Origin of the sequence: Maribacter spongiicola, from assembly GCF_052119685.1 — a bacterium.
In the GTDB taxonomy this organism is placed as follows: domain Bacteria; phylum Bacteroidota; class Bacteroidia; order Flavobacteriales; family Flavobacteriaceae; genus Maribacter; species Maribacter spongiicola_A.
This window is the reverse complement of sequence record NZ_JBGQOO010000017.1, coordinates 1-57,671: the sequence shown is the minus strand read 5'-3', so window position 1 is coordinate 57,671 and position 57,671 is coordinate 1. Positions and strand designations below refer to the sequence as shown.

54 protein-coding genes, 1 tRNA gene and 1 pseudogene (1 of these 56 running past the window's edge) are annotated in these 57,671 nt (G+C 32.8%); 37 read left to right on the top strand and 19 right to left on the bottom strand.

The window, feature by feature from the left end; all coding sequences use genetic code 11:
• The 6 genes and pseudogenes from ACEN2N_RS17910 to ACEN2N_RS17885 all read left to right on the top strand — a co-directional run.
• Positions 1-44, top strand: partial view of an OsmC family protein gene (locus ACEN2N_RS17910; protein WP_441825605.1) — the final stretch only. It extends 385 nt beyond the left edge of the window; 44 of the gene's 429 nt are visible here — the last part of the coding sequence; its start codon lies off the left edge, out of view; its stop codon occupies positions 42-44.
• A 48-nt stretch (positions 45-92) separates the two neighbouring features.
• Positions 93-443, top strand: a complete 351-nt coding sequence (locus ACEN2N_RS17905; RefSeq protein ID WP_441825604.1) for a four helix bundle protein — start codon at positions 93-95, stop codon at positions 441-443.
• Between the two features lie 86 nt (positions 444-529).
• Positions 530-2,218: a single-stranded-DNA-specific exonuclease RecJ gene (recJ, locus tag ACEN2N_RS17900; RefSeq protein WP_441825603.1), complete on the top strand. Its 1,689-nt coding sequence runs from the start codon at positions 530-532 to the stop codon at positions 2,216-2,218.
• Positions 2,215-2,598 (top strand): annotated as a pseudogene (locus ACEN2N_RS17895) (VOC family protein). The gene recJ and the pseudogene ACEN2N_RS17895 overlap by 4 nt, the downstream one beginning before the upstream one ends.
• Before the next feature lie 62 nt (positions 2,599-2,660).
• Positions 2,661-3,023 carry a hypothetical protein gene (locus ACEN2N_RS17890; RefSeq protein WP_424003729.1) on the top strand — a complete coding sequence of 121 codons (363 nt, stop codon included), beginning with the start codon at positions 2,661-2,663 and terminating at the stop codon, positions 3,021-3,023.
• A 104-nt stretch (positions 3,024-3,127) separates the two neighbouring features.
• Positions 3,128-4,390 carry an MFS transporter gene (locus tag ACEN2N_RS17885; RefSeq protein WP_441825602.1) on the top strand — a complete coding sequence of 421 codons (1,263 nt, stop codon included), beginning with the start codon at positions 3,128-3,130 and terminating at the stop codon, positions 4,388-4,390.
• Between the two features lie 639 nt (positions 4,391-5,029).
• Here ACEN2N_RS17885 and ACEN2N_RS17880 read toward each other — a convergent pair.
• From ACEN2N_RS17880 to ACEN2N_RS17850, 7 genes are all read right to left on the bottom strand, one after another.
• The gene (locus tag ACEN2N_RS17880; RefSeq protein ID WP_441825601.1) at positions 5,030-5,794 is read right to left on the bottom strand and encodes a UDP-2,3-diacylglucosamine diphosphatase; all 765 of its coding nucleotides are present in this window, start codon (positions 5,792-5,794) and stop codon (positions 5,030-5,032) included.
• An 83-nt stretch (positions 5,795-5,877) separates the two neighbouring features.
• Positions 5,878-6,864, bottom strand: a complete 987-nt coding sequence (locus tag ACEN2N_RS17875) for an endonuclease/exonuclease/phosphatase family protein (RefSeq protein ID WP_441825600.1) — start codon at positions 6,862-6,864, stop codon at positions 5,878-5,880.
• A gap of 83 nt (positions 6,865-6,947) precedes the next feature.
• Positions 6,948-7,397 carry a 6-pyruvoyl trahydropterin synthase family protein gene (locus ACEN2N_RS17870; RefSeq protein ID WP_441825599.1) on the bottom strand — a complete coding sequence of 150 codons (450 nt, stop codon included), beginning with the start codon at positions 7,395-7,397 and terminating at the stop codon, positions 6,948-6,950.
• A 56-nt stretch (positions 7,398-7,453) separates the two neighbouring features.
• Positions 7,454-7,882 carry a hypothetical protein gene (locus ACEN2N_RS17865; protein WP_441825598.1) on the bottom strand — a complete coding sequence of 143 codons (429 nt, stop codon included), beginning with the start codon at positions 7,880-7,882 and terminating at the stop codon, positions 7,454-7,456.
• 213 nt (positions 7,883-8,095) lie between these two features.
• Positions 8,096-8,863, bottom strand: coding sequence for an enoyl-CoA hydratase/isomerase family protein (locus ACEN2N_RS17860; RefSeq protein ID WP_441825597.1), 768 nt, complete (start codon positions 8,861-8,863; stop codon positions 8,096-8,098).
• A gap of 69 nt (positions 8,864-8,932) precedes the next feature.
• On the bottom strand, positions 8,933-10,267 hold the full coding sequence (locus tag ACEN2N_RS17855; protein WP_441825596.1) for an MATE family efflux transporter: 1,335 nt from the start codon (positions 10,265-10,267) through the stop codon (positions 8,933-8,935).
• Between the two features lie 12 nt (positions 10,268-10,279).
• The gene (locus ACEN2N_RS17850; RefSeq protein WP_441825595.1) at positions 10,280-10,780 is read right to left on the bottom strand and encodes a GNAT family N-acetyltransferase; all 501 of its coding nucleotides are present in this window, start codon (positions 10,778-10,780) and stop codon (positions 10,280-10,282) included.
• 53 nt (positions 10,781-10,833) lie between these two features.
• On the opposite strand from ACEN2N_RS17850, the gene ACEN2N_RS17845 reads away from it, so the two are divergent.
• The 9 genes from ACEN2N_RS17845 (at position 10,834) to ACEN2N_RS17805 (ending at position 17,051) form a co-directional block, all read left to right on the top strand.
• Positions 10,834-11,631: a universal stress protein gene (locus tag ACEN2N_RS17845; protein ID WP_441825594.1), complete on the top strand. Its 798-nt coding sequence runs from the start codon at positions 10,834-10,836 to the stop codon at positions 11,629-11,631.
• Between the two features lie 136 nt (positions 11,632-11,767).
• A tRNA-Ala gene (locus ACEN2N_RS17840) sits at positions 11,768-11,841 on the top strand.
• 428 nt (positions 11,842-12,269) lie between these two features.
• Complete coding sequence (locus ACEN2N_RS17835) at positions 12,270-13,475, top strand: serine hydrolase domain-containing protein (RefSeq protein WP_441825593.1); 1,206 nt, start codon at positions 12,270-12,272, stop codon at positions 13,473-13,475.
• A 14-nt stretch (positions 13,476-13,489) separates the two neighbouring features.
• A complete protein-coding gene (locus ACEN2N_RS17830; protein WP_441825592.1) occupies positions 13,490-14,026 on the top strand; it encodes a sigma-70 family RNA polymerase sigma factor in 537 nt (178 codons plus the stop codon).
• A 53-nt stretch (positions 14,027-14,079) separates the two neighbouring features.
• Complete coding sequence (locus ACEN2N_RS17825; RefSeq protein WP_441825591.1) at positions 14,080-14,964, top strand: PhzF family phenazine biosynthesis protein; 885 nt, start codon at positions 14,080-14,082, stop codon at positions 14,962-14,964.
• Positions 14,965-15,322: 358 nt separating this feature from the next.
• Positions 15,323-15,853 (top strand): nuclear transport factor 2 family protein, encoded by a 531-nt coding sequence (locus tag ACEN2N_RS17820; RefSeq protein WP_441825590.1) that lies wholly within the window; start codon positions 15,323-15,325, stop codon positions 15,851-15,853.
• Between the two features lie 20 nt (positions 15,854-15,873).
• Positions 15,874-16,047 (top strand): hypothetical protein, encoded by a 174-nt coding sequence (locus ACEN2N_RS17815; RefSeq protein WP_441825589.1) that lies wholly within the window; start codon positions 15,874-15,876, stop codon positions 16,045-16,047.
• Positions 16,048-16,108: 61 nt separating this feature from the next.
• Positions 16,109-16,375, top strand: a complete 267-nt coding sequence (locus ACEN2N_RS17810; RefSeq protein ID WP_441825588.1) for a hypothetical protein — start codon at positions 16,109-16,111, stop codon at positions 16,373-16,375.
• A 322-nt stretch (positions 16,376-16,697) separates the two neighbouring features.
• Complete coding sequence (locus ACEN2N_RS17805) at positions 16,698-17,051, top strand: hypothetical protein (protein ID WP_441825587.1); 354 nt, start codon at positions 16,698-16,700, stop codon at positions 17,049-17,051.
• Between the two features lie 825 nt (positions 17,052-17,876).
• Here ACEN2N_RS17805 and ACEN2N_RS17800 read toward each other — a convergent pair.
• The 5 genes from ACEN2N_RS17800 to ACEN2N_RS17780 all read right to left on the bottom strand — a co-directional run bounded on the left by ACEN2N_RS17800 (position 17,877) and on the right by ACEN2N_RS17780 (position 22,879).
• Positions 17,877-18,233: a PEGA domain-containing protein gene (locus tag ACEN2N_RS17800; RefSeq protein WP_441825586.1), complete on the bottom strand. Its 357-nt coding sequence runs from the start codon at positions 18,231-18,233 to the stop codon at positions 17,877-17,879.
• A 73-nt stretch (positions 18,234-18,306) separates the two neighbouring features.
• Positions 18,307-18,663 (bottom strand): DUF6567 family protein, encoded by a 357-nt coding sequence (locus tag ACEN2N_RS17795; protein ID WP_441825585.1) that lies wholly within the window; start codon positions 18,661-18,663, stop codon positions 18,307-18,309.
• Between the two features lie 675 nt (positions 18,664-19,338).
• Positions 19,339-21,300, bottom strand: a complete 1,962-nt coding sequence (locus ACEN2N_RS17790; RefSeq protein WP_441825584.1) for a DUF2779 domain-containing protein — start codon at positions 21,298-21,300, stop codon at positions 19,339-19,341.
• Positions 21,301-21,305: 5 nt separating this feature from the next.
• Positions 21,306-22,256 carry a hypothetical protein gene (locus ACEN2N_RS17785; RefSeq protein WP_441825583.1) on the bottom strand — a complete coding sequence of 317 codons (951 nt, stop codon included), beginning with the start codon at positions 22,254-22,256 and terminating at the stop codon, positions 21,306-21,308.
• A gap of 5 nt (positions 22,257-22,261) precedes the next feature.
• A complete protein-coding gene (locus tag ACEN2N_RS17780) occupies positions 22,262-22,879 on the bottom strand; it encodes a hypothetical protein (RefSeq protein ID WP_441825582.1) in 618 nt (205 codons plus the stop codon).
• A gap of 750 nt (positions 22,880-23,629) precedes the next feature.
• Here ACEN2N_RS17780 and ACEN2N_RS17775 point away from each other — a divergent pair.
• From ACEN2N_RS17775 to brxL, 7 genes are read left to right on the top strand one after another with little or no spacing between them, the layout of a single operon-like run.
• Positions 23,630-24,409: a BrxA family protein gene (locus tag ACEN2N_RS17775; RefSeq protein WP_441825581.1), complete on the top strand. Its 780-nt coding sequence runs from the start codon at positions 23,630-23,632 to the stop codon at positions 24,407-24,409.
• On the top strand, positions 24,387-24,950 hold the full coding sequence (locus ACEN2N_RS17770; protein ID WP_441825580.1) for a hypothetical protein: 564 nt from the start codon (positions 24,387-24,389) through the stop codon (positions 24,948-24,950). The genes ACEN2N_RS17775 and ACEN2N_RS17770 overlap by 23 nt, the downstream gene beginning before the upstream one ends.
• Positions 24,951-24,953: 3 nt before the next feature.
• On the top strand, positions 24,954-28,565 hold the full coding sequence (gene brxC, locus ACEN2N_RS17765; RefSeq protein ID WP_441825579.1) for a BREX system P-loop protein BrxC: 3,612 nt from the start codon (positions 24,954-24,956) through the stop codon (positions 28,563-28,565).
• A 5-nt stretch (positions 28,566-28,570) separates the two neighbouring features.
• The gene (gene pglX / locus ACEN2N_RS17760) at positions 28,571-32,257 is read left to right on the top strand and encodes a BREX-1 system adenine-specific DNA-methyltransferase PglX (RefSeq protein WP_441825578.1); all 3,687 of its coding nucleotides are present in this window, start codon (positions 28,571-28,573) and stop codon (positions 32,255-32,257) included.
• 3 nt (positions 32,258-32,260) lie between these two features.
• Positions 32,261-33,949 (top strand): ATP-dependent nuclease, encoded by a 1,689-nt coding sequence (locus ACEN2N_RS17755; RefSeq protein WP_441825577.1) that lies wholly within the window; start codon positions 32,261-32,263, stop codon positions 33,947-33,949.
• Complete coding sequence (locus tag ACEN2N_RS17750) at positions 33,949-36,183, top strand: hypothetical protein (RefSeq protein WP_441825576.1); 2,235 nt, start codon at positions 33,949-33,951, stop codon at positions 36,181-36,183. Before ACEN2N_RS17755 ends, ACEN2N_RS17750 begins: the two co-directional genes overlap by 1 nt.
• Before the next feature lie 11 nt (positions 36,184-36,194).
• Positions 36,195-38,246, top strand: coding sequence for a protease Lon-related BREX system protein BrxL (brxL, locus tag ACEN2N_RS17745; protein WP_441825575.1), 2,052 nt, complete (start codon positions 36,195-36,197; stop codon positions 38,244-38,246).
• On the opposite strand, the gene ACEN2N_RS17740 is transcribed toward brxL, so the two are convergent.
• Positions 38,243-38,545, bottom strand: a complete 303-nt coding sequence (locus ACEN2N_RS17740) for a DUF6804 family protein (RefSeq protein ID WP_441825574.1) — start codon at positions 38,543-38,545, stop codon at positions 38,243-38,245. The genes brxL and ACEN2N_RS17740 overlap by 4 nt on opposite strands.
• A gap of 256 nt (positions 38,546-38,801) precedes the next feature.
• On the opposite strand from ACEN2N_RS17740, the gene ACEN2N_RS17735 reads away from it, so the two are divergent.
• From ACEN2N_RS17735 to ACEN2N_RS17685, 11 genes are read left to right on the top strand one after another with little or no spacing between them, the layout of a single operon-like run.
• The gene (locus ACEN2N_RS17735; protein ID WP_441825573.1) at positions 38,802-40,274 is read left to right on the top strand and encodes a hypothetical protein; all 1,473 of its coding nucleotides are present in this window, start codon (positions 38,802-38,804) and stop codon (positions 40,272-40,274) included.
• Complete coding sequence (locus ACEN2N_RS17730) at positions 40,274-40,678, top strand: hypothetical protein (RefSeq protein WP_441825572.1); 405 nt, start codon at positions 40,274-40,276, stop codon at positions 40,676-40,678. The genes ACEN2N_RS17735 and ACEN2N_RS17730 overlap by 1 nt, the downstream gene beginning before the upstream one ends.
• Before the next feature lie 10 nt (positions 40,679-40,688).
• Positions 40,689-42,083 carry a hypothetical protein gene (locus ACEN2N_RS17725; protein ID WP_441825571.1) on the top strand — a complete coding sequence of 465 codons (1,395 nt, stop codon included), beginning with the start codon at positions 40,689-40,691 and terminating at the stop codon, positions 42,081-42,083.
• A gap of 4 nt (positions 42,084-42,087) precedes the next feature.
• Entirely contained in the window at positions 42,088-45,441 is a 3,354-nt protein-coding gene (locus tag ACEN2N_RS17720) for a hypothetical protein (RefSeq protein WP_441825570.1), read from the top strand.
• Between the two features lie 2 nt (positions 45,442-45,443).
• Positions 45,444-46,655 carry a hypothetical protein gene (locus tag ACEN2N_RS17715; protein ID WP_441825569.1) on the top strand — a complete coding sequence of 404 codons (1,212 nt, stop codon included), beginning with the start codon at positions 45,444-45,446 and terminating at the stop codon, positions 46,653-46,655.
• On the top strand, positions 46,655-46,972 hold the full coding sequence (locus ACEN2N_RS17710) for a hypothetical protein (RefSeq protein WP_441825568.1): 318 nt from the start codon (positions 46,655-46,657) through the stop codon (positions 46,970-46,972). Before ACEN2N_RS17715 ends, ACEN2N_RS17710 begins: the two co-directional genes overlap by 1 nt.
• A 43-nt stretch (positions 46,973-47,015) precedes the next feature.
• A complete protein-coding gene (locus tag ACEN2N_RS17705; RefSeq protein WP_441825567.1) occupies positions 47,016-48,392 on the top strand; it encodes a hypothetical protein in 1,377 nt (458 codons plus the stop codon).
• Positions 48,392-49,036, top strand: a complete 645-nt coding sequence (locus ACEN2N_RS17700) for a hypothetical protein (protein ID WP_441825566.1) — start codon at positions 48,392-48,394, stop codon at positions 49,034-49,036. The genes ACEN2N_RS17705 and ACEN2N_RS17700 overlap by 1 nt, the downstream gene beginning before the upstream one ends.
• Entirely contained in the window at positions 49,033-49,548 is a 516-nt protein-coding gene (locus ACEN2N_RS17695; protein WP_441825565.1) for a retropepsin-like aspartic protease family protein, read from the top strand. Before ACEN2N_RS17700 ends, ACEN2N_RS17695 begins: the two co-directional genes overlap by 4 nt.
• Before the next feature lie 19 nt (positions 49,549-49,567).
• Positions 49,568-50,110 carry a thermonuclease family protein gene (locus tag ACEN2N_RS17690; RefSeq protein ID WP_441825564.1) on the top strand — a complete coding sequence of 181 codons (543 nt, stop codon included), beginning with the start codon at positions 49,568-49,570 and terminating at the stop codon, positions 50,108-50,110.
• A 17-nt stretch (positions 50,111-50,127) separates the two neighbouring features.
• Positions 50,128-50,967 (top strand): endonuclease/exonuclease/phosphatase family protein, encoded by an 840-nt coding sequence (locus ACEN2N_RS17685; protein ID WP_441825563.1) that lies wholly within the window; start codon positions 50,128-50,130, stop codon positions 50,965-50,967.
• A gap of 50 nt (positions 50,968-51,017) precedes the next feature.
• Here ACEN2N_RS17685 and ACEN2N_RS17680 read toward each other — a convergent pair whose 3' ends face one another.
• Positions 51,018-51,182 (bottom strand): hypothetical protein, encoded by a 165-nt coding sequence (locus ACEN2N_RS17680; protein ID WP_170861976.1) that lies wholly within the window; start codon positions 51,180-51,182, stop codon positions 51,018-51,020.
• 379 nt (positions 51,183-51,561) lie between these two features.
• Here ACEN2N_RS17680 and ACEN2N_RS17675 point away from each other — a divergent pair, with 379 nt between their 5' ends.
• A complete protein-coding gene (locus tag ACEN2N_RS17675; RefSeq protein ID WP_441825562.1) occupies positions 51,562-52,260 on the top strand; it encodes a hypothetical protein in 699 nt (232 codons plus the stop codon).
• 9 nt (positions 52,261-52,269) lie between these two features.
• On the opposite strand, the gene ACEN2N_RS17670 is transcribed toward ACEN2N_RS17675, so the two are convergent.
• From ACEN2N_RS17670 to ACEN2N_RS17660, 3 genes are all read right to left on the bottom strand, one after another.
• Positions 52,270-52,593: a helix-turn-helix domain-containing protein gene (locus ACEN2N_RS17670; protein ID WP_441825561.1), complete on the bottom strand. Its 324-nt coding sequence runs from the start codon at positions 52,591-52,593 to the stop codon at positions 52,270-52,272.
• A 66-nt stretch (positions 52,594-52,659) separates the two neighbouring features.
• Positions 52,660-53,454 (bottom strand): hypothetical protein, encoded by a 795-nt coding sequence (locus ACEN2N_RS17665; RefSeq protein ID WP_441825560.1) that lies wholly within the window; start codon positions 53,452-53,454, stop codon positions 52,660-52,662.
• The gene (locus tag ACEN2N_RS17660; protein WP_441825559.1) at positions 53,447-54,553 is read right to left on the bottom strand and encodes a tyrosine-type recombinase/integrase; all 1,107 of its coding nucleotides are present in this window, start codon (positions 54,551-54,553) and stop codon (positions 53,447-53,449) included. Before ACEN2N_RS17660 ends, ACEN2N_RS17665 begins: the two co-directional genes overlap by 8 nt.
• A 616-nt stretch (positions 54,554-55,169) precedes the next feature.
• Between ACEN2N_RS17660 and ACEN2N_RS17655 the strand changes: the two genes are divergently transcribed.
• The 3 genes from ACEN2N_RS17655 to ACEN2N_RS17645 all read left to right on the top strand — a co-directional run bounded on the left by ACEN2N_RS17655 (position 55,170) and on the right by ACEN2N_RS17645 (position 56,668).
• Entirely contained in the window at positions 55,170-55,553 is a 384-nt protein-coding gene (locus ACEN2N_RS17655) for a hypothetical protein (RefSeq protein ID WP_441825558.1), read from the top strand.
• Positions 55,553-55,918 (top strand): hypothetical protein, encoded by a 366-nt coding sequence (locus ACEN2N_RS17650; protein ID WP_441825557.1) that lies wholly within the window; start codon positions 55,553-55,555, stop codon positions 55,916-55,918. Before ACEN2N_RS17655 ends, ACEN2N_RS17650 begins: the two co-directional genes overlap by 1 nt.
• Before the next feature lie 156 nt (positions 55,919-56,074).
• On the top strand, positions 56,075-56,668 hold the full coding sequence (locus tag ACEN2N_RS17645) for a DUF2262 domain-containing protein (RefSeq protein WP_441825556.1): 594 nt from the start codon (positions 56,075-56,077) through the stop codon (positions 56,666-56,668).
• A gap of 207 nt (positions 56,669-56,875) precedes the next feature.
• Here the strand turns inward: ACEN2N_RS17645 and ACEN2N_RS17640 are convergent, their stop codons facing one another.
• Together ACEN2N_RS17640 and ACEN2N_RS17635 are read right to left on the bottom strand one after the other, a co-directional pair.
• Positions 56,876-57,223, bottom strand: coding sequence for a hypothetical protein (locus tag ACEN2N_RS17640; RefSeq protein ID WP_441825555.1), 348 nt, complete (start codon positions 57,221-57,223; stop codon positions 56,876-56,878).
• A gap of 67 nt (positions 57,224-57,290) precedes the next feature.
• The coding region (locus ACEN2N_RS17635; protein WP_441825554.1) for a transposase at positions 57,291-57,671 on the bottom strand (381 nt) is incomplete at its 5' end.

The following is a 57,671-nucleotide window of genomic DNA, read 5'->3' as shown; positions in this document are numbered from 1 at the left end:
AATTTGCCGAGTTGGATATTAAGACTGTTTTTCATAAGAAGTAAATTTAAAAGTTCAATTGCAAGTAACAAGTTCAAGTTCAAATAAAAATTATGCCGGATAAAAAGTTTGATCTTGAAGATAGATTGGTTGATTTTGCAGCTAACATTGTACTTTTTTGTAAGGACTTGCCGTCTGATATGACCGGTCAGTATTATGGTAATCAATTGCTAAGATCAGCAGGGAGTTCTGCGCTTAATTTTGGTGAAGCGCAAGGAACAAATACGGTTAAGGATTATATCAACAAGGCATCCATATCTTTAAAAGAATTGAAGGAGTCTAGAGTAAATCTTAAGATATTGACCAAAGTTGGGTATGGTAATGTTTCTAAAAGAGTTGAAATATTAGACGAACTTGAACAATTAATAAGAATTATAGCAACAATCATTAGAAACAAAAAATAACCAAAAGTCAAATTTTCAAAGAAGTTTAATGATTCTATTTTAGGATTTTGAACTTGAACTTGGTTTTTGAACTTGAATTTGAAGAAATGCGCTGGACAATTAAACCTAAACCGAAACAAGAAGATATTGATACTTTAGCGAGTGCTTTAAAGGTCGATGATTTGGTGGCGCAGCTATTGTTGCAAAGAGGAATTTCTACGTATGAAGAGGCGAAAGATTTCTTTCGTCCGCAGTTAGAAGATTTACACGATCCTTTTTTAATGAAGGACATGGATATTGCAGTAAGCAGAATTGAAGAAGCCATTGCAAATGGCGAAAACATTTTGGTATATGGCGATTATGATGTCGATGGTACAACCGCAGTTGCTTTAATGTCATCGTATCTGTTGAGTTACTATCCTAATGTGGCAACCTATATTCCGGACCGATATGATGAAGGGTACGGAGTGTCATATAAAGGAATCGATTTTGCAGAGGATAACGGATTCACCTTAATTGTTGCTTTGGATTGTGGAGTGAAGGCAATTGACAAAGTTGCTTATGCCAAAGAAAAGGGTATTGATTTTATCATATGTGACCACCACAGACCTGGTACAATATTGCCAAGGGCAATAGCAGTTTTAGACCCAAAAAGAGAAGATTGTTCATATCCGTATGATGAATTATGCGGTTGCGGTGTAGGTTTTAAGTTAATTCAGGCATTAGGATCTCGTAGAGGAGAAACTATTGATGATTTCGTCTATTATCTTGATTTAGTGGCAACTGCAATTGGCGCGGATATTGTACCGATAACTGGGGAGAATCGAATACTGGCTTTTTATGGCTTACAGGTTATCAATCAACAACCTAGAATAGGGTTTAAAGCTATTATTGATCAAATCAATAAAAAAGAGCTTACAATTACCGACGTGGTTTTCATCATTGCACCTAGAATTAATGCTGCCGGCAGAATGAAACACGGTCAATATGCCGTAAATCTTTTGACCGAAACCAATATGGACCAAGCCATACAATTCGCTGCTGAAATCGAAAAATTCAATACGGATAGAAGGGGGCTTGATCAAGAAATTACGATTGAGGCACTAGGGCAAATTCAAGAAAATCAAGAGGAAGAAGGGTTCACATCTGTAGTTTATAAAGACACTTGGCATAAAGGGGTTATCGGCATTGTAGCATCGAGATTAACTGAAACCTATTATAGACCAACACTCGTTTTTACCAAAAGTGGCGATAAGCTCGCAGCATCGGCAAGATCGGTTAGAGGTTTTGATGTATATAATGCTTTAGAAGGTTGTGCGGATTACATTGAACAGTTTGGCGGACACAAATATGCGGCAGGATTAACGATGTTAGAAGAGCAGTATAATAACTTCAAACATCAGTTTGAGAAGGTGGTGAAGGAGAGCATTGATCCACAAATGTTAATACCGGAAATTACCATAGATACTACTATAGAGCTACAAGATATTACTCCAAAGTTAATGCGCATTCTAAAACAGTTTGCCCCTTTTGGTCCTGGTAATATGTCTCCCATTTTTATGGCAGAAGATTTACATGACACTGGCTATGCAAAGGGCGTAGGTAAAGAAGAAGCACATTTGAAAGTTTCGGTAGTACAGCAAGACAGTCATAAAATTGATGGTATCGGCTTTAATATGGGCGATAAGCTTTCTTTGGTAACTGGCAGAAAACCTTTTAGTGCTGTTTTTTCTATTGATGAGAATGAATGGCAAGGTAATGTTAGTCTGCAATTGAAGCTAAAGGATATTAAATGAGAATAGAGCACATTGCTATTTGGGTTACTGACTTAGAAATGATGCGAACATTTTATGAACGATATTTTAATGCTGTATCTAGAGAGAAATATTATAACCCTACCAAAGAATTTTAATCTTACTTTTTAAGTTTTACTGATGGGGCAAGGTTAGAAATCATGCATAAACCATCTATTCATGCGGCTAGTAATAAGGCTGTAAATACCGGATTCATACATTTTGCCATGTAAGTAGGTTCAAAAGAACAGGTAGATTCTTTGACCGAAAAGCTAAGAGAAAACGGATTTAAAATTACCGGTGAGCCTAGAACTACAGGCGATGGTTACCACGAAAGTGTCATTCTCGATCCAGCAGGCAATCAGATAGAAATCACCATTTAACAATACTATTTATAATTATTCTAAATAAGATGTATATATTTATAGTAAATATGTAGATTCTTATGAACGATATTCATCCTATTTACCAGAATGAAATTGGAATAGCCTTCCAATGGAAAAAAGAGATACCGAACCAATCCAATAAAGTTCAAGTAATTTTTAGGGATATCGGACTATTACTAACTCAGAGCGAGTTACGTCATTTTTCGAAATGCATTGCAGATACTGTAAAAAGCGGTAAGGGTAATCTTTGTGGAGATTGTAAAACGAAAGAAACGTGTCGATCATTATTATTGAATACTCCTGCACATCAAATAACATTTGCGGTTAGCTATCAAGAAGCCATTGAGGTTAGAGATTTAATTAACGGTACATTATTTAAGTTAGAGTTAGATTCCTATTTCGGAGAATTAGGCATTGAATAGGATGAAATAAAATTCTTATTACTTCTATCGATTAATTAGTCATACAATCGCTTACTGCCCTTTAATTTATTAAATATCTTTAGACCCTATTTAGCGATTAGCTTATGAGCGTTAATGATCCTTATGCGGCACTAAGATTCAAGGAATTCAATATTTTTCTGCTAGTCCGTTTTGCCATGGTTTTTGCTTGGTCAATGCAATTTATAGTAATTGAATGGCAAGTCTACACGATTACCAAAGACCCGTTATCATTAGGTATTATTGGCTTGATGGAAGTGATACCTGCAGTAGGTATGGCACTTTTTGCTGGTCATATTGTAGATCAAAAAGAAAAGCGAAATTTATTGATGAAGTGTATTTTAGGCTTCTCTATCATTAGTTTCGGACTTTTTATGCTAAGTCTACCATCGGTTCTAGAAGCCTATGAAACCAAAGTCATTCTCTACGGAATATATGCATTGGTTTTCTGTGGCGGATTAGTTCGTGCCTTTCTAGGTCCCACTATATTTTCATTAATAGCTTTAATTGTACCCAAAAAAATATACCCGAATGCTGCAACTTGGAGCAGTACTACATGGCAAATGGCATCAGTTCTTGGTCCGGCATTAGCAGGTTTTTCTATTAGTTTTATAGGTGTACACTGGTCAATGTGCGTCATTTTTGGCTTTTCGTTGCTGGCATTGACGGCATTATTTAATATTTCTAAGAAGCCAATTCTTAATCCGAAAATTGGGGAGCCGGTTTTTCAGAGTTTAAAAGAAGGGTTGACATTCGTTTTTAAAACAAGGGCAGTTTTAGGTGCATTGACCTTAGATATGATTGCCGTACTTTTCGGCGGTGCAGTTGCATTATTACCCATTTTTGCACAAGACATTTTACACGTAGGTTCAGAAGGTTTTGGTGTGTTAAGAGCGGCACCTGCAGTTGGGGCAGCCATAACAATGTTGGGGTCTACAAGATTTCCGTTACATAAGAATGCAGGTAAAAAACTATTACTCGCTGTATTCGGATTCGGAATTTGTATGATTGTATTCGGGCTATCAACCTATTTCTGGCTTTCGGTAGCTGCCTTGTTTTTAAGTGGTGCGGTTGATGGCGTATCGATGATAATTCGACAAACGATATTACAATTAAAGACTCCCGATAATATGCGTGGACGAGTAGCTTCTGTAAATTCTATGTTCGTAGGATCATCTAATGAATTGGGTGCTTTCGAGAGCGGAGTAACAGCAAAATTAATGGGAACGGTAACCGCAGTTGTTTTTGGCGGCACCATGACTTTATTGACCGTGGGACTTACGGCAATCGTTTCGCCTAAATTTAGAAAACTAGATTTGCAGAAAGATGTCGAAGAGCATGAGAGTTAAAGAACTTAGATTCATTTCATAAAAAAGGCCCCTTAAAAAGGGGCTTTTTTTATTGTAGGTGGTACTTAAGATTTGGGTCTTAAGTGGGGGAACTTGTAGGTAAATTGAAGATTTGGGAATCAACACTTAATCTTAACAACAGTGTAAAGGTATCACCAATTGGTAGTTCACACTAACTTTTGTTGTGAAGTGCCACTTTTAATATGTAAGAAAAGGATTACATGTTGTTTGTTGATATTTTTAACCTGAATAAGTCTGATTTTGTAAAAAAGACATCATATAAAAAATGTAAATTATTGGTCTTTTCTGAAGTGTGAATGAATAGTTTATCCCTTTTTAAAAATTCTCGGGATTTTCTTAAGTTAAAAAATAATAATTGAAGTAAAAAGTTTAAAACAACGAAAAAGCCCCTAAAATAGGGGCTGTTCTTTAAAGTAGGTACACTTAAAATTTGGGTTTTAAGCTGGGAAAACTTGTAGGTAATGTGAAGATTTGGGATCAACACTCAAACTTAATAACACTGTAAAGATATAACCAAGAACTAGTTTTATAAAACTATTGTTGTGAAATGTTCAATTCTTGTTGTAAGAAAAGGATTACAATTAAATTTATGTATTTCGTCGATGTTTTTACTGAATTCTACTTAAATTCTTTCAAAGTAAGTTGCAAGCCATCAAACTCGGCATAGGTGTAGTAACCGATCCAATCACCTAGATTGGTATATTTTGAATTTTCTTTCAATTCAATTTCTAAAGGAAGATGTCTATGACCAAAAATGAAATGATCGTAATGTTGCGTTTCTAACTTGCGTTTGGCATATAGTACCAACCATTCTTTGTCTTCACCTAAAAACTTGGCATCATCATCTCCGCTAATCAATTTGTTACTTACAGAAAGATGCTTCGCCAAACGAACACCTATATCTGGGTGAAGCCATCTAAAGAACCATTTAGCTACAGGGTTGGTAAATACCTTCTTCATTCTTTTGAAGCCCTTATCATCTGGTCCGAGTCCGTCACCATGACCTATAAAGAAAGAGGCTCCGTTAATGGAATATTGCTGAGGTTTATGGTAGACAGGAATATTGAGTTCTTCTTCAAAGTAACCGTTCATCCAAAGATCGTGGTTACCAACAAAGTAATGTATTTGTATGCCGGCATCCGATAGTTCTGCAAGTTTTCCTAGGGTTCTTGTAAATCCTTTAGGTATAACGGTTTTGTATTCAAACCAAAAATCGAACAAATCACCCATCAAGAAAATGACTCCTGCATCCGACTTGATTGTATCTAACCAACGAATAAATTTCAGTTCTCTTACCCTACTTTCTTCCATAGTAGGTGCACCTAGGTGGTTATCGCTAGCAAAATATACTTTTTTTCCTGCAGGAAGTTCAATGTTCGTCATCAGGATGTAAATATAATAACTGTTTTGCGTACCAAGGGAATACCAAGGTCAAAATAAGACATGGTTTACATAACCCCTGCAATTTATACGGATGCATCTTTTTCGTTCAGAACTATTTTTATTGGTAGGTGATCACTATATCCTTTTATATTAAATGTGGATGAATTAGGCCTGCCAAATTTCACGGGTTTTTGGTACGATCCAGAAGTTAGCTCTGGATAGTCAATAATAGCAACAGCACTTAATTTAAATGGCAATTCAGATTTTTCAGATAAAATGCTTTTAGAAATCATAAACTGGTCTAACAAATTATACTCATTACCAAAGACAAACGTACCAATTTGAGCATCCAGAAACTTATGCATTACATTATAGAAATACTTTAACCGTACTCTATTACTTTTTACCAATGCCTTATTATTGATGGCCATTAAATACGACGTAATACTTTTGTTATACGGGTTATCATTAAAATCGCCCATTAATATAATATTGGCATCATCGCCTTGCTCTTCGTAAATTCTCTCTATCCAATATGATAAATTTTCGGCAACCATAATTCTAAAGGGTTCGCTTTCGAGTTCACCACCAGATCTAGATGGCCAATGGTTAAGTACGCATACCAGCTTATTGCCATTGGCAGTATTGATATGAACTTGAAACAAATCTCTGGTTGTATTTCTTTTTATAATACGTAGACTAAATGTTTGCTGTTCTGGTCCGTATTTGGTTTTATCATAAATAAGGGCAGTGTCAATACCTCTTTTATCATCACCTTCAGAAATTACAAAGCCGTAGTTCTTATTTAAGGCAGCACTCATGGCATTTATAAGTAGCTTAATAACATACTCGTTTTCTACCTCACAAACACCCAATATATCTGGACCTTCACCATTATTGAATTTTGATATGACGGCTGTTAGATTGGCTATTTTTTGGTCTAGAATAGCAGCACTCCATCCGTCGAGTTCTTTACCCAAGTGGTTGTTTAAAAATTCACTTCTTCGAGGTGAGTTTTCAATATCGAACAGATTTTCAAGATTCCACCAGTAAATATGATGCTTGGTCATATTGTTATATGTTAAGGAGTTGCCCTAAAAATAAAACAATTTATAAGCTTGTAAAGAAAGTAAAAGGTTAAGTTTTGTTGAACTTAATTATCACTCGCATACCATTCTGCAAAAGAAGTATCTGTTTCTTGCAGTTTTAAAGAGAATAATGAAATGTTCTCTGGAAGGCGAGATTTAATTTTAGCTGCAAAATCGATGACCATATTCTCACTAGTAGGTTGGTAATCTGCCAAAATAACACTGTGCCCTCTATCGGTCAATTCTTTAGCTAATTCTACGTGAGGTGTATTTTTATTGAATACCGTAGCGTGATCAAAAATGTCAACGATATCTTCTTTGACTATTTTCTTTAGATCACCAAAATCTATCACCATTCCTAATTTTACGTGGCTGGTGTCTGTAATAGGTCTACCAATAACGGTTACAGATAATTTATAGCTATGGCCGTGTACATTTCTACATTTACCGTCATAACCGTAAAGTGCATGCCCCGTTTCAAAATTGAATTGTTTGGTAATACGAATATTGCTCATAACCTATAATTATATGGCAAAGGTAGGGAATCTTTAAAAGGATTTATAAAGAGAAATCATTCTAAAACAATCTCGGTATTTCCAGAGATTAAGCTAACGTGGCAACAGTCTGCACCAACTTCATAATCTTCATTGATGACCTCTTCAGTAGCAATAAACCCTTTAAATGTAAGAGTTGCCGTAGTATTCTGGTATTGAATGCGATTGTCGTCACTAAGAATAGGGTAGAAACCTTGCTCTTTAAGGTATTGATATTCTTCGCCGTTAAAATCTTCAGCTATGTTTTTACCTGTTTCAGTATCTATGACCTCATAATTATCTAATGCAATAGCTTCGCCCGATGCATCTTTTATACTGACCGTAATGGTAACAAAATTTAGGGTGCATATAGCCGTAGAACAATCTTGTTGTTCAATAGAATCATCTTTGTCGTTACAGGCAACAAGAAATATTGATAGAAAAACTAATGTGATTTTTGCGAACATAAAACTGGTTTTTTAGAAGATGCTCAAATACCGATTAGTTACGTAGGGTGTTGAATTACCTCTTGTATTTCTTCTTTGCGCGCATTTTGTTTACGAAATAAATGATCAAAACAGATAGTGCAAGAACTGGAAATACTAGGTTACCGTTTAAAAATTGAAAGAAATCCATACTAATTATTTAGAAACAGAACGAAAGGCTGTTTCAGTTATTGTTTATTTTTTAAATTTTGACAGTGCGTTTCTAGTAAAATCAGAAAGGGCTAATTTTCCGGTAATAGCTGCGCGTTCTGTCAATAAGATATCCCAATCGTCGGTACCTTCCCATAAAACTTTCTTCCATTCAGTTAAAGCATCAGCATTATAGCTAGCCAATTTGTGAATAAAGAAGTCAAGTTCCTTATCCATTTCTTGTGCGGAGTCATACACTTTATTAAAAAGTCCTTTCTCTTGAGCCCAATAGGCGCTTTTCCATTCGGTAGGTGCTAAAGACATTTCGCCCATAGCACCAGTTCCTATTTTACGTGCTACTGCAGGTGCAATAACCAAAGGGGCGATACCTATACTAAGCTCTGATAGTTTTATGGATGCGTTTACATTTGAGTACACATAATCACAGGCAGCAGCAAGACCAACACCACCACCAACGGTTTTACCATGTACACGACCTACAATTACTTTTTTACATTTTCTCATGGCATTGATCACATGGGCAAAACCGCTAAAAAATGCTTTACCTTCTTCAAGATTAGAAACTTCAAGTAACTCATCAAAAGAAGCACCGGCACAGAAAGCTTTTTCTCCTTCAGATTTTAGAAGGATAACAGAAATAGCTTCATTATCAGAAAGCTGATTAATAGTGTCTGTTAAGCGTTCTAGAAGCTCAGAAACGAATGAATTACTAGCAGGATGCCCAAACTCTACATGAGCAACTTTACCGTCTATTCGTGTATATAAACTTCCATTTTTTCTTGAAGTGACCATAGCATTTTATTTTACTCGATAATCGAGATTACATACTTTGAGATTTGTCTTGAAGCAGCTGATACAAAATTACGGATTTTGCAATAAAGGTTTAAACTTGTTTCTGAATTTCCATACCAGTGCACCACCCCTTATAAACATCCAAACGGAGAAGGCAAGCCATATTCCTGTTAATCCCCAGTTAAGATATTTACCTAAAAATAGCATGGGCACAAAACCTAAAAAAGTAGCTACCAGTAAGGTGTTTCGTAGATATTTCATTTCACCCAGACCCTTAAATACTCCATCTAAAACAAAGGCAGTACTATTAAAAGGAAGCCCCAGAATAATAATATAGAAGATGCCGTAAAAAGCAGAAAGCACCAAGGGCTCATTAGAAAATAGGCTACCCAATGGTTTATAGAAAATAGTAGCCAAAGCCATAATGACCAGGCTGACTATGAGTCCGTATTTTGTAATCTTTTTAGCCAATAACCAGAGTCCGTCATAATTGCGTTCCCCCAATAATCGACCGCCCATAATATTACCAGCGGCACCGTAGCCATCTATAAAAAATGCGGAGAACAGCCATAGGTTTATGGCAATGGTATGCGCCCCTATGTATTTGTCACCAAGTGCGGTAGCTTCTCGAACGGCAAGAATAAGCGCTGTGTTTAAGGCAATGGCACGAACAAATAAATTTAAGCTCATAACTACCAATCGACCAAGCTCATGGTGAACAGGTAATTTTAGTTTTAGGCTAATATCGGTCTTGGTCCAAAGTAAATAGAATGCCATTAGTGCCATAATCGCTTGCGCCAACAAACTGGCATATGCGGCACCATCTAAATACATGGCAGGGATGAATCCTTCAATACCGTATACAAAGGCAAAATCGAGAATAACGTTCAATACTGCTCCGGTGATAGCAATGACCATGGGCCAATAGGTGTTCTGTAATCCGCGGAAAATACCCATCACTGCGAAAACGAATAAGGTTAGTGGAAACCCCCAAACTCGAATGGAGTAGTAGCTAATACAGTATTGCAATATTTTTCCTTTGGCATTTAATAGCTCAAAGATTTCTTGAACAACAAAAATGGTAGATAGCAAAACCAGAATACTCAAAGCAATGTTGAGGTAAATAGCCTGTGCGGGCAATGTTTTAACTTCCTCTAATTTACCGGCACCTAAGTATTGTGAAATAATGGATGATATGGCACTTCTGGTTTGTCCAAGAATCCAGATCAGCATAGAAAGAAAAGAACCTACAATACCTGCTGCTGCAAGAGATTCTAGCCCGTCTACCGGAATATTCCCCACAATAGCCGTATCGGTTATCGACAATAGCGGTTCTGCAATACCCGCAATAGTTGCAGGGATGGCCAAGGCGTTTATGGATTTAAAATTAACGGAAGTTTTCAAAAAATATAAGTTCTATAGTACAAGTTCGTAGCAATGAAAAGGATGATTACTTTGTTTGGGAAAAAATATATCTCCTAATTTGGTGTAACCACGTTGCTCGTAAAATTTCTGATTTCTTTTGTTCTGGCTAAAGGTATCTAACCTAACGGATACGGCATTGTTTTCTCTGGCAAAACTTTCGCCGAAGTCCATTAAACGCTGGGCAAAACCTTTACCTTGGTAGTTAGGGTGCACTGCTAGGCGATGAATATAGTAGTTATTTACATTTTCTGTTAGCCAGTTTACAGAAGTGTATTCTTTATCCATAAAAAGGGAAACAACAATACAGCCCACTATTTCGTTATCATGTTGAAGCACATAAAGTTCATTGCGTTCTATGTCATTTTCAAATGCCAGTTTAGAAGGATAATCGGTCGTCCATTGGTAAATACCATTGGCTTCCATAGCAATTCTACAAGCATCTGTCATTTTAAGAATTTCGGGTATTTGCGATATCTTTGCCGGTGCTATCATAAAAGCGATTTAATTAAATTGTAAATTTAGAGTTATAATCAACACTTTTTATCATGATGAATATTCTTGTTCCTATAGGTACCTCCACAAACGCAAACCAAACATTACAATACGCAGTAGATTTTGCCGAAGATTTTGGTTCAGAAATATATGTGATGGAGGTTTTTAATGTCAGCGGAAAAACAGGAACGCTTGCCAATATCTCTCAAAAGGTAGCCGATAATTCGAAGGAAAGATTAAAAGAAGTTATAAGTACTGTAAACACGAAAGAAGTTTCTATAAAAATAGCAAGCTTTAATGGAGAGCTAAAAGACGGACTAAAAGAAATTGATAAGGGAATTGGAATTGACCTAATAATATTGGCGCCTAGAAGTAATGATATTCAAGAAGAGAATTATTTAGGTCAAACTTCAGGAGCCATTATAAAACGAACGAATATACCAACGTTGATCGTACCAAAGGGAACAGCGTATATACCGTTTAAAAATATACTGGTTGCCTTCAAGTCTGGTATATTAAAAAGAAAGAGAATTCTTGATCCGTTAATTTCAATTAAGAATAAGCACAAGGCTATTGTAAATCTTTTGATGGTGAAAACTCCGGGCTACTCAGATGACGATTTAAAGATAAATACGGCATTGATGGACATTAGTTCTCAGTTGACGTTTACAGATAACTCAACTACCTATCATGGCGTTTTAGAGCATTTTCAAGCAAAACACCCCGATTTGTTATGTGTTTTTAGAAGAAAACGTGGTTTTTTCAAGAAATTATGGGAAAAGAGTACCATTTCAAAATCAGAGTTTTATGCCCCGGTACCGGTATTGGTATTAAGTGTAAAGAAAGATTAAGTAGTACTTTGATACGTTGCTAAAATGTATTTCCTTTGGCTCTCTTTAAAATTGGGGATTTGCATAGTATTCTTGTGCGTCCCGAAATCATTCGGGAAGGTCGTTTATATTTTTTTTGAGTGAATAAGGTAATAAAGGGGGATTAGCTCAGTTGGCTAGAGCGCTTGCCTGGCAGGCAAGAGGTCACCGGTTCGAATCCGGTATTCTCCACCTAGAGCTCCCTTTAATGTGAGCTTTTTTTTTGGTTTTGATCTGAGGGTGATAATTTGTTTTAGAGCGTCCCGAAAGCATTCGGGAAGGTCACCGGTTCGAATCCGGTATTCTCCACGAAAAAGGCTTCCGTTTTGGGAGCCTTTTTTATTTAACACCACTTAACTACCCAGCCGAAGGCGGGTGAACTCCTAATCTCTTAAGATTTTCAGAAACCTCGAAATGCAGCTTTTCCGCAGAGAGATAGAACTTTATTTACTTAATACATTGTACTTACGACTTAATACTATTTTTTACCTAACTCCTAACTCCTAACTCCTAACTCCTAACTCCTAACTCCTAACTCCTAACTCCTAACTGATACTCCCTTCTTAATCCTAAATTCCTAACTTGCAGTTCATTCATCAATCAATCAAATTGTTTCAATCATGATAGTAAAAAAAATCAGTCAACTAATTCTGTTTACATTAGTTGTGGGTACAACCTATGCACAAACCAATGATTCCATTTCTAACAAACTTACCAACGAGTTAAACAAAATTGCTACGGATAGCTCTTTAGTTGGATTTTCGGTAGCTATCGTTAATGAAGAAGGTACGTTGTATGAAAACGGATTTGGATTTGCAGATAAAAAAGCAAATATAAAATACACCGAAAAGACCCTTCAAAATATAGGGTCCATTTCCAAAACCTTTATTGGGGTAGCATTGTTGAAAGCGCAAGAACTGGGAAAACTACATTTAGATGATGACATAAACGACTACTTGCCTTTTAAAGTAGTGCATCCTAAATTTAAAAATACACCTATTACTATTCGGCAATTGGCAAGTCATACCTCAGGTATAAAAGACCCTGCAGAATATGAGAGCAAAGGCTATATATTGAAAGAAGCCGAAAATGGTACAGCCAAGGTAAATGGTAATTTCTTGCCTCCAAGTGAAATGATGTCCTTGGGAGATTATCTAAAAGCTATTTTGAGTGAAGATGGTAAGTGGTATAAAAAGAAAACATTTTCAAAATATTCTCCAGGTGGCATGTTCAACTACTCTAATATTGGAGCAGGGTTAGCGGCATATGTTTTAGAGCAGGCAACGGGAGAATCATTTCCAGAATTTACCCAAAAACATATTTTTGACCCCTTAGAAATGACAAGTTCTGGATGGTCTTTTTATACCATAGATTTCTCTATGCATTCAAAATTATATGCAGATCAAGATACCGAACTGGCATTTTACAAATTGGTGAATTACCCAGATGGCGGATTGATTACTTCCTCCCACGATTTGGCAAAATACTTATCTGAGATTATTAAAGGTTATGCAGGGAATGGAACTATGTTATCCGCAGAAAGCTATAAGGTCTTATTTACACCTCAGTTAACTGACGAAAACCATAAAGACCGGAGTGATAGTGAATATAATGATGAATACAATATGGGGTTGTTTATGGGCATGTCTTCAAAAGGGCAAATTGGACATACAGGCGGAGACCCAAGTGTAGTTACCCACATGTTTTTCAATGAAAAGACCAAAACAGGAAAGTTGTTATTGGTAAATACAGAGCTGGACAAGAAAAGCGTACAAGAATTCATTGCTATTTGGCGGGCTTTAATTGCTCATGAAAACGAGTTGTAACAAAAAGAGGTGTTATGAAAAATGAAATACATACCATTTGGCTAGACCTTAATGAAGAATTGTATCATTTTATTTTAGGGAAGATCAAAGACGAGCAGGTAGCAAAAGATATTCACCAAGAAGTATTCTTGAAAATACAGACCAAAATCCATCAGCTGCAACATACTTCTAAGTTAACCTCTTGGATATATCAGATTACAAGAAATACCATAATCGACCATTTTCGTAAACCAAGTTCTAACACCGTTGCTATTACCGATTTTGATATGCCAGAAGAACAGTTGGATGATTTTGACTATTCAAAACTTACCAATTGCATCAACCAGAAAATAGAACAGTTATCTGCTCAGCATAAAGAAGCTATTGTATTGACCACTTTTCAAGAGTACTCCCAAAAAGAGCTTTCCAAGCACTTGAACATATCATATTCGGGCACAAAATCTAGAGTTCAAAAAGCTAGGGACATATTAAAAATACAGTTACTTAGTTGCCCAAATGTGACGTCTGACCAAACAGGAAAATTGCTCGATTTTGAAAATAATGAAGAATAGCTACGTCTTTTTCTAATGTACCACGTCTATCTGTTATAAACCTTAAATAAGTTATGATGGATGATCAAAAAAAAGTAACCGTACAAATATTAAATGCCTTTACCGAGAATGATAAAGGCGGCAACCCTGCAGGTGTTGTATTGAATGCAGATGCCTTATCGCATGAAAACAAATTAGCCATTGCCCAAAAAGTTGGACTTTCGGAAACCGCATTTGTATCCAGTTGCAATATGGCAGATTTTAAATTAGATTTCTATACCCCAACAAAGCAAATAGCACATTGTGGGCATGCCACCATTGCCACTTTTTCATATTTGAAACAAATGGGGTTGTTAAAGGGTAATTCGTCATCAAAAGAGACCATAGACGGAAATAGAAAAATAGAAATTCAGGGAGATTTTGCATTTATGGAGCAATTAGCACCAACATATGTTGACCCAGTTGAACGAGAAAACGACATTTTAAATTCATTGGGATTAACCAAAGAAGACTTGCTGCCAAATGCACCAATGCAAGTGGTCAATACCGGAAATTCTTTTCTGTTGATTGCCGTGAAAGATGTAAAAACGTTAGAAGCTATTACACCACATTTTGATGACATAGAAAACATTAGTGAGGCATATAATTTAATAGGATATTACGTGTTCACTACAGATGCTGCAGCACATGAAATAGATGCAACAACAAGAATGTTCGCGCCACGCTATGGTATTTTAGAAGAAGCGGCAACGGGAATGGCCGCAGGTCCGTTAGCAAGTTATTTATTTGATGTCTTGCAGCTAAAGAAAACAACTTTTAAAATTCAGCAAGGTAAATACATGAGAATGCCATCATCAAGTGCGCTTGAAGTACAATTGAGAGTAGAGAATGAAACAATAACCGGACTCATGGCGGGCGGCAAAGGAATGGTAACCAGTGAATTGGAAGTTACGTTATAAACAGTAAAAGCAACCATTTACTTAGTGCTTAATACTTTGTACTCATTACTTAATACTATTTTTTTAACTAACTCCTAATTACTTTTTTATTTAAGACTTAACACTTTGTACTCCAAGAGAATTTTTCAAGCGATTTGATCTTTACAAAAGAAATACCATATAAATTATATTTTAAGATATATAAATAATAAAATAATCGCTAACTTTCTAAGGATTAAGATATTGTGTCTAAACAATGTTTATTGATTAAGCATTTATTGAAGCAAGTAAGTTCCCCTAATATGTCTTGCCGGTAGCATTATTCCCCCTATGTGGTAAAATACCAATTGAGTAGAATAATAACCAAAAATTATATATTATGAGAACTATTAAGATGACTATGTTTTTTATGCTTGCTGTGTTTTTAACACCAATTATCAATACCGCACAAGAATTTTCGGCTACTATGGATTTTGAGAATGCAGAAGCCAATGTAGCTGTTGTGTCCAACTATGTAAATGCAGTGCAAAACGGAGATGTGGAAACTATGGTAGCACAATTAGCCGATGACGCGAAAATATATGGTCTCAGCGGAGGTCCTACTAACGTAATGAACCCTTCCCAATTGTCTGAATATTATAAAGAAAGTTTTGCAACTACCAAACATTCAATTGACGCAAACACGTCTTATGCACCTATTAAGGTAACTGGTGGCATAAACGAGGGCGAATGGGTTATGGTGTGGACTACAGACACTATTTCAAATAAGAAAACCGGTCAAGAAATCGCGATTCCTGCACAGGTTACGTGTGTGGTTGAAGATGGTAAAATTAAAATGATGGCGCATTATTACGATCAATTAAACGTAATGACATCTATGGGCTATACGTTACAACCTCCTACGGAATAATAAATAAACCTGTCGTATGAATGTTAAACCCAGAAGCTTTTTCTGGGTTTTGCTTTTTATCTTTTTACCGCCACCACCTAGCGCCACCACCTAGCGCCATTACCGTGCAGTTACAAATTGAAAATGAAAAAATTGCCGGACTCATGGCTGGTGAAAAAGGAATGGTAGCCAGTGAATTTGAAGTTAAGATATAAGCAGAAAAAGCAACCAATTATGTTAAACGCATCTTTACTATACAACTATATATGTAAAGGAATGAAAAATTGGGTTCGAAATTGGGTCGTTTGTGGTGTAATCTCTTTAGCAGTTTTTAGTTCTTGTAGTAATAATGATGATACTTCCACATGTAATGTAGAGAACCCTTTAGAAGAACTTTCTTGGCTTAATGATTGGGTAAATTCATTGACTGATGATCACGAGTATATAAGAACAGCCAAGTATCTGGGCAATGATGTTTTTTATTATGTGAATTGCGACCCCACTGTTGCATATGTTTCGTTCACCAGAAATTGTGAGGATTAAACAATAGGTAATACTGCCGAATTAAAATCAGAATTCACGCAAGACAGAATTTTATGGTTACCAGAAAATTCAGAATGTAGTTTTGAGTAGCCTCTACGAATGCTATTTGTACTTAATACTTTGTACTCATTACTTAATACCATTTTTTCTCCTAACTCCTAACTATTTTAAACCACGTACCTCTCTTTTACAGTCACCTTTAAACATAAATGAAAGAAAAATACTACCTTGCTGCTTACTGTTTACTTTGTAATCAATAGCTTAAACATAAGGTTTGGTTTAGTTGTTTTTAAAAAAAATATTTATGAAAGGAAAATTTTTCTTGTGTTTACTTTTTAGTCTTGTCGTTTTAAACTCATGTTCAAATGAAGAAGACGATGTATTTGTATATGAAGGATATTGGAGTGGTCAATATACAAGTAATGTGGATAGTGGAAATTGGTCAATAAGAATTGACATGAATAAAACGGTTATTGGAACATTTACTCCTACTCAGTCATCATATTCCTACCAAATTATAGGAACTATTACCGAAAGTGGAGTTTTAAATGCAGATATAAAAACTTCAGAAATCATTGGAGAGTTTAGTGGAACTTTTATAGACGATATTGCTTCTGGACTTTGGACAATGAATAGTGATGACGATAGCGGAAATTGGACTGGGGTAAAATTGTAAAAAAATAGTTGTAGCAGACGATTGTAAAACGGATTTGTAAGATAGACCGATTATCGCATTTTATGGTTACTGGAAAATTCAGAATGTAGTTTTGAGTAGCCTCTACGAATGCTATTTGTACTTAATGCTATTTTTTCTCCCAACTCTGAATTGTCCAAAACCCCTTATTTTACTACTATTTTAAGACTTTTGATTTAAAATCGTATTCGGTAGCGTATACGCTGATTATACAAATTATTTACTCAAAAATAACAAAATGTTCGAGAAGAAAAAGTTGTTCATTAAAAAAAATCAAAAAGTAAGTTACTGGTTTATTATTATAGTATTTGCAAATTTATTTTTTGATAAAACTAGGAAATTTAAAAAATCAAAGCTGAAACTTTTATCCTCTTAATAGGTTGTAGATTAATTTAAGAATTCCATTTTAGAATAAATTCTCTATTTTAAATATTGGTATTTAAATAATAACTGTTGTATTGAATTGTTTAAGTAATGTTATAGATAGAGAATGTTATTGGTTAATAACTAGGGTAACTTATGGTAAGCGTTAATTGGTTTGGTTAGCCAAACGAGTAGCTGTATGGTAATCGAAGTTAACCATAGATAACCATGTTCTTCCCTAGTTTTGTAACGGATTTAATTTATTAATCTTAATGGTTACCCATGCCAACCACTTTTCCGTTTCTTCTTTAATTTGTTATTTTTTTAGTGAACATAAATTTTGAAGATTTTATTGCGTTTTTCAGTCTGTTGACTTTTGAATATATTTTTTATGCCATTATTGGTAAAGAGAATAACTAATCAGAATTTTTCATTGAATATTTCTTACTTGTTTTCAACAGGTCTTAAATCATAAATACGTCCCTTTTCATATTTCATAATCCATAGAAATGGTACCAGTAAAAATATTCCACCAATTAACGGACCTACTGCTACTTTCTCATCTTTAGAGAATGTATCGTTGTAAGTTTCGTATCCTTCCTTTTCAATTCGTACCGTATTAGAGCTACCTACAATCTTTGAATCTTTATGTTTGTAAGGCGTTTGTCCAACATATTCACCATTTATGTAGATTTTGGCATCACCTGGTACGGTTGTAATCATAGTTGAACTTGCGCAGCTTGCGAATAGAATTATTGATCCTAATAAACATGCTTTCGTTTTTAAAAATCTTAGTTTCATTTTGTGAAAATTAATATGCGGTATCAACTACTATTAGAATAGTGTTAATACCGCATTTGTTTAATGATGTTGATTAGTTGAATTCTACAATGTCGGCAGTAACGTAGCATTTTGTAGTTGCTACTATACCCAAGAATGTAGAGTATTTAAAATCTACAATTACATTTGCTAAGGTTTGGTTATCCTTTAGTGCAAAATTTTGTAACATATTAGCTTTTGCTTCTTTAACAATTGCTTCTCTTTTCATACCACCGATACCTAATACATAGGTAGCTTGCGATTTACCCTGAATGTCTCTTTTTAAATAGGTAAAGTTGTTTGAACTTAACGCAGCTGAATTGGTCATTGAGCCTGTCAATGCAGATGCACAACTAGAAAACATAATTGCAATTGATAAAGCTAAACTTAATCTTACTAAAACTTTTTTCATTATAAATAAATTGTTTGGTTCCTACTCATATGGCTTTTCAGTTCCGCCTCGTTTTTATAGTGATTTCTGAACTTCACTTGTAAGTAAAAGGGTGTGTTATTTTACTCAATTTCAAAGAAAAGTATATTGCAATTATTTTGTTTACGGGATTCCGTAGTTCTGTGAAATATTTTTTAAATTTATTTTAGAGTTAACCAAAACATAGTTCTGACTTCCATTGTAGGGTAGGCGCTGTCCACCCACACCAACCATCATTAACCCCTATTTAATATATCTAAGTATTGGATAATAAATGATTTGTGGTATTAGGGTAGGTGGTGGTAGCTTACAGGGTTGGATATGGTTGGCAACAAACCTACGTATTACGCCAAGCATTATGCACGAATACATTTTGGTAGGTTTAGGGTAGGCAGTTATAACCCTATGGATAGCGAATATGGTTGACTAGGGTAGGTAATCAAAATAGTAGGGTAGCAGTAGTTTAGCTCGTATGGTTAACTAGGGTAGGTAAGCGGGTAGGTAGCTGTAAAAGTAAAGACAAAATTTATATAATCATTTGTATGTGAGTGTTTTAATTAGGGTAGTACTTCGTTTTGATGTTCTACAGTAATTAATTTATTTTCATGGTAATGATAATATACTTGTATATATTTTTAATAGTATTTTTCTGCGCTATTAATTGATCAAATCATATTTAAAATGCTCATATATCATCACCATCGCTAGAGTGTCTAATTCGCAATATTTTAAAAGGGCTTTAGTTATTTCCTCCCGTTCATTAACATCCATGTCAACATATTGCAGTTTTGCGTAAGCCGTTAATGCAGCGCCACCATCTGCAATACCATCTAGTTCAGATATTGTATTGTCTAAATCAAAAGTGCTCCATCCGTCAAATAGGGGTGGCAGCATTTTATATGGATTTAAAATTTCGGCATTCTTTTTTTGAAGCCAGATGATATCTGTATTGAAGTTGGTACTTCCTACATTAATCTCATTAATTGGTTTTGAATATTTTTCTTGCAGAAATGAGCTTGAATAGAGGCTGGCTGGTAATACTGCTTTTATACTATTAGAACCTTTTGTTATGGGATTGTAATAATAATCTTTTACTACTTTGTTTAAGTCAATCATACTACGGTTACCAGTCCATTGATCTGTATTGTCTTTGGTAGCTGTAGAAATAGATTTTAAAAATGTGATTAATTCAACTTTATCTAGTTCTGTACTAGAGGATAATTGTGAAATAATTGCATTCACTATTGTATTTTCATGTGCGGCAAATCTAAAGATGGTTCCTTGATCATTTGAAAGTGATTTTTGAAGTGCACGTGCAAATTCAAAATTTGGAAATTCTCCTGGTGTATTGTTGATGTATTCACTTTTATGCTCAATACTTCCATCTTTATTTAATTGATGGTTCGAGAATTGAAAAGCAACTTGCTCGTAAGGCTTTCTGCCCTTAGTAAATGGTAAAGCTACTGTACTCGTCTCAAAGTCTATAAAGTGCAATGGATACTGCCAAGAGTTCATCTCTTCTTTTAAGTCATCCTTCAAAACAAAAATGGTGTTATCATCTTGTTGTGCTTTCTCAATCTGTATCCACTGTCTTTCAGAAGCAGATAGCCTTCCAGCTTCAAGTTTTATATTTATGTCATCTGCCGTAAGTTCTGACATTAACAATCTGTTTTCCTCTACAAGATTTTTACCTCTAAAATTCCATATTTCAAAAGCATTAGATTTTTCAAAATCTATTGATTTCCAACCATGTTGTTTTTTGAAACAGTATTTAAAACCAGATTTTAATCCTTCTGCTTCTTGTTCTAAAGTTGTTTTAAATTGGCACCCTTTACAATTACCGAATTTTGTTGGCCAATTTAAATAGTTGTCATTTTGATAAGCGTCTTTGAATAAATGGATAGACTCTTCAAAGGATAAATTATCAAAGTAAGGATACTCATTTGCAATAATTTTATTGATGATCGAATCTACATTGATTTCTGATAAAACAGACTCGCCAATTTCGCTAATCGAAGTTATGCTTGTAGTTGCATCTGTTCGTGGATTACCTTCTTTTGGTATTCTAAATAACTGATTAAGACCATCAACCTTTGCAGTTTTTGTCTTGTCTGCCATTAATAGAAATGCTTCAAATGTAAATTCAGGATAAGCTTTTTGGGCAACATATTTTTGAAACGCCAAATCAAATAGGTAAGGCTTCCATCCACTATTTATTCCTCCTCTTTTACCTATAAATAAGTGTTCGTCATTCGGGTCAAAAGATTTTGCTTTAACTTCTATAAGTTTAATATGGTTACCCTTTTTCGATAATATATCTGTACGTATAAAAAGTCCTTCATATGCTATTGCTGCTTCATATATGGATATAGAATCTTTTTCTAATTGAGATTTTGTAAGATTTACAGCAAGATCATATTCATAATTTTTAGTGTCAATAAAAGCACCTTCCGGATAATGTAACCGAGCAAGAGCCTCTACCTGAAAGCCACCTTTAGCTAATGCTTGTAAAAAAGAATCATCAGCACTCTGATTGGCATACGCTGTTTTAGATGTAAAAAACAATTTATTAGGGCATTCTAAGCCAAGTTTAAATCGTGATTTTGATAGTGGTTTCATTATTTTTACTTTTCTAGTCTGACAAATAAAGGGTTTATGACTTGAAATTTGATTTCTTCATTTAATTCAAAGTTTTCAGTTATTAAATCAATCATTTCTTGTCCTTTGTATAGCCTAACTGAATCTAGACCAATACTTGTTCTATTGATTGGAATTTGTAGTTGAATGTCTTTATATTCAAGTGTCAAAGTAGAGCCGCGATCACCTAAAATTTTACTTGCTTTCTTATTTATATTTATAAATCCTGAATTAAAATATGTCTTAATTATTTTTATACTAAAAATTTTGTTTTCGTTCGGAATATTATTGTCGACTACTTTTGTTTTAGTAGCTACTGAACCATTTGCAGAAAAATAAATTGGTTTTAAAAAAGAGAATTCTAAATCACTATTTATTCTTTTTGCACTCCATTCAAACTTGATGTCACTAGATATTTTAATTTGTTCTTGGTGAGAGTCATTAAAAGGATAAAAGTTACTTTTTAAATATTCAGCTTCATGATGCACTAAAAAGTCTGGAGCTGTTCTTCTTACTTTATTTATAAGAAAACTGTTTTCGTTTGTAGCACAAAGAAATATACCGAGATCAATTTGATTACTCTGAACTAAATAATCTAATCGCTTTAAATCGTTAACTATTTTTTGTCGTACTTGAGTATGACCTGAAGAATTTTTTTTCTTATTTGGAAATTTGAATTCAAGACCAATGCGGAAATCGGTGTTTTCTTTAGTGTTAACCTTTATTAGTAAGTCAATATACTTTCCATCAGTAAATGTTTCAAACAAATCTTTTTCAAAATCTATTTTTATTTCTTCATTCTCAAAAAGCTTATTAAAATTCCAAGCAAAATAAAATACGAATGTTTTTTCTGAGGAGATTGTTAATTCACCTTGATCAACTTTAAGTTGTATATCATTCCAAATGATTTCAATTTTTTCTACTATTTGTAAATCCATAATATTTAAATTAAACTCTCTAATACCTCTTGAAATTGACCACTCCAGAAAAATTTTTCACCATCATCTTTTCTATACAGGGTAAACCCAATTAAAAGGTGTTTTTTATAATATAGTTTTGTTACCTGAAAATTTTTCATAGCAATAATTGACTTCCATTTTTTTGAATACTCATCTTTAATCATTTTAAACTTTCTGGAAGAACATAAATGATGTAATCTCAGTTTTGTAAAATCAGAACAGTCAATACAGTACGTGTTTTTTGTAAACTGTATTTCATTAGTGGTAATAGAAAAACTTTGTATAATTTGAAATTCCTTGGGGGAAATAATGGAATTTTGTTGCTTAATTATTCTTGTAAGAATCTTATTGATTGTCAGGCGTAAAACTTCGTTTTCATTGTAAATCGGAATAGTCCTTTGTATCAACTCTGAATAGAACGATTTCATTTTTATATTTAGTACATGGTTTCCATATAAAACCCCAACTATTTTATCATTCACTTTAATTGCATATAATTTTTCAATAGTATGTAAAGAATCCGTATCTAGAAATTCAGAAACTAATGAATCCGATTCTTTAACCAAAAACGCAGGTAAAGAGTCATATAATAATCGCCACATTCCATTACTTTTTAAGTTTGTAAAAAGTATAGATTAGAATCGCAGGCCAAAACAAGATATATACTACTTTATCACTGTTAGTTATTTTGATGTCATCTGAGTCATACGATGGTAGGTTGTCGATTTCAGATGCCACAATTGTTAAAACCGAACCGATAATTAAGTAAATCAAAATGAAATTCATTTAGTTTTTTTATACGTTAATAACTAATACTTAAAGGAAAGTGTAATCCTTAAAAATTAATATATTGGAAGGTTTTTATTTAACCTATACATTATTTAGAAAGTATTTCAAAAAAAATGTTTGTGTTAAAAAATCATGTTTGTTGTCGAATATATTTAGATGTAACTAAAAAGTGGGACATCTAAGACAGTCTTATTAAAACCCTCATTCTTGAATTAATTCACGAAAATTTCATCGCTACTTCCAAATTGATGAAAATTGTTATGCTTTAAATACGGAATCCCGTAATGAAATATATTTCACAAGTATTATTATTGTAGAGGTAAGCGTTTCTGGGTTTTGGAAAGTAGCACTTTGTTAATTATTATAAATAAATTAAGGTTGGTGAATTAATTGTATTGGGAAATATCTTCTGATTAAATAAAGAACAGAAGTTTTAAAATCTTTGCTATTCAATCTTTTTACAGAAGTTTGATTAGTCTTACATTTATGTTTTAAAGTAATTTATCCTCTGTGGTAAATTACAATCTCCCCCATTATTTAATACACAAGTGCCCAAACAATAAATGAAATACAATACAGATATAAATTCTTTTGGAGGAATCCAAGATTACCATATGATACATGAATCTTTGAGGAGTTATTTTAATGGTGAGAAAGATTTGAAAAAACGTTTCGTTGAGGATAATATTTTCGGTATTCGCACAGAAGAAGGTAGGGGCAGGTTTTATCGAGGAATAAAGTCTTCAATACTTAATTTTCAGAATTTAAATCATGAAGATATATTTCGTTCTTTTTTTACCACACTAGACCAGTCGTTACCTTATGATTTTTTAATATTCTGGCAGCTTTCAATTAATAATAGACTCTTTAATGTAATTAGCAAAGAGCTTTATCTAAAATATTATTTTAATGGAAAGGTTACTATTATAGGGCATGATGTATTTTATTTTTTACAAGAGCATAAAGAAAACGATGAAGATTTTAAAAATCAGAATTGGACTAAAAAAACAACAGAACCAATTGCTTCTAAATACCTGACTGTTCTAAAGAAATTGGGGTTAGTTGAGGGTGTGCAGAAGAAAAAACTGTTACATGTTCAAATTTCTGATCAAGAATTTACGCTGTTTTTATATCTCTTGATTGCTATTTATGGAGAGGGAACAAATTTCTTAAATCATCAATTCAATATTTTTTCGTTTGTTTCAAATGAGAGTTTTAACGAACGTGTAAAACGAGTTGCTCAAAAAGGTTTAATAGGAATGGAATTCTCCGGCACAAAATTATCTCTAAAACCAATTTTTAAACTTAACGAATTAGCAGATGGCTTATTTAGAAGATCATAAAGCAAAAATTGAGAACTTGAAGGCCGCCCTTCATTCTTCTAACCAAACCCAACTCTCTAGGGAAGCTAATGGGGGTAGAAGTATATTATTTACGTATCCGCCAAACGAAGAGATATTATATATAAATAAGTTAAAAGAGGAGCTTGACCCTGAAGAATTTACTTTCATAAATGTTGCAGAGTTATTGGTCAATTTTATAGAACAAGATGGGTGGGAAGATTTTAAAAGTTATTATTTAGAATTTAAAGATACTCCACACATTGTTTTTAAGTCTGATGATCCCGATACAGATTTAATGGACTTAATTATTAATGAAATAAAAACTGCGGAATCAAATCATAAAACACCTGTATTAATCAGAACAGGTGCTTTGTACGGAACAGGAATAGAGAACAACAACATTATGGAACATAGTTTTGTAATGAAATTAAAAAAGCCATTGGTAATAGGTTACCCCTGTGAGTATATCAAGGCTAATGATACGCTTCTTTTCCTAAATTTTAAACATTCCAATAAATACAGGTGTACTGTAATTGAATAAGCTATGATGACAATTAAAGATATATTAAAACTCGATTTAAACGAGGATATTAAGAATGTAATTGACCTTGAGGATAAATCACAAGATGAAATCCAGTCTGAAATTGAATCTTATATTATAACCGAAGGTTTAGGAAAGCATTTATCCAAATTTGTTTCGCAATACACTAGTAATATCAAAGAAACAGGTGTTTGGCTTTCTGGTTTTTACGGATCAGGTAAATCTTATTTTGGTAAAATGCTTGGTTATTTAATTGATAATCCAACCATAAATGGCACAAGTGCTAGAGATCGTTTTATGCCTCGATTAGCAGGAGTAAACAATCAAAGCTTAATTGAAAACGATATTCGTAAACTTGATGCGATTAATAGTAAAGTTGTTTTCTTAGATATTGCGAAACAGAATACAGACAATGGATTAGCATTTACTTTGTTTTCAAATTTTTTAAAAAGCCTTGGTTTTCGAGATGACCTTTATGGTTACATGGAGTATGAGCTTTTTATTGATGATAAATATGACTTTCTAAAAGAGAAAGCCAAAGAGTTATTTGGAAAAGATTGGTCTGAGATAAAAAAGAGTAATAGAGAGGTTGCAAAGGCAATGCGTAGAGTATATGCCACTATGGATTTTAGTGAAGTAGAATACGAAGACACCAAAAACATTTACAGCTATTCTATACAAAATTTTGATGCTGTAAAATTTAAAGAACAGCTTGAAAAATATTTGAATAAATTTCCGGACGAGAACCTGGTTTTCGTATTTGATGAAGCCAGCGAAGCAATTAGTCAACAAAAATTCACTCTTTTAGATTTAGAAGGGTTATCTGAATCTCTTTCAAATTCTTCTTTGGGTAGAAGGGTTTGGACCATCGCTATAGCACAAGAAAAATTAGATGATGTAATTAATAATTCTAATGTAAATAAAAGTCATTTAACAAAGGTTACCGATCGTTTCAAAACTAAAATTCACCTTGAATCTACAGAGGTTGATGTGATTATAAGAAATAGGTTGTTATTAAAAAAAGAGGAGGCTTATACTAATCTATTAAGTTATTACAAGAAAAACGATGGACTTATAACAGACGCAACTAATTTAAAATCTACATTTCCTACGAAGACGGAATCTGCAGAACAGTTTGCAACGTATTATCCATTCCATAAATATCAATTCGATTTACTTCAGAAGTTCCTGTTTAGTTCTAATGCTTTAGTAGCTACTCAAATAGCAGCTCGTGGTATGATTATCACAACATTTGATGTACTTAGGAAAGAATTACGTAACAGAGAGTTATATTGTTTTACAACTACGCACGATTTATGTACTGAAGCGCAAACAGCACCACCTGCAGATCTAGTAAATAAGTATAGCAATGCCAAGAGTATAATTGAGCATAAAAAAATAGGGGTAAATGGTGAGTTGTTATTAAAAACACTTCACTTTTTAAACCAATCTGAATTAGCTTCACCAACCCTTGAAAATATTACTAAGGGATATATTGAGGATATTTCATCTTACTACGAATTAAAACCAAAAATTGAAGAAGCACTTAACTTATTGGTAGAAGCTAAGATTCTTTTACTATCTAATGGTAATTACAAAATCACTTCTGACTTGGAAGGGAAATTATTAGAGGAGATGAATGATTTTGATGTAGAATTATTCATCAAAAAAAGAGAACTGGTTAGTTACTTGAAAAAACTATCTATGTTTAGACAAGTTGCTGTAATTAATGACGATTCTGTAGCTTATAACTTTAACATATTAACAGATTTAGATGATGAGATAATTTCTTCTAATAATAGAAATTTAAGAATAACAGCATATAGTCTATTTAACATAAATGAAGAACGTCAAGATTTTATAGAAGGCTTAAAACTAGATACCCAATATACCAAAGAGCTTATTACGTTAGTCCCAGATAATACTCATTTTAATGAAATAGATAGGCTTTTAGAAGAGGTGAAGGGCTATGGCTATATGGAAGAGAAGTATGCTAATGATGACGATGCAAAAAAACGTCAAATTATCAGCAATTTTAGTATCATAAAGGAGGAAAAAGAAAAAGATTTAATCAGCTTAATTGAAGCTGCCTATGCTAATGGTTCAATAATATATCTATTTGATGAAAATTTATTAAATAAAGATAATTTTAAAGGGAATATCAATGAAACCCAGCGTAAATTAATTAAGAACATTTATACTAAACGGCTATCAAGTCAGTTATCTGAATCTATAGGTGCTAAATTGATTATAGAGTCTAATGCTGAAAAATTGCATCGTTTTTTCTCAGGAGATGAATTTAAATTTTTTGATGCTAATGGTAATTTTACAGGAGATCACTTAAAGATTATAGAAGAGATTACCGCAAAAATTAAAACTAGATATATTGATGGTAAAAGTCTAGAAGAAGAACTTACTATCGCACCTTGGGGATATGCTTATGGATCTATCTCTACAGCGTTGGCAGTATTGTTTAGAGCGGGTCGTTTGGTTATTAAGTATAATGATACGGAGTATTTCTCGTATACGGATAAAGCGGTTCATGAAGTATTTAACCAGAGTATAAAGTTTAGATCAGCACGTTATAAATCTATTACTAAAACATTAGATGCTTCTCAAAAAAATGAGCTAATTCAATGTTTATTAGATCTGGATTTTGAAAAGCATACCAACAGAAAACTGGGTTGGAATGTAAGCGATTTTGAAGCATCAGATTCTACTACGCAACTTGCAGAAAAGTACATAGCATATTTAAGTGCTTTAAAAAACACTATTCCTGATTTCGAGAAACTATTTACTAAAGTAAGTAGTCAAAAAGATGTGTTGCAAAATTATACAGGTAAGACTACAGAGGCTAACTATATCGAGAAAGCGGAAGATTTTTTAAATACTAAAGATGACTACATCGCAGCTATTAAAAGTATTGCGAAAGCCGAAAAATTTATTAAAAAAAATCTAGACAAAATGAAAGGTTTTAGAGTTTTTGTAAATAGTGTGGGCGCAGAATTATCTAAGGCAGGTATCATAAACGACTTGGTAAGTAGTACAAGCGTTCAATTTAATGAAGCTTATAAAAAAGATATTATAGAACATTTTGCAGATATCCAGAATGCTGCACAAACCATTAAAGATGAGTACTACACATTAATGGATACCAATGCAGCTGTTATGTCTACTAGCTATACGACGTTAAAGCAAAAAGTAGAACAAGCGCTTACTGATTTATCTAAAAATTATCCTGCAGAATTAAATACAAACAGCCTTTCTAAACTTAAAGGCTTGCAAACCTATTGCCAAGATAGAATTGTAAAAGGTGTACGTTTAGAATATCATATCAACTGTCAAGACAGCGATTATTCATTGTCAGATATTTTAAACTACATCGCACTAGTTCCTGCAAAAGAAACGGACTTACAAATGCTATCTGGCGGTTTTGTAAAAGAAGCGCCAAAACCAGCAGATCCAAAACAACCAAAACAGCCTAAAAAGTTGCAATTAACTATTGCGAAAAAAGTAATGACTACCAGGGAGTACAAAACTATTCTTTCTGCGCAATTACAGGCTATGGCAGGTATGGATAATGATGATGAAGTAGAATTAACTGTGAATAACTAACCATTATGAAATTATCCGATCACGTAGAGCACATACGTACGCTTATATATAAATCTTTTAATAACGAATTTGCGCGTTTTGGTATTGGTCCAACCAAAGAGTTAGACATAAACAAAATACCAGAAGCATCTCAAGCTAAGCGACATAAAATTGATATTTTAATCAATAGTCACAAAGCAGAGACAGGAAGTTATGAAGCTGCTCGAGAAAAAGCCTTAGATGAACTTACGTTTACACTGTTTAACCGTTTGGCATCCATAAAAGTGATGGAAGCGCATCAGTTATTTCCACCAATTGTAATTAAAGAGGCTGAACACGGTGATCGTTCTTTTGGACATAAAGTGTGGTTAGAGCAAAACCCTGAGATGCGTATTGAAGAATTGGAAGGCTTACGTAACTATTTTAAATACGAGTTTAACCAATTAGGAGAAAGCATACCCTTATTTCATAAAAACTATCCGTATGCATTATTACCGTATGTTATAGATTTAAACCAAATAATTGAAGCTTTTAATGCAGTTGCACAAGACGGCCAAATAGAAGAAAACATTTGGCAGAGCGATGATATTTTAGGTTGGTTGTACGAAAGCTATAACAATGTAAAAAAACAAGCACACAAAGACAGTAAGGACAAAACAGAATACAATAAAGTTAGTTTACAGTCTCAAGTATATACACCGCGTTGGGTGGTAGAATTTTTAGTACAGAATTCTTTAGGAAAAATGTATTTAGAAATATACCCAGATTCTGAAATAAAAGACAATTACAAAATTGCCAATGCACCTAAAACACGTAGTAGAGACCCAAAACCTTTACACGAGATAAAACTGATAGATCCAGCGTCTGGTTCTGGTAATTTCTTGCTCTATGCTTTTGAGTTTTTCTATAAGTTGTACGAAGACCAAATAGACAATTACGGTGCAGATTATGATGAAGATGATATTGCACAGCTCATTATAGAAAACAATTTACACGGTGTAGATTTAGATGACCGTGCTATACAATTAGCACAATTAGGCTTATGGATTAAAGCCAAACAAAAGCGTAGAAGCATTGGTAAGCTTAATTTTAACGTGGTAAGCTCAGATTTTAATTTGCCAGATTTCGATTTTGTATATCCGCTGTTTAAGCAAGGTGTTACTGATGCAAAGCAACTAGCCATTATTGAAGAAATTTGGATTGACCTGCAAGACGCCCATAAGTTTGGCTCGTTAATACGCATAGAAGAAAAACTAAGTATAAAATTACACGGCATTTTAAACCAAGACGGCATAACGTTGTTTGACGCTCAAGAAGTAACCGAATACAACCGGTTTAAAAACGAGTTTTTTAAAAACTTAGAAACTGCAGTTACCCAATATGCTACTCAACAAGGCAACTCGTTTTTAACCGATAAAACTAAAGATGCCATTACCTTTTTAAAATTGATTTCACAAAAGTATGATGTTGCAACAGCTAATCCACCATTTACAGATAGTAGTGATTTTGGTATCGAACTTAAAAAATTCATAGATAGTAATTACAAAGGATCAGGTAAGTTTCATACAAACTTATACTCAACGTTCATTAGAAGATGCTTTGAATTAACTAATGAAGATGGTAAAATGGCTATGATTCACCCATATTCATTTATGTTTATAAAAAGTTTTGAAGATGTACGAGTTCTTATGTTGAATGAAGCTCATATAGATGTTTTTGCAGATTGGGGTTTGGATAGAGTCAATTTATTTGCTGGAGGATACGCCTCGGCACCAGCATTTTATGTGCTGTCTAAAAGTAGATCAAGAGAAAAAAGCACCTTTTTTCAACTATCTTCAAATATTCAAGAGAAAGATAAAAAAGAAACATTTGAGAACTCTTTAAGAGATGTTATCAATGGAAAGTTGAGTGATAGAGTATTTGTTTTGCAAACCGACGAACTAAAAAAAATAAATAACTATCCCTTTATTTATTGGATATCTGATCGGTTTAGAAAAAAATTCTTAAATCCAAGTTTGGATGAAGTGTTGGATCCTAAAGTTGGTATTAATTCAGGAGGGAATAATAAATATTTAAGATTTTGGTGGGAGGTGTGCGTTGAAGATTTTTTTAAAAATTTAGATCCAGAGAAGAATAAATGGATGCCATACGCTAAAGGTGGATCTTATAAAAAATGGTCTGGAAATATGTGGTTAGCATTAAATTGGGAGAATAATGGAAAAATACTCAAAAACGAGAAAAAAGCTATTCTTAGAAATAAAGATTCTTTCTTTAAAAAGGGAATTACATATACTTTTAGTGGCGTAAATCCATCTTTTAGAGTACTACCTGAAAATTCAATTTTTGACGTTTCTGGTTCTTCCATATTTCAGAATAAGTATGATAATATATATTACTCTCTGGCTTTTTTGAATAGTAAGCTATCTGCTTATATTCTTGGTTGTCTTAATCCCACTGTTTCCACACAAGTTGGAGACTTAAAAAGAATTCCGTTTGTTATCCCAGAAAAACATGTTGAATCAGAAGTTTCACAATTAAGTATATTAAATGAAATAATTGAACAAAAAGTTGACTCTTTTAAGATAAATGATCCATATTTTAATGGTGGACCATTTAATAAATTTAATAAAGTAAAGTTTTCTAATCTTTACTTTAAATATTTGAATTATGAGAACTATATACGTTCTCATGTACTTGTAAATGAATCTATTATCAATGATAAAATATTTAAAATTTATGAGTTAACAGAAACTGACAAAGCTATGGTTTTGGCAAAAGAAGGTGAAAGTATTGGGTCATTACCATTAAGTACTGCTGCTAAGGCTGCTTATTTGGCTAGTGAGGTTGATGAGTTTCCATTAGACAATATTAGAGATTATATCAAGAACCTAACAGAGCAAGAGTTTGAGGCAAGTACGAGAGAAGCCATAGAAAATGAGTTTCCGCAGCTCTACCAAAGCAATAATGATTTAGAAGCCTTTTGTATTCGTCATCAAATCAACCCTATAAACGTGTGGTATTGGTTTAAAGAAAGTAACGTAGTACCAAAACAGCGTATGAATGATTTAGCTATGGAGTTCTTGGCAGATCTATTACGAGAAATTTTATTAGAAGATGTTGACGGTATTATACCCTTAGTACCAAATGCAGGTGAAAAAGTATTGTTAGATCGTGTAGAAGAAAAATTTATAGAAAAAGGCTTTTCTATGGCACAATACTCAAGTTTTGATTCTGTGTTGGGGAGAGAATTAAACGAGTATATCAACCACCATTTTTTTAAATCATTTTCAGATCACTTAAATCTGTTTATGTATTTACCAAAAACACCATTTATTTGGCATTTAACTTCTGGTCCAGAGCAAGGGTTCGATTGTTACATCATTATTTACAAATGGAATAGAGATAAGTTGTTGAGTATTCGTTCGCGTTACATAGAGCTACGTGAGCGTGCTTTAGACAATCACCAAAGCGATTTGAGAGCAAAATCTGTGCTAACGGCAAAGGAGCAAAATAAGCTGGATACCATTTACAAGCAACTAAAAGAAATAGAAGTCTTCAAACAAAAAATAGATGAGTTGCTAGCAGAGGGCTATGATCCTATTTTAGATGATGGTGTTGGTAAAAACATAGCACCATTACAAAATAAAGGGATGTTGGCTTATGAGGTGCTTAACAAAGGGCAATTGAAGAAATATTTAAACGCAGATTGGTAGGTTATGAGAATAAAAAGTGTTTCTATAGATAATTTTAAAGCATACCCGAAAGTAAAAATTAACTGCAATGAAAATTTTAATTTTATTGTTGGCGAAAATAATGTAGGAAAATCTACACTGTTAGAAGCCTTACAATTATGGAAAGTAAGTTTTGATTGTTTGGTTCAAAAGAATCATCAAAATTTTTACGGAACAAATACACCACGGTACCTCCCATTTGAGAATTTATTTTTTTTAAGGCTTTCGGTTATAAATGATGTGTTTAATATTCAATCAAAAAAGAAGTTAACCATAACTGTAGAGTTTTCTCATGAAGATGTATCATACCCATTAAAAATTTCACTTGAAAAGCCAGGAAGTATAGATACCTATTTCAGAGTTAAGTTTACAGCGTTAAGTTTTAAAAGTTTTAGAGATAAAATTATTGAACTTGGTTTAAATCTTAGTAATGCCATTTATCTATACCAAACGAGACCTGTATTTCATTCAATAAAAAACGAACCTTTTTATAATAATGCACAATTACTAAAGAAAATTTCTTTAGGAAAATCGCATGAAGTAATTAGAAACAAACTTTTAAAATGTGAAGATGGAGAAACAAAATTTAAAACGATTGAAGATAAGCTAGAAAATATTTTCAAGACCAAACTTACGATAAGGCGTAAAAATAAAAGTAAACAAGATGAAGAGTACGTTAGAATTACAATTCAGGAAGAGGGCAAAAAAGAAGTTGATTTATCTTTAGTTGGAAGCGGAATTTTGCAAGTATTAGAGATCCTGTCAACACTTGAATTTATAAACAGAGCAGATCACTGTTTAAATATTTTATTAATTGATGAGCCTGACTCACATGTTCATTCTAACTTACAATCAGCTTTAATAGATGAGTTGAGAAGCGATGAAAATAATCAAGTATTCTTGATATCACATAATGATAGATTAATTCAAAAAGCTGACGAAGGAGAGCTCTTCTTTCTTAATAAGATAAATATTTTAGAAGGAATTATTAAAAGCTTACCCAAGGACAGTTATAGCTCGGTAGTTTCATCATTAGCAGGGACTTTACTTAGTTTATCTGAAGAAGAAGAAGGTAAAATTATTGTAATAACCGAAGGTAAAACAGACAAGAAAATTCTTGAGACAGCTTGGGTAAAATTAAATGATGATGAAATTAATCCATTTTTATTTATTTCTTCGGGTTTAAATTTAGATGAGGATAAAAGAACAGGTAATGCAGATTTTGTTAGACGTACGATTGAATTAGTATCCACAATATCAAATAACCTTAGGTTAGTAGGTTTATTTGATAATGATAGAGAAGGTAATGAACAGTTTAGAGGAGTAAATAAAAATGTGTTTGAACAACATAACTTAACTTTAAAAAGCAGGAAACATGTTGATAAAAATATTTACGCTTTGCTACTACCCGTGCCTGACTTTCGGGCTAATTTTATTACTGCAGACGATTTGCTTCAACGATATTTTGTGATAGAACATTACTTCGATAATGATGTTCTAGAATATCATGGCATGAAAGGTCCTGGTATTTTAGGTACAAATGTGTTTAATATAGAAGGAGACAAAAATCAGTTTTCAGATAGTGTTGAAAGTCTTGCGTCTAATGAATTTTCAAATTTTGAAATAATTTTTAATGAAATACAAAATTTGTTTCAACTACAAACTACAGAATAATGATAGACAACTGGTTTAAAAAAGATATAGAAAAAATACTAGCATCACATCCTATTGCTGTATTTATAGACGAATCTAAAGAGGCTTCATTTTTAATGGATGACATTAAGAATGATGTTCAGGTTTATACAACGTCAAATGAAATTGAAGAACTTAAAGTCAAGTATGAGATTGAAAAAAACTTTACTGATGGAAATAAAATTTTAATATATACCAACACTCCAAAAGCAGAGCTTAAATTCATTCGGGAGTATTGTGAAACCAATGGTAATATTGAGATTAAATACCTGGAGCATTATATCAAGAAAAAGGTGAGTCAGCATCTAAATTTAAATATCAATCTACCTAAAGAGGAATTAATATCAGCAGCAAAAATAAGTCTTGGTAAAGACCAAACCTATTGGATGGATTTAAGTCATAAAGGCGCTTCAGAAATATTTGATTTAGAGAAAGAATTGCTTCCTTTTCTAGATGATCCAAAAGCTTTCGTAAAAAAGTTTGATAAGAGTACACAAGAGATTTTTTATAAAAAAATATCTGAATTAATTGGGCAAACCTATATTAAAAAACCCGCTCAAACATTAGCATCAGAAGTCGCTAATGAACTATTAGATGGTCTATGGAACAATACGACAAACCCTGTCTTATTAAATGTTTACAAGACTTGGTTGGATAGTTTGACATATCAAAAGTCCTTTTTTAAGTATTTGGAAAAATACAAATCAGGAGAAAAGACAAACCCATTTGATATCCATCCTTCTCATCCCTTTAAAAATGTAGATATACTTTGGTTAAAAGATATAGGGCAGCATATTAACGATAGTAAGTATATCACTACTATCTTACCTAAGGTAAATAAAAGAAATATTGATAGGTCAGCTAATAGATTAGAAATTACCTTTTGGAAAGAAGTAAAAGTGCTATTAGAATTTGATGCTAAAAACATCAATCAAATCAGTACTTTTCAACAAGCTGTAGATTTTTACATCAAACATTTTTACAAGGTAGACCAGGCTATTCGTAAGCTATACAGTGAGTTTCTTACACACAAAGAAATTATGGAACCTATACAAGAATATTATAAAGACTTGGCGTCTAGATATCTTGATAAGTGGTTTCGCTATATAGATGAGTATAAATCTGACCAAACAGGAAAAATTCAAGAAATTTTAGACAAGCATACTAGCCATACCGCAATTGTTGTCGGTGATGGTGTGTCTTGGGAATTTGCACAAGATATCATTGCATCTTTCGATAAATCTGATTACGAGCTAACAAAAAAATATCTTTTTGCAGGTTTGCCATCAGAGACAGAACATAATATGAGTCAATTATATATAGCTACAGGAGAGGTACTACCAACTAAAAAAGACAGAGAGAAATATTTATTAAAAACGAATGCTGAAAAAGATATCGCTTTTATTGATTTAGAGAATGTTAATGAAGCAACAGATACTGCTAATTATTTAATATGTAGTTATAAAGATCCTGATAAGCTAGGAGAGACCTACCAACAAAAAGCATTAAAGTATTTTGATGCAGTTGCCAACACCTTTGCTCAAAAAATAAAGCAATTACTTCAAAACGGCTATAAACAAGTCTATTTAATAACTGATCACGGTTTTACACTAACAGGTGTGCTTGAAAACTCAGATAAAATTGATATTAATTTTTCGGGTTCAGTAAATAAAAGCGAAAGGTATATTAGAAGTAAAACACAACAATCTTTTGATGAAGATTTACTTATTGAAAGACAAGAAAAATATCAAGTTTTTGAATACTGTTATTATGCAAAAAGATTAGGACCATTTAAAACACCAGGAGTTTATGGTTTTAGTCATGGAGGTATGTCGCCTCAAGAAACGGTAATTCCTTTTTTTAAATGGACAAATAATAACGAAAATGCTGATTTATTAGAAGTCGTTATTACTAATAAAGCTGATTTAAAAGAAGTTATAGGGAACCTATACTCTGTAAAGCTAAAAGGTAATTCTGATTCTGACAGTTTGTTTGCTTCAGAACGTAAAGTTATTTTACTATTCTTTTCTAATGGAAAGGAAATAAGCAAAAGCGATATCATCACCATTGTAAAAGGGGAAGAAACAAAAAAGGAGTATCAATTTGATTCTAGTACAAATATAGAAATCAAAGTTTTAGATGCCAGTACAAAAGAACAGTTAGATAAAGCCATTGTATCTCAAAGTTCAGCTAGAGATTTAGGTGGTTTACTTTAAAAAATATAAGCATGATAATTTTAGATCAATTAGATAATAAGCTATTAGACAACTTTAGAGGGTATGTTGTAAAGAAAGACCTTGTAAGGTCAGTAAAAATTGGTGCTAATGTACCCGTCTTTGTTTTAGAGTATTTGATTGCTAATTCATGTTCTACAGATGATGAAGAAAAAATAAGAGAGGGTATGGAAAATGTGAAGAAAATTCTTTCTGAGCATTATGTAAACCCTGAAGAAAGCGATTTAATTCAATCTAGAATACGTGAAAAAGGTACGTATAAAATCATAGATAAAATCTCAGTAAAATTAGATACTGCAAAAGATGTTTATTGGGCGCATCTACAAAATAGTAACATTAAAAATGGTGTGATTTCTGATGCTATGGTAACAGAACACGACAAAATGTTAATGGGTGGTATTTGGGCTATTATTGATATTGAATATGATGCTTATTCCAAAGATGGGAGTAAAGGAACACCCTTTGTAATTCAAGATATAAAACCAATACAATTATCAACCTTTGATAATTCTAAGCTGATTAATAAAAGAAGTGAGTTCTCTAAAAAAGAATGGTTAGATGTATTACTTAGGAGTTGTGGTTATGAGCCAGAGTCAGAAGGAATGTCAGAGAGAGTTAAAATGTTATTGCTCTCTAGGTTAATACCAATGGTAGAAGCTAACTTTAACTTTGTAGAACTTGGTCCTCGTTCTACCGGTAAATCATTTGTTTTTAAAGAGCTGACCCCATATGCAGTTTTAGTTTCAGGTGGTCAAGGTACTGTTGCTAAATTATTTGTTCACGGTGGTTCAGGCAAAGTAGGAGCTGTTGGTCAATGGGATGCAATTTGTTTTGATGAGGCTACAGACAAAATATTTAAGGAAAAAGATGCAATACCATTAATGAAAGATTACATGGAATCTGGTTCTTTTTCAAGAGCAGGTGCTGGAGGGGAAATTACAGGTGTTGCATCAATTATTTTAAATGGAAATATCAACCAACCAGTAGAAACAGTTTTACAAACCAGCCATTTATTTAGTGCATTATCTGATGAAGTAAATAATGATACAGCCTTTTTAGATAGAATACACTTTTACCTACCTGGTTGGGAGATGATAAAATTCTCGCCTTCAAATTTCACAAGTAATTTTGGGTTTAGTACCGATTATTTTTCTGAATGTTTGAAGTCTTTTAGAAAAGTAACATATACAGATGCATTGGATGAATTCTTTTCTTTAGGATCTCATTTAAAGCAAAGAGATACAAAACCAGTTAAAAAGACCGTATCGGGTTTAATTAAACTAATGCATCCTAATGGCGAATTCACAAAAGAAGATATAAGAGAGTATCTAGAATTGGCTATAGAGATGCGTAGAAGGGTAAAAGAACAATTAAAAAGAATTGGAGGTATGGAGTTTTGGGACACCAATTTCTCATACATAGATAAAGAGACGCAAGAAGAACATTATGTTGGACTTCCTGAAGAAAAAGGGTCTAACCTGATTGAAAATACGCCATTGCCACCAGGTGTTTGCTATACATCAACTAGTGACGGAGAAAATATGGCATTGGTAAGAATTGAAGCGGTTATCACTTCTGGCTCAGGGAAACTAAATATTTCAGGAGTAAGTAATACACAAGTAAAAGAGAATATAAAAAATACGTTCCTTTATATCAAGGCAAATGAAAAAAGCATTTTAAATGAGCAACACTCATTAAAGAACTTCGATGTGTCCATTCAAGTAACAAATATGTTAGGAGCAAGTATGTCTACGGGTATTGGTTCTGCTGTTTATATGGCTATGATATCAGCTATTTATAAGAAAAATCTGAAACCAGGATTAGCAGTACTTGGTAATTTATCTGTTGGAGGAGCTGTTGAAAGAGCCATAAATTTTGCAGATAAAATTACAATGCTTTCTGAGAATGGGGCTAAAACAGTAATTGTTCCAATGGATAATCTAAATGAATTGGCTAACGTTCCTGCATCTGTTTTAGGAAATACGGATGTTCCTTTTTATTCTAATAATCAAATGCTGATGCAAAAAGGGATATTGGGGGATTAGTTTATTCTTTTTTTATCTAATAATATAGAGGCTAGTAACGCTACACCAACCACAACATCTACCATATTCCAAATCTCCCTACCCAAAGCTATTTTGTAGAAAGGTTGAAAGAGTAGGGCAAGGGCTATATAAATAAATACCTGTTCGCTTTTGTCTTCTTCATTTGCCTTGTATGCTAAAAATCCAAAACCCACTAATGCTAAAAAGCGTACTAATTGAAAGTAGCCGTAGGGCATGTCTAGTAGGCATAAGAAGAAGAGTAGTGCTAGAGTTATTTTGATTAGGACTATAATCTTCATTATTACTTAGATGATTTAGGGTTACCACTATTTAAAGAATACTAAAGTCAATATTATATTTTAATAACTATTGCGGATTCCCGTAATCACTCTATTTATTTTACTATATCATCCAACACTATATGATGTTAAGCCGATATCTAGGGTGGTAAATCATCGATTAGAATAAAAAATATAGCCCCTTTACGGAATCCCGTAAACATAAAATATAAGGTCGCTTTACATTTAGCACTTAATTACTAAAGGAAACTTCTTAATGAGAAAGACTTTATTTCAATTTAGTGTTATCACTATTCTATTACTAGTCTTCTGTTCTTGTGAAAGATCAGAACGTAGAGTGACTAAGACAGAGCCGGCCGTGGCGATAGATACAACAGCTAGTGTAGAAACACCTGAACCTACCATAATAGAGCAGAAAGCCTTAAAAGTTAAACTGTATATAGAAAATTCGGGGAGCATGTTCGGCTATGTGAATGGAAGAACACAGTTGAAGGATATGCTTCAGAATTTACTGGTTGATTTGAAGTATGAGTATAACGAAGACAATATTGAGATTTATTTTGTTAATACCAAAATACATAACAACCCTATTAAGACAGGAGTTATCAATTTTGCCGATAAGTTAAGTCCTAATTCTATTAAGATTGGGCAAACAGGTTCAAGTGATTTAAATGACATTTTTAGACAAGTAACGTCAGAGATAGAAGAAAATAGTGTTTCAATTTTAGTTTCAGACTTTATTTATTCCATTAAAAAGGGAAATACGGTTAATCTTTTAGGGGAACAACAAGCCTTGACAAGGAATGTTTTTTTAACAGCAGATAAAGAAGGACAAAAACTCACGACCAATGTTTATCAGTATACGAGTGATTATGATGGCAAGTATTATGATTTTAATGATGATGGTAAAAGTTTTAATGGGCTAAGACCTTATTATTTAGCTGTTATAGGCGAACAGAGTACTATCAAGCAATTTACTAAACAAATTGGACCAAAGTTTCCTAAGTATAAAGGGTATTCTAATGAATATTTACTTACTGCAGAGGATTTTAAAGTTGAAGATTTTACTGTGCTTAGCTCTACTTATAATGTTGGAAGAATTAAGCCAGTTAGAGGTAGCGAAATTAATGGTCAGGTAAGAAAAATTGAAGTGGAAGATAGTGGCAGAGGAGATGTTACTTTTCAAATGGCAATTGCTGTCGATTTATCATCACTTGCTGTAACCAATAATTACATCACCAATATTGAAAATTATGAACTGGAGAATGATGATTATACCCTATTTGAAATAGGACAAATAGAGGATGGGAATATAATTTTCAGCAACGGAGAGAAGCAGCCAATTTCTAAAACAGATTTAAACTATATGGCATTTAATGCTACACATGCTTTTATATTTCAATCGACAAATCCAAATAGTGAAAATCTAAGTTTTCGACTTAAAAATAATATTCCACAATGGGTAAAAGAATCTAGTCTATTAGATGATACCGACTTAACTATTAATACAAATAAGCAAAGCAAAACTTTTGGTCTTGATTACCTAATAAACGGTATCTCAGAAGCTTATTTACAAGCCACTAAAAAAGTAAGCTATTTTGATATAGATATTACCATAGAAAAACCAAAATCAAGTTCCTTTCTAGGAACAGTATTTGGAATTCTCTTTGTACTACTTATTATCGGCTTAATTGTAATAATCATTTTAAAACGAAAAACCAGAAAATAATGTCAAATTTAATTGCTAATGTTTATGAATTATGGGGCTTCAATTATTTGGATACTTTCTCAACCATAATGTATGATAATAACTTCTACACTGTTGTTGCACTATACACAGTGCCTATGGTATTAGTATGTACTTTTTTATACTATTATGTATTTGATAGACCAAAAACCAGCAAGCTATGGGTGTGGTCACTATGGTTGTTGATAGTAGGTGTTTTTGCATTTGTTATTGCTTACGTAACTGTAGAAAATAGTTTCTATGAAGTAGGTCAATTACCCACAGATTACACTGTTGAAAATCTAATTTTTTCAGCTACCAATATGGTATACGCTTGCATCATTATGTTCTTGTTTTCTCTATTAATAAAATGGAAAAGCACTAACTCATCTCATGTACCTTTTTAAATAAAAAAATATGTCCAAATTATACGTTTTCGGAATAGGAGGTACTGGTGCACGAGTACTTAAATCATTGAGTTTTTTATTAGCATCTGGTGTTGCTTGTAAAAGCGATTCAATAGTTCCTATAATAATTGACCCAGATTCTGCTAATGGTGATGTCAGTAAGACTACCAATATATTAAGGCATTATCAAAAAATTAGAAAAGAATTAAGTTTTGATACTTCATCAAAAAACGAATTCTTTAAAACGCCAATCGATGCCTTAACTCCAAATTTTAGTATTAAGGTTCAGAATTCTAACAAACGATTTAAAGAGTTTATAGACTATGGTACTTTAGATAGTAAAAACAAGGCTTTAATATCGCTTCTTTTTAGTGAAAAGAACTTAAATGCAGATATGGAGGTCGGGTTTAAGGGAAACCCAAATATGGGTAGCGTGGTGTTAAATCAGTTTAATCAATCTGATGATTTTAAGGCATTTGCAAGTAGCTTCGCTCAAGGAGATAAAATATTTATTATCTCTTCTATTTTTGGGGGTACAGGAGCTTCTGGTTTTCCACTATTACTTAAGAACATTCGTTCTGCGGATTCTTCACTGGACAATTTTTCACTGTTACAAAGTGCACAAATAGGAGCTATTTCTGTTTTACCATATTTTGGAGTTAGAAAAGATGAGGGCAGTGATATTGAGAAATCTACATTCGTATCTAAAACAAAAGCTGCACTTAGGTATTATCAACATGGTGTTAACGATAGTGTAAATGCAATGTACTACATAGGTGATGATGTTAATAAAGACTATGAGAATAATGAAGGTAGTACTGCTCAAAAAAACGACGCACATTTTATAGAGTTGGCATCTGCACTTGCCATTTTAAACTTCGCAAACAGTCCAGAAAGTGATGAAAATGTAGTGAAGGAGTTTGGAATTGAGAATGATGTCAATAGTATAACATTCAATGATTTAAACGATACGACCAAGCATACTATTTTCAAACCTCTTACGCAATATTATCTGTTTCATTTGTACTGTAAAACGAAGTTGAGAAATAAATTAGATATGAATTTTGCTGCTAACACTGGTATAAATTCAAATTTCTTAGCAGGAGATTTTTACTCGACATTAAGAGGTTTTAATGATGCCTATTGGCAGTGGCTGGTACAGATGTCAGAAAACGAAAGAGGCTTTAATCCTTTTACCCTAGAAGAAAGCAATGAAAATGTTTTGGATAGTATAAAAGGAATTCAATTAAAGAATGGAGGATTTCTACAGGGTCTTAGTAACTACGAACGTTTTACTGAGAAGTTGAGTAAAACATCTAAGCAAATTAATAAGTCTGTAAATATTGAAAATCGGTTTGTTGAAAATTTCTACTTGGCAACTGAAAATTTAGTTAAAGAAAAATAGCAACATGGCAAAAGTATTTAGATTTCATGACGGTAATGATTTATATGATTGGCAAGCTTCCAATCCATTAAATGATAAGGCTATTGCAGCTATTGAAGACCCTAATGGCGAGCACTCGTCAAGGGAGATTACATCTATACCTAGTCCGTTTGCAAGAATAGATTTAGTTAGAACAGCTTTTAATGTGGTGGCAAAATTACAGCCTGAAGGCGATACCATTCACCATAAAATGGTGTCTGATGCCTTAGATATCGGTCAGATATTCTTCAACTACGAAAAGTTCAAAAACAAAATAGAGATTATAAGCTGGAATCCGAAAACGGATTTAGATGCATTGTTAAACAATGGTAATCCTAGTCATAAATTATTAGGAGAAAGTTTAAGATTGTATTTTGAGCAGGATGCTGCAGCCTATAATTTTGATTACAACAGTAAGCTATACTTAATTAATTATAAAGACGGTCAAAACCCTATTAATATTATAGGTGGTACTTCACCAGCATCTTTATTTTTTACATCGGCCAATACCTACAATTTAGATTTTGGGGATGGATCTGATATCTTTTTAGATGGTGAGTATTTTCCATTACATAAGAGGGATCCCGAGTATATTAAATATCTATATTCTTTACAAGATAGTTTGCCAAATTTTAGCTCAAAATTTAAAGAAGTTGATGAGTATCTATCTACGATATTTCCGTTGTTATCTTCAGAGTTAAGAACTTCTATAAAGAATGAAACGGTTAGTTTTTATAAGTCATTATCAGATTTGAATATAGATGGAGGTGGCGAAGTTGTTGAAATTTTAAACACACCTCTAAAGAAAGGAAAAGATAAAAGAGACAAAATAAAGGAGAGCAATTTTGTAATTGAACCAGTAAATAATGTTGATGAAGAATTATTACCGTTGGTATTACCAAACGATAATTTTTCTGGTCACTTAATGTATGTTACCGATTTTTGGAAAAATACAGATAAGACACCACATTATGATGCTACACCTATCAGTGAACGTACTTTACCATTTGATGGAAACAAGTTCCCTTATTTAACAATTAGTGATTTATTAGAGCCTGTTATTATAAGAACTGAATACCCTATTGATGATTTTTATTTTGACAAGGGTAATTACAATGGAGAAAAGAGTTTTCTTCTTCCGTTAAAGCCTTTATTCTTTAAGTATTTCTCTACAGAATTTTTATCGAGTGTGATTAATGGAGAAAGAGTTTTTGAATTAAAATCGTTACCAGCTGGCAGTGTAGAGGCTATTCTTAGGGTGCCAGTAAAAAATGGGAATCATATTACTTTTAAAAGAATTTATTACAACCCTGTAAACCAGTCGCACAAACCAGAGTTTAGTGAAGTAGATAACAAAGGAGCTGTAATTGAAAATAGAATAAATATAGCAATAACCCCTTTTTATGAATTTCCAGAATCTATTCAGCCAGAATATAATATAGCATATTATGATGCTGACAGAATTCCACTTTTAGAAAATAATATTTTTGATTTTGAATACTATACATCTAAAAATGAATTAATCAGCGCAGTAAATCAGGTTCAAAGAAGGTTCAAGAAGGAAGAGAATATTAATATGGTGGCTAATGTAGTAAATGAAAATTTCAGCTACATAAGGCTAAAACATGGCTTTGCAAATGGAGTTCTAATCCCTAAATTCAATAATAAGGTCAGTAACGGTACATCGCAGTTTTCTTTCGCTATCGATTTTGGTACAACAAATACACATATAGAGTACAAAGTTAATGATGGTATACCCCAACCATTCGAAATCGTAAAAAATGAACCTTACCATTGTGGTAGGTTAATTAAAGATTCAGATTATGATGAAGCTTATCTCAAACTAAGTAAAGATGATGTGTTGCCAGAAGAAATTGCAGCAAATAAAGAGTTTGAACTTCCACAACGTACAGCAATAAGTTATCATGGAAAAACTGATTTTAATAGACCGGTTTTTTCAATGGGTAACATAAATATACCTTTCAAATACGAGCGTTATTCTTTTGCATTAAATACGGAAGTGAAAACCAATTTGAAATGGAATACAGAGAATAACAGTGCAGCCATTTTAGAAGGCTTTTTTGAGCAATTAATTAAAATGATTAGGAATACAGTTTTGGTTAATAATGGAGCTGTGGACAAAACAAAAATTATTTGGTCATATCCGGCTAGTATGTCAGTCTTTCAATTGTCATTACTAGAAGAGAAGTGGGAAAATACTATTCATAAATATTTTGGAAAACAAGTAAGCATTCAAAAGGTATGTGAGAGTTTGACCCCTTTTTATTACTATACTGGCGCACTAGGTGTTCCATCTTTCAAACCTGTAGTATCAATAGATATAGGTGGTGGGACATCTGATGTAGCGATATATCAAAATAATTCACCAATACTATTTTCATCATATAGGTTTGCGGGTGATGCAATTTTCGGAGATAATTATAAGAGAAATATCAATATTAACGGATTCGTAAATAAATATTTCACTAAAATTCAGTCCATATTAGAATCCAACAAAGAGGCACGTCTGAAGAATATATTAGACGGAATTAAAGCAAGAAACAATTCTAACGACATAGTGAATGCCTTTTTTAGTTTAGAAAATAACAGGCAGTTGTTAGACAAGAATATTACCATAAATTTTCTTGATCAGTTGAAAGGTGATACAGAGTTGAAAATAATCTTCTTATTATTCTACACTTCGCAAATATACCATGTGGCTCAGTTGCTTAACTCTAAAGATATTGCAATACCGCACACCTTTATATTTTCAGGTACAGCTTCAAAATTATTATCGGTGTTGGACTCTTCTAGCAATAAGAAAAACCTACAAAAGATAATTAGTCTTGTTTTAAATGAGGTTTTTGATTCTAATGAAACTTATGCAATTAAGTTAGAATTACCAGAAAACCCAAAAGAGCTTGCAAGTAAGGGTAGTTTATATTTTGAAGCTGATACAGAAATAGAATTAAGGGAGATTAAAGAGGTTCTTATTTCTGAAGATGTGTTATTTGAAAGAGAAAGAGGTCATACCTATGACAAGGTTGAAAAATTAGAAGTAAAAGCTTTGGAAACGTATACCAACTTTTTAGACTTCTTTTTTAGCATGAATTCTAAAATACCATTCAGAGATACTTTTGGTATTGAAAAAGATGCTATGGAGTTTTCAAAAACATTCTTATATGAAAAAGCTGAGGATAATTTGAAAATGGGAATTCAGACTAAAATACAAGAACTAAAAGAACAAAGTGATGAAGAAATTAGTGAAACGCTATTCTTTTATCCATTGGTCGGTAGTTTAGGGTCATTAGCATTTGAATTGGTAAATAGAGAAAGATAATTATGAAAGCATTATACAAACTTGTTTTTATTGCTTGCTTGATAGCTAGTAGCCTTTTTTCACAGGATAAAAGTGATAACGATATAGAAGAGATTTCACAGGAGGAGTGGAATGATATTGTGGACTATGTGAATGCAGAAGTTACTGGCATTACTATGAGAAATCATAGAAACAGAAAGAAATCTTTAGGTAAAGAAGAGGAGAAAGATTTCCAAGTTTACATGGAATTATTAGAAAAAAATAATATCAAAGAGCCAATACCTTTTTCAGAAATCACTACACAACTTAAAAAAAATTGGGGGGTAACATTTGAAAATATTAGTCAACCTATTGAATCTTTAAAAAATTACGAACCAAAAGTATTGGATTCATTGTTTTCTAAGTTTGAAATTGTAAAATCTTATAAGACACTTAAATTAAATGAATCTTCAGAATATGCTGATTTAAAGAAAGAATTTCTTCCAACTCAGCAACCGGAAAAAATAGTCCAAAATATAGAGAAGAAAGAACCGGGACAGGCTGTAGTTGTTAAAAAATCTAATATTCAAAGAACTGAGAAAAGACCCTCATATAATTATTGGATGATTCCAACATTATTTTTTCTAATCTCTACTATTACTTTATTTGTGATGTGGAGGAAAACGATTAAGAAACGCAATGAATTAGAAGAACGATATGAGCGTGAATCTAAAATAAGCAAGAGTAGTATTAGTGCTTTGACTCGAGAATTGAATGAGCTTAAAAGTATAAACTCTACAATAAAAGCTAAACCAATGCAAAGATCAAATGTTAATACATACAGAAAGCCGGAGCAACAAAAAAGCATTGTTATAGATGAACCAAAAGCACCAGAGATTGAATTAATACCTGTCGAAAAACCGAAAGTGCCACAAGTTTTATATGCAGGAAAACCAACTACAGAGGGTAAATTTTCTCCGGTGTCTTCTTCCCCTTTATCTGGGCAAACTATTTATAAGCTAAACGTACATGAAGATGGTCTTACTGCAGATTTTGAAATAGAACTTGTTGATCAATTCATTACCAGAGAAGTTACCAATGCCCCAGATGAATATTTGTATAGGGTTTGTAATCAAGAGAATTCAAATAAAGACTTTAGTAGAGAAATAATTACTACGAAAAAAGGACTAGCTATACTCATAGATGGTAATTGGGTTGTAAAAGAAGCTAATAAGGCAACCATAAAATTTCAATAATGGACGAGAAAATTTTAAATATCATAATAGGAATTATCATAGTTATTCAAGTCATTGTTTTTGTTATGAACATGATTAGAATTCTCTCTTATAAGCAGTCTATAGGTAATATTAAAAACTACCAAATAAAACACGCATTTGTTCCTGAAGAATACATTAATAGTATCACTTTAAGAGAGATATTAACAGACAATATTCCAGAGGCTTATATACAAGCAGTACCAGATAATGTTCAATACGTTTCCGATGAAGAAAAAGAATATTATGATTCAAACCCTGAGCAGAGTTTAGAGGAACAAGATGAAGAAATTCTATAATTAAAATTACTTGTTGTAAGTATTTTATAAACGAAAAAGTAAAATGAATATATCGCTTATTGATTTTAAGGGTAGAAAGAATAAATCTCAAAACGAGATATTAAAATCTATTAATAATTATTTACTGCGAAATAAAGGTGCAATTAGCGACTTTATGTTGGTTAAGGATATAGTTGATAGAAATATTGACAAGACCGATGATCAAATTACCAGTAGTATACCTACACCCCTTTATTTAGGTTTAATGGGTACTATGCTGGGTATTATTGGAGGGTTGTATTTTATGCCTACCATTGCTCCACCGGAAACAGTTGAGCCTATTATTGGAGCATTAACAACTGCAAAAAGCGACCCTGATGAAAACACAAAACTTTTAACAGGTATTGACTCTTTATTAGATGGGGTTAAAATAGCAATGATAGCTAGTGTCTTTGGTTTGATTTTGACGGTGATTAGTAACATTGTGTTTTTGAGTATAAGGAAATCTGTAGAGAATCAAAAAAATGATTTGTTCACATTTATTCAAACAGAATTACTTCCTATTCTTTCTAAGAATACAACTTCAAGTTTACACACTTTACAAACCAACCTATTAAAGTTTAATTCTGATTTTACCACAAATATGAATCAGTTTAGTGGAATTATTTTAGCAGTTAAAGATACATTTGATAGCCAGTTAGATGTAGTTGAAGAATTAAAAAGAATTGATGTTGCGAATATTGCTAAGTATAATATAGATGTTATGCAGCAATTAAAATCTTCTTTTAGAAACCTTAAAGATTTATCAGAGTACTTATTAAAGACCAATAGTTTACTCAAAAATACCGAACAATTAAACCTTACTATAAATAATCAATTGGATAAGGTTGGGGATATTTCTGAAATGGTAAAAAAGTTTGATAGTCATGCTTCTCATATATCTGATAATTCAAAATACCTGGCTTCTCATTTTGAGAATTTTGATGAAAGGGAACAAGCTATCAATAATAGAATGATTGACTATGATAGAAATACAGGTAAGATGATTGATGAATTATCACTTTCTTTCCAGAATAGAAAAGATGAATTTAATAAAAAAGATGTAGAAATATCTTCTGACTTCAATAAGCTTTTTGAAAATCTAAAGGCAAAAACTGAAAAGGTTTTTGATGATGAGAGCGGAAATATTAAAGCTATAATGTCTAATGTAAAAGAAGTTAAGAGTGATGTGGACAATTTACAAGGAGTATCTTCTGAGCTGTCTGGACTTAAAAAGAGTGTATCATTCCATGATGATACGATAAAAGATTTATTAGAGATAATAAAGACCCAATCAATAGTTGTTGAAAGACCTAAAATTATCAATATTGGTACAATTGCATTTCTAAGTATCGGTATTATAACGTGCTTAGTAGCCATTTATAAATTATTAACTTACTAATGGCAGCAAAGAAAAAAAGTAGTGATTTCTTTTGGGTGAGTTTTGCAGATTTAATGACAAGTCTATTTTTTATAATGCTTGTTTTGTTTGTTCTGACTGTAGTTTATTTGCGTGTTGAGCAGAATAAGATTATTGCAGAAAAAGAAGAATTAGAAAAGATTGTTCAGTTAAAAGAGCAATTTAAAGCGCTACAAAACGATGATGATTTTCACTACTTGGAAGAATGTAAAAAATACGTTGCTTCAAGCTTAATGGGTATTGAAATTTTTGAACCTAACAAAACCGAAATTTTACCAGAATATAGAGAGGTAACCTTAGAGGTGGGAGAAAAAATCGAACAATTTTTAAATACGCTACAAGAGAATAACCCAGACTTTTCTTATTTAGTAATAATCGAAGGTAACATGGGGAACTCATACGATATGAAATTCTCACCTGACACAAAGTTTGGTTATACGAGAAGTTATGATAGGGCTTTGGCGGTATATAATTTATGGACTGAAAATGAAATAGATTTTAGAAAATCTAACGTAGAAGTTCTGATTGCAGGCAGTGGATTCAATGGATTGTGTAGAGAAGAAGATGAAGAGAAAAATAAACGGTTTTCCATTCAAATAATACCTAAAGTAAGTAGTAGATTATGAGGTTAATTATACTGGTAATTTTAATCGTTTTTTCATCTTGTAAGAGACCTAATAGAGGCAATAGTCAGAAACCTAATTATGGTACACATCAACAAGGTGTTCCTAATAATAGAGAGGGAAAAATTACTGGGTCAGAAATTAAAATGATTTATGAAAATGGTGTTTATAAGATACCAACAGAAGTGAATGGTATTTCAATGAAATTTATTTTTGATACAGGAGCAAGTATAATTTCTATTTCAGAAACAGAGGCATTATATCTCTTTAAGCAAGGAGCAATAAATGAAGAAGATATTTTGGGGAGTATGTATTTTCAAGATGCTACCGGGAATATTTCTGAAGGAACAGAAATTAACTTGAAATCTGTAAAAATAGGTAGTCACACAATGACTAATGTAAAAGCCTCCGTTGTACATAATTTGCAAGCACCATTGTTATTGGGGCAATCTGCATTATCTAGATTTGGGAAGGTTACAATTGACTATGATAAAGGGGTAATTTATTTTGAATAAAAATTTACTATACATTTTAATGTTATTGATTAGTCTTAGCTGTAGGAGAAATAGACCTCCTTCTACTGTTAAGAAGGAAGCCGTTGTTGAAAATCCAGTAAAATCTATTACAGAATCTGCCGATACTGGAAAGAGTAATGTTCCTGGAAATAAAATTTTAGATGCAAAAATCATTAGAATAATCGACGGCGATACTGCTGAAATATTATATGATGAATTACCCATCAAATTACGCTTAGCTCACATAGACACCCCTGAGAAAAGAGGGAAGCAACCATATGGCAATAGAGCGAAAATTACCCTTTCAGATTTATGTTTTGGTCAAATGGTAAAGATACATACAGAAGGTAAATATGATGGGTATGGAAGACTAATTGCTGTTATATATAATGACCAAGGTCTTAATGTAAATAAAGAAATGGTTAGATTAGGTATGGCTTGGCACTATAAAAAACATTCTGATGACCATAGCTACGATATTTTGGAAAAGGAAGCTCGAAATTTAAGAATTGGTCTTTGGCAAGATGATAATCCAATTGCCCCATGGAACTACAGAAAATAAAAGAAATATTTTATTAGATGCATTTAAATACAATTAGAAGAACTATCTGTTTAGTTCTTTACTTATTAAGTTTCAACCTTTTCTCCCAAGAACCAATCAGTTTAATTTCTTGGAATATTAGAGATTTTGGTAAGACCAAAAACAGCGAAGAATTAGATAGAATGGCTGAAATTGTTCGCGATGCAGATATTGTGGCTATACAAGAAGTTGTGTCCGGTTATGGAGGAGCACAAGCCGTCGCAAAGCTTGCTGATAATCTGAATAGAAAAGGAGCTAAATGGGATTATGTGATAAGTAACCCAACCAATAGCCCTAAATATGTAACGGAGCGTTATGCGTTTATTTGGAAGACAAAAAACATTAAGATAAAGAATAGGGGGGCGTTGATTACTGAGTTGGATTCCCTTGTAGATAGAGAACCTTTTTTTCTTGATTTTTATGTAAAGGGTCGTAAGCTTTCCGTAATTAACTTTCACTCTAGACCACATGATAAAAATCCGGAAAGGGAAATATTGGCAATTACAGATTATCTGAAATCAGATGACTTTCAACATCCAATATTACTTGCAGGTGATTTTAATGTGGACCAAAAGGAGGAAGTTTTTATTGGTTTGAGAACGCAGGGTTATAATGCTACGGTTATTGATGCAAAGACTACTTTGAAGCAAAGTTGTGCTACTACTGATGGTTATTTGAATTACCCAATTGATAATATTTTCTATTCAAATAAAATTGTACTCAAAAGTAGTTATGTGATTGATTTTGTAAAAGCCTGTGAGAATATTACTAGTGCAAGAGAATTGTCGGATCATCTGCCAGTTTTATTGAATTTTAGTATTAAAGAACTTGCGGAATAAAAAAGAGGATTAAGCTTTAAGTAACTCAATCCTCTTTAATACACTTTGTATTAATTAACCGGTGGATCTGGCGGTGGTGGAGGAGGTGGAATATCTCCGCCATCACCACAGCAGGCTTGAAGTTCAACTTCATTCTCAGATAGGTCTTGTGGGTCACATGAAATAAAGACAGAATTGAGGATTATCGTAAATACAACTATATAAATTTTCTTCATTTTGTTTAAGATTTTTGGACATACCAATGGCTGACCGAATTAGAAATCAGTGAATTATTGCGATGTAAATCGCACATTAAAATGAAGGGACGTCTCCCAGGTTTGAGAAGTGGAAATCCAAATACGGTAGTGCTTAGCTACTTCTCAATCGGGCTAATCACCGACCGCATTTTAGATTTCCGAGAGATTGGTTTATTAATAGACTATGGTAGCAAATCATAGTCTTAAATCAATTTGAAGCAAAGAAAAGAGATGTTGATGATTATAGACCAGACAAAAGCCCGACGTGTGTTCGACATCTATTCGACATCAATGAAAACAGGGGTTTTCAGAGATGAATTGATATGTGGTGAATTATTAAAATTGTATTTTTATAAATATGAAAGGAGCAATTATTAAAGAAATAGTTGAGAAGGTTTTTGATAAGGCAAAAAATGAATGCCCAAAACATTCCAGATACGCCCTGAGTAATCATATCGCAGAATCTACTTCTATAAGTGCAAAGACAATTGAAAGGCTATATGATAAATATCTAGAAAAAAGAGGTAGTATAGGAGACCAAAATGAACATACCATAAATGACCTTTGTAAGTATTTAGGCTTTAATTCATATGCAGATTATGTTAAACAAAATCGGAAGGGTAAGATTAGTGTTAATGTAAATAATGGTGAAAAGAAAAAGAATTTGAAAGTGTTGGCAGCCGTTAGTCTAGTATTAATTATTGGATTGATTTTAGGTTTGACCGAGAAGAATAAAAAAACGTTATGTATGGTCTGGAAAGTAGACCGTTATGAAAAAGTCGATTGTGAAGTAAGTTATGAAGAAAGCATAGTTCCTTTGGACGAAGTTATACTAGAGAATTTTAGAAAAGTTAAAGTTGATTTAACTACTGAATTTTTTGACGAAATGACTCGGAAACCATTAATTTGGTATTATAAGTCTGGAAATAAGATTGAGTATTTTACAGCTCCTGGCTTACATCCTGTGAATGGAAAAACTTTGAAAGCTATTACGGAGTACATGGTAACTAAGAGCGTACCTGTACATACATATGAGGCAAGTTCATTTACTGAATAAAGGTGAAATTTATAGAGGATTTCTTAATAAATACTCATCTGCTTTTACTTCAAGCTCTTCTCTTGTTAACTGCCTACTATATTCTAACCATTCATCTATCACCCTTTTTTGAAAATATAATCGCTTTCCTTTTTTAATGAATGGTATGGAGCGTTTATGTACTAAACCATAGATTGTATAAACAGACAAGTTTAGATATATACCAAGTTCTTTCGCAGTCATCGGTTTATTGTCATTAGACTTAGAATCATTTATATTTTGTGAGATTAGCTTATCCAATAATTGCTCAATTCGTTCCAGGCGCTGATTTATGATTTCGAAAGGATTTTCCATAAGTTTAGCTTGAATTAGTGTTACATAATATTATAAAGCTGATAAGAACTTGACAGTATAATTATATTACTTTTTTTTACTGAAAACATGTTCCATTAGGTATGTATCCATTTCTTCATCGGTAGGCATTGTTGCTGTTAATCCAATTTTATTTAAAGTAGTTTGTTGATTTTTGTCATCTCCAATATCCTTTGGAATTGATTGGATGATGTTACGTTTTTCAAACTTGTATTCCTCATTCAATGCCAATATGATTTTCAATTCTCCTTCGAACTGAATAACTTCTTTTATAATGGAAACATTGTCTTTCAAGTTTTTCTCGAAATGAGTGGTATCACCAATTAAAAATTCATCTAGTCCTTTTGGGTATTCTTCAATAATTCTATACTTCATTGTATCACGTTTCATGAAATACAAGTCTATTTTTGGAGTATTCTCAAGTTTTGGAATACCATTAGCGTTTTCTAACATGTGAACAATATCAAAACTAGGAGCTTGCTTATTATTAATGATATTTAAGTAAAGTAATCTACTAACCCTTTTTGCTTCTTTTTTCTTTAACCCAATAATATGGTTATTGAATTGATGGAAAAAGTTGAAGAAGACATTATTTATATCTTCTTGATAGGCTTGTTTTAAAAACATGTAATATGTATTTAATAATTCTTTTGAAGGCTCTTGTATAACTTTGAACTTGCTAGCATCCAATAAGTTAATAGCGGTGTTGGATGTCAGATTAAGAACCCTAGATGTAACGTATAAATTTTTGCTTTTAAAAAGTTTTAATCTCTGATCAGATGATAGCTCATTAAGTTTCTCACCTTTTAAACAACCAAAATATTTGATTTTTATTTTAGCCATTTTGCACTTTATTTATTGTTGATGGTTGTAGAAATTCAGAATAATCCTCTGGTAGTTCAGCATCAATATCACGTAGATATTTTTCAAGTGAGGATAATGTAGAATGTCCGGTAATCCCTAACAAGGTACTTCTGGTTTCGCTAGGATTGAGTTCCTTTCGCATTTCTCTATATAATTTTGTTATATAGGTGTGTCTGTAGCTATAAAGGCCGTATTCAACACCTAAATTGAAATTATCTTTCGCTTTTTTAAATCTTTTTGAATAATAGTTTCTTTTATCACGTTCAGGAATGTCCCATTCTCCGCCAATTTTATAAGGTGTGAATAAAGAGTGTTCAGGATTGGCACTTGAGAGGTCTGGCAACAAATTCAATAAAATCTCTGGAATGATCTTAATCTTTACTTTTTTATTTTTTGCCTTTACATAAATCTTTTTATCGGCAATATCAATATCCTTAATTTTTAACCTACAAACTTCAATAGGTCTTAAGAAACACAGTGAGATGAATTGAACAAAGGATAATAACAGTTTGTCATTCTCCTTCATATAGGCCTCTAAATTAGATTCTTGTTTAGGAGTAAACGTTTTGTTTCGTGTAGGCTTAGTAGATAGCGGTTTTATCTTAGGAATAAAATTATCTTCAATGATTTCATTATCCTCTAATGTCGTGAAAATTGCACTTAAACTAGTTCTAGCATTATTGCGAGTTCTTGGCGAGGTCCGAGCTAAAACTGAATTCAAATATTGAACTACAGTTTTCTTTGTAATTGCTTTTATATCACTGATTTCATTGTCTTCAAGCCACTTTTCAAATTGTTTAAGTGGACCATGGTAACCTGAATATGAGTTTGGGCTTAAGGACTGTTTTTTAATTTTTAAAGCAAAATCGAATGCTTCTTGAATTGAGGTGGATGGTTCTTCTTTTATTGTAGAAGCAATTGCGGCAGTAGTAGTCTTTTTTACAGCCTTAGCGGGTTGTTCTACTTTGTTAAGAATAGTTTCAGTATCTTTTTTATCTACGGCTGTAGAAGGGCTTGAATTTGATTTAAGGCTTGAATTATCCGAATTAGGTATATAGCCAGCCTCTAATTTTTTCATTAAGGCCCTTTTTATAATGTTCATGAACAGAATTCGCTCACGTATTGTTTTAAAACGATTTACACCAGCTTTTATGGGTGCTTGCCTAACTAGTTTTTTAGTTTCTGAATTTCTAAAGGAGAAATAAACATACCAATCTTTGGCAAGCGCATCTTTTTTTTGCTTGTAAGTTAACTTGGACCAGCCTTTTATTGGGACACCACCAGTATAGAATTTGGGTTCGGAATAGTTCAGTTTCATGTTCAAACCGTATACGTTATCGTATACGGTAGGTAAAAGTATGGAATTTAACGACATAAAAAAACGGCTTGTGCGCACACAAACCGTTGATTTTATTGGTCTTAAACTATGTAGCGAGAGGGGGGCACGATCCCCCGACCTCCGGGTTATGAACTCTGAACTCCCAACTCTAAACTCCTAACTAATTTAAATCTCGTACTTTTCTTTTACGGTTACCCGTAATTCTACATTGAAGAAAAATACTACCTTGTTGGTCGGTTCTAAAACACTACTTCCCCCTGCCGTTTTAGAATGTTACTATTTAATATAATAATTAGGTATAAAGTAACTTGTTACTTTATATTGTTGTTGTACACCATTTAAGAAAACCAAGAAAATGAGTTGGGACATTGTACTTTTTAATTCAAAACAGAAAATTGATTTAGTTGCCGAATTGGACGAAAATCAATTAGAACCGACTGATTTTAGCGGAATTTTGGAAACCTCATTTAACCAAATCAATAAAGACGAAAATCACAGGGAAATAGTCGGAACTGATTTCACGATTGACTTTTTTGCCGACAGCGAACATTCCAGCAATTTTATGGTTTCTTTGTACGGAGAAAACGGAATTTATGCTCTGATTGAACTTGCTAAAAAATATAATTGGCAAATTTATGATTCAGGAATTGACGGAATGGTTGATTTGGAGCATCCAGAAAAAAATGGATTTAAAAATCACAGAAAATACGTTGAACAAATAATGAATGGTAAGTCATAATGGCAGAAACAAGCGAACAAACATATGATTTTGTCTGCTTTAGTGATTTAGCGTACGAATTTGACTTTTCTGACTTGAAAGAAGCTGAAAAAAAGATTAAACAGAAATTAAAATATTATGGACTTGGAAAATATGATCAAGAACGAGTGGAATATGTCAGAAACCTAAAAAACGACTTGTTCAAAGAAATTAGACATTATGAAAAGTCAGAATATTATATTCCATCAAAATCGGAATTTGCGGAATTCACGGACTTTGACCATAAAAAAATGAAAGTTGATTTCCTGAATAAATATGAAACAATAAATGATTCAGATATGTCTCGAATAATAAATTTTGCGATTTATCTGTATTATATGAGATAAAAAAACGGTGTACAACACCGTATAAAATTAATTGCTAGTGCAAGCCTACTTACGAAAATCCTCGCGGATTTTCTATTCGGTTTGTATTTGCTAAATTAGTTGCTTAAACACGCAACTAATCTTATACAAAACCGTTACCACATATTTTGAAAAAGCATGGGATTATTTTCAATATTTAGGAATAAAAATAAAATCCATTTATCCATTACGGATTTTAAAACCGAGCAAACTGAATCTGAATCGACTTTAAGTGAGCCGCCAAGTGAAGAATTCCTCAAATCGCTAATGGATTATAAAGCCAAAAATCCTGACGCGTTTGTGAAGGACATGCCAGAGGGAATATTAAACGATAAGAATAAGTCAATTATCGTTACAAAAACTGTATCCTTTCTGATTTTCAACAATATAGTTGAAATAGTATATGACCCAACCGAATTGGAAATTGATGAAGAGGAATTTATTCGAAACATCAATAAAACTCTTAATTGGTTTGTAAATAACAAAGTCATAATTTATGATGGTATAGTAAGTGAATTACTGAAACTAAAAAACGAAGATTGGCTTGAAGAAAATGCCGAACCGCTGTCCGATAAACAATTTACAAAATGCCTTAGTTTAAATAGCATTTTATTCTTTCATGATGGAAGTTCGCAACTAGGGTTTGATGATGGAAATCTTTTTTTTGGTCATAGTATTATGGTCAGTTTAAGCAAAGACCATAAGTTCATTGATGCAGAACTGTACGGATAAAAACATGTGGTAACAAAACCTAAACGTAATGCGGACTTTAGGGCTAAAACGAATGGTCTGTGTATATTTATGAAGTCGCTAAATCTTATGGATTTAGCTTTGGACAAAAAAAGAAAAAGCGAAACCAAAAGCTTTAGCTTCGTGCGCAGACGGAAACGAAAAGTTTCCTTACCTCCGCACTACGCTTAGCTAGAACGTTGTAGTGCATTAGCCTACGCACACCACATCACTTTTTTTAGGTTTAAAGGCTTTGTTTGAGCCACCTACCAAATATTTAAAGCCATTGTCAAGTGTAATCTCAACAACACCAACCATAGAGTTTCCGATAAATTCCACCTTTTCAGCTACGCCAGTTATTTTTTTACCGTCTTTTAGGTAAGGCGTTTCAATTAACTTTCCAAGCCACCAATTTTCATAAGTAGTTTGGTGTTTAGCTTCTAATTCTAAACCGCCTTGTGTTCTATTACTTCCGTTACGTTCTGCCATCGCTAAATAACGCACTACAACAAAGAACTGAGGTAAAAAACAAACAAATTCTTCTTTAATCTGAGACAATATTATTCTAGGCTCATAGATTCAATAAATAGATTCTTGAGCTTTTTTTATTCAATTAATCTGCTATTTATCTAGGCAATACAGAAACGTAAGTTTCATCATATGGTCTGCCAGATTTTGCGATAGCAAAAGACTGCTTTAATAGTTTGTTGGCAACGGCTATCAGTGCCAGTTTCTTGCTCTTACCCTTGTTCACGATTCGCTCATATACCTCTTTGCATGCCTTGTTGTGTTTACAGGCATTGAAAGAACATAGAAACAATAGATTACGAAGCTTTCTATTGCCGACCTTACTTATTCGTGCACGACCTCTTACACTGCTCCCAGACTCTCGTATCGTGGGGGTTATACCTACATAACTACAAAGCTGTGCTGCTGTTTCGAACTTACTGAAACCGTCAGTGACAACAATTAAGAACAATGCAGTTTTTTGACCTATACCAGGTAT

What these genes read in the sequence shown, in the direction of transcription:
- ACEN2N_RS17650 (WP_441825557.1), top strand. Translation starts at nt 55,553, where the DNA reads ATGGCAGAAACAAGCGAACAAACATATGATTTTGTCTGCTTTAGTGAT.
- ACEN2N_RS17735 (WP_441825573.1), top strand. Translation starts at nt 38,802, where the DNA reads ATGAGAAAGACTTTATTTCAATTTAGTGTTATCACTATTCTATTACTA.
- ACEN2N_RS17670 (WP_441825561.1), bottom strand. Translation starts at nt 52,593, where the DNA reads ATGGAAAATCCTTTCGAAATCATAAATCAGCGCCTGGAACGAATTGAG.
- ACEN2N_RS17850 (WP_441825595.1), bottom strand. Translation starts at nt 10,780, where the DNA reads ATGATAGCACCGGCAAAGATATCGCAAATACCCGAAATTCTTAAAATG.
- ACEN2N_RS17780 (WP_441825582.1), bottom strand. Translation starts at nt 22,879, where the DNA reads ATGTGGCGATTATTATATGACTCTTTACCTGCGTTTTTGGTTAAAGAA.
- ACEN2N_RS17750 (WP_441825576.1), top strand. Translation starts at nt 33,949, where the DNA reads ATGATAGACAACTGGTTTAAAAAAGATATAGAAAAAATACTAGCATCA.
- ACEN2N_RS17830 (WP_441825592.1), top strand. Translation starts at nt 13,490, where the DNA reads ATGAAAAATGAAATACATACCATTTGGCTAGACCTTAATGAAGAATTG.
- ACEN2N_RS17795 (WP_441825585.1), bottom strand. Translation starts at nt 18,663, where the DNA reads ATGAAAAAAGTTTTAGTAAGATTAAGTTTAGCTTTATCAATTGCAATT.
- ACEN2N_RS17655 (WP_441825558.1), top strand. Translation starts at nt 55,170, where the DNA reads ATGAGTTGGGACATTGTACTTTTTAATTCAAAACAGAAAATTGATTTA.
- ACEN2N_RS17660 (WP_441825559.1), bottom strand. Translation starts at nt 54,553, where the DNA reads ATGAAAAAATTAGAGGCTGGCTATATACCTAATTCGGATAATTCAAGC.
- ACEN2N_RS17885 (WP_441825602.1), top strand. Translation starts at nt 3,128, where the DNA reads ATGAGCGTTAATGATCCTTATGCGGCACTAAGATTCAAGGAATTCAAT.
- ACEN2N_RS17730 (WP_441825572.1), top strand. Translation starts at nt 40,274, where the DNA reads ATGTCAAATTTAATTGCTAATGTTTATGAATTATGGGGCTTCAATTAT.
- ACEN2N_RS17790 (WP_441825584.1), bottom strand. Translation starts at nt 21,300, where the DNA reads ATGAAACCACTATCAAAATCACGATTTAAACTTGGCTTAGAATGCCCT.
- ACEN2N_RS17875 (WP_441825600.1), bottom strand. Translation starts at nt 6,864, where the DNA reads ATGACCAAGCATCATATTTACTGGTGGAATCTTGAAAATCTGTTCGAT.
- ACEN2N_RS17810 (WP_441825588.1), top strand. Translation starts at nt 16,109, where the DNA reads ATGAAAAATTGGGTTCGAAATTGGGTCGTTTGTGGTGTAATCTCTTTA.
- ACEN2N_RS17905 (WP_441825604.1), top strand. Translation starts at nt 93, where the DNA reads ATGCCGGATAAAAAGTTTGATCTTGAAGATAGATTGGTTGATTTTGCA.
- ACEN2N_RS17785 (WP_441825583.1), bottom strand. Translation starts at nt 22,256, where the DNA reads ATGGATTTACAAATAGTAGAAAAAATTGAAATCATTTGGAATGATATA.
- ACEN2N_RS17740 (WP_441825574.1), bottom strand. Translation starts at nt 38,545, where the DNA reads ATGAAGATTATAGTCCTAATCAAAATAACTCTAGCACTACTCTTCTTC.
- ACEN2N_RS17890 (WP_424003729.1), top strand. Translation starts at nt 2,661, where the DNA reads ATGAACGATATTCATCCTATTTACCAGAATGAAATTGGAATAGCCTTC.
- ACEN2N_RS17815 (WP_441825589.1), top strand. Translation starts at nt 15,874, where the DNA reads ATGTTAAACCCAGAAGCTTTTTCTGGGTTTTGCTTTTTATCTTTTTAC.
- ACEN2N_RS17710 (WP_441825568.1), top strand. Translation starts at nt 46,655, where the DNA reads ATGGACGAGAAAATTTTAAATATCATAATAGGAATTATCATAGTTATT.
- ACEN2N_RS17695 (WP_441825565.1), top strand. Translation starts at nt 49,033, where the DNA reads ATGAGGTTAATTATACTGGTAATTTTAATCGTTTTTTCATCTTGTAAG.
- ACEN2N_RS17665 (WP_441825560.1), bottom strand. Translation starts at nt 53,454, where the DNA reads ATGGCTAAAATAAAAATCAAATATTTTGGTTGTTTAAAAGGTGAGAAA.
- pglX (WP_441825578.1), top strand. Translation starts at nt 28,571, where the DNA reads ATGAAATTATCCGATCACGTAGAGCACATACGTACGCTTATATATAAA.
- ACEN2N_RS17645 (WP_441825556.1), top strand. Translation starts at nt 56,075, where the DNA reads ATGGGATTATTTTCAATATTTAGGAATAAAAATAAAATCCATTTATCC.
- ACEN2N_RS17820 (WP_441825590.1), top strand. Translation starts at nt 15,323, where the DNA reads ATGAGAACTATTAAGATGACTATGTTTTTTATGCTTGCTGTGTTTTTA.
- ACEN2N_RS17845 (WP_441825594.1), top strand. Translation starts at nt 10,834, where the DNA reads ATGATGAATATTCTTGTTCCTATAGGTACCTCCACAAACGCAAACCAA.
- ACEN2N_RS17870 (WP_441825599.1), bottom strand. Translation starts at nt 7,397, where the DNA reads ATGAGCAATATTCGTATTACCAAACAATTCAATTTTGAAACGGGGCAT.
- ACEN2N_RS17685 (WP_441825563.1), top strand. Translation starts at nt 50,128, where the DNA reads ATGCATTTAAATACAATTAGAAGAACTATCTGTTTAGTTCTTTACTTA.
- ACEN2N_RS17835 (WP_441825593.1), top strand. Translation starts at nt 12,270, where the DNA reads ATGATAGTAAAAAAAATCAGTCAACTAATTCTGTTTACATTAGTTGTG.
- ACEN2N_RS17860 (WP_441825597.1), bottom strand. Translation starts at nt 8,863, where the DNA reads ATGGTCACTTCAAGAAAAAATGGAAGTTTATATACACGAATAGACGGT.
- ACEN2N_RS17675 (WP_441825562.1), top strand. Translation starts at nt 51,562, where the DNA reads ATGAAAGGAGCAATTATTAAAGAAATAGTTGAGAAGGTTTTTGATAAG.
- ACEN2N_RS17865 (WP_441825598.1), bottom strand. Translation starts at nt 7,882, where the DNA reads ATGTTCGCAAAAATCACATTAGTTTTTCTATCAATATTTCTTGTTGCC.
- recJ (WP_441825603.1), top strand. Translation starts at nt 530, where the DNA reads ATGCGCTGGACAATTAAACCTAAACCGAAACAAGAAGATATTGATACT.
- ACEN2N_RS17770 (WP_441825580.1), top strand. Translation starts at nt 24,387, where the DNA reads ATGGCTTATTTAGAAGATCATAAAGCAAAAATTGAGAACTTGAAGGCC.
- ACEN2N_RS17720 (WP_441825570.1), top strand. Translation starts at nt 42,088, where the DNA reads ATGGCAAAAGTATTTAGATTTCATGACGGTAATGATTTATATGATTGG.
- ACEN2N_RS17705 (WP_441825567.1), top strand. Translation starts at nt 47,016, where the DNA reads ATGAATATATCGCTTATTGATTTTAAGGGTAGAAAGAATAAATCTCAA.
- ACEN2N_RS17715 (WP_441825569.1), top strand. Translation starts at nt 45,444, where the DNA reads ATGAAAGCATTATACAAACTTGTTTTTATTGCTTGCTTGATAGCTAGT.
- ACEN2N_RS17825 (WP_441825591.1), top strand. Translation starts at nt 14,080, where the DNA reads ATGATGGATGATCAAAAAAAAGTAACCGTACAAATATTAAATGCCTTT.
- ACEN2N_RS17690 (WP_441825564.1), top strand. Translation starts at nt 49,568, where the DNA reads ATGTTATTGATTAGTCTTAGCTGTAGGAGAAATAGACCTCCTTCTACT.
- ACEN2N_RS17700 (WP_441825566.1), top strand. Translation starts at nt 48,392, where the DNA reads ATGGCAGCAAAGAAAAAAAGTAGTGATTTCTTTTGGGTGAGTTTTGCA.
- ACEN2N_RS17755 (WP_441825577.1), top strand. Translation starts at nt 32,261, where the DNA reads ATGAGAATAAAAAGTGTTTCTATAGATAATTTTAAAGCATACCCGAAA.
- brxC (WP_441825579.1), top strand. Translation starts at nt 24,954, where the DNA reads ATGATGACAATTAAAGATATATTAAAACTCGATTTAAACGAGGATATT.
- brxL (WP_441825575.1), top strand. Translation starts at nt 36,195, where the DNA reads ATGATAATTTTAGATCAATTAGATAATAAGCTATTAGACAACTTTAGA.
- ACEN2N_RS17880 (WP_441825601.1), bottom strand. Translation starts at nt 5,794, where the DNA reads ATGACGAACATTGAACTTCCTGCAGGAAAAAAAGTATATTTTGCTAGC.
- ACEN2N_RS17680 (WP_170861976.1), bottom strand. Translation starts at nt 51,182, where the DNA reads ATGAAGAAAATTTATATAGTTGTATTTACGATAATCCTCAATTCTGTC.
- ACEN2N_RS17725 (WP_441825571.1), top strand. Translation starts at nt 40,689, where the DNA reads ATGTCCAAATTATACGTTTTCGGAATAGGAGGTACTGGTGCACGAGTA.
- ACEN2N_RS17775 (WP_441825581.1), top strand. Translation starts at nt 23,630, where the DNA reads ATGAAATACAATACAGATATAAATTCTTTTGGAGGAATCCAAGATTAC.
- ACEN2N_RS17800 (WP_441825586.1), bottom strand. Translation starts at nt 18,233, where the DNA reads ATGAAACTAAGATTTTTAAAAACGAAAGCATGTTTATTAGGATCAATA.